Source organism: [Clostridium] aminophilum DSM 10710, assembly GCF_000711825.1.
Classification (GTDB): domain Bacteria; phylum Bacillota; class Clostridia; order Lachnospirales; family Lachnospiraceae; genus Clostridium_R; species Clostridium_R aminophilum.
In genome coordinates, this window is record NZ_JONJ01000001.1 from 57,672 (window position 1) to 115,342 (window position 57,671).

Consider the following 57,671-nt stretch of genomic DNA (forward strand, 5'->3'; position numbering starts at 1 on the left):
CGGCAAGAAGTTTTTTCTTTTTGTCGACCGCGCATCCCATGCCGGTTTCCTTCACGGCGAGAAGCGCGATCACATCCGCCTGTTCTTCCAGGCGATGCCGGATCCCGTCGATGATGTCCTCACGGTCTTCCAGTGAAAGTTCCGCATATCGTTCATACGCACTCTTTACCGAACGGATCGCGTCGTTGATCGACGGAAAAATGCTGACTTCCATACGTTTTCCCCCATCCTTTCCTCAGGCGCCGGACGTATCCACGCTGTCGATAATTCCGATCACCGCCATATCGATCGTTTTGCCTTTTTTGTCTTCATCCACCCGGACGGAGGAACCGGTCGCACAGAGCACAAATTCTCCGATTCCGCAGCCGACATAGTCCACTGCCACCTTTTCCGCCTCGAGGTAATTTCCCTGCGCATCGACTCTCCGCACGATCATCAGTTTCGTGCCTTCCAGCGATTCGTCTTTGCGCGTCGCAACCACGTTGCCGATCACTTTAGCAAGAATCATGACGAACTGCCTCCTTTTCCGGATCTGCCTTCTGCGCTCTTCTTTGCGGATTTCCCTTTCTTGGAACGCCGGTCATGAGAAGTCTTAGCCTTCACCGTCCCGAATTCAGCCGGCTCTGTCTCCTTTTCTTTCTCAGGTTCTGTACCGGATTCTGTCTTCTCTCCCGCGGGCTTATCTTCTTCCGCTGTCACGGGCGCAGCCTCCGGAGTCTCTGCCGGTTCTGCCGGGTCCTCTGTCGGAACCGCCGCTGCCTCTTCTACCACCGGCGAAACCAAAGTTTCCGCCGGCTCTTTCGAAACCTCCGCCGACTCTGCCGGAATCTCTGTCGGCTCTTCCGGAGCTTCCGCCTTTTCCTTATCTTCAGCCGGTGCCGCAGTCTCCGCAGCTTGTTCCGCCGCGTCTGCCGCTTCCGGCGCTATTTCCGTATTCGCCTCAACCGATGCCGGAGGAATCGGATCCTCTTTCGGGGAAGACGGTCCCGGATCATCCGTAGGGCAGAAGAACTCTGCCATACTGTCTGCCGGGCGCGCGATCACGGAAGCTGAGATCAGATTGCCGAACCGGATCGCCGACGCTTTTCCCGCATCGACTGCCGCTTTCACCGCACCGACATTGCCGATGACCTTGACGGTCATATAACCGCCGCCGCGGGTATTCTCAAGCGCAAGCAGCCTTACATTGGCAGCCTTCGCCATGACATCCGCCACTTCAATGGCCGTCGATATGCCTCTCGTCTCCACAAGTCCCAATGCCTCCCGCATGGTTTCACCTCTCTTTTTCATCCATCTGAATATCGATTCCGTATTCCAGAAGCCGGCGGACGTACTCCAGAACCTGCTTCTGATAGGGTTCCGGCTCATTGCCGGTGAACGGATCCAGGCCGTTCTTCGCAACGCTCACCGGAACATTTTCTTCCAGTGCGCGCTGAACGATTCTGACCTCGTCCGTGTCCGGGATGCACAGCGCACATTTTGCCAGAATCTCTCTCGGCATAACCGGGAAAATGATTCTGTCATACGGCAGAGGCCGCTTCAGAACCTGACGCATCTCGATGATTTTTCTGCTCTCGCTGCAGACCATGCTCCCGATCGTCTCATCATTGATCTGATCACGGGAAAGCGCCGTCGTGATCTCGCAGTCCCCGCCCGCATTCAGCGCGCGGAGCGTTTCAAGAAAACGCGCGGCATCTTCTCCGGCCAAAACGACCAGGACGCTCTCTTTCTTTTCTCTCTGTCCGGAAAGCTCCAGTGTGAGTTCCATAACCCGCTCCACCAGTTCCCGGAGAAGGTTTTCATTGATTTCCATGGGGCACCTCCTTCATCCTCCGGAAGATTCCGAAGACGGAGGCAGTGCGAACACTGCCCCCTGCTCCATTCCCCACAGATTATTCACCTAACTTGGACGGGATAATCTTCTCGGTATCCATGTGCGGACGCGGAATTACGTGGATGGAAACCACCTCTCCGACTGCTCTCGCAGCAGCCGCACCGGCATCGGTTGCAGCCTTCACCGCACCGACATCACCGCGTACCATAACGGTAACCAGTCCGGATCCGATCTTCTCGTATCCGCACAGAGTTACATTTGCGGCCTTAACCATCGCATCGGCAGCCTCAATCGCTCCGACTAATCCGCGAGTCTCAACCATTCCTAACGCATCTGCATTCATTATTTTTCCTCCTTAGACTGTGATTAAATATACGGCTCTGTTGTGGACTTCGGCTCATCGCCCAGCGCTCCGAGAAGTTTCTTTCCTACCTCGATTGCTGCACGAACCGCCTGTCTGACAGCTCCTGAATCCCCTGTGAAGGTGAGGATTACCTCGTTTGAATAGCTTGTTCCGCCGTTGCCCGGTGAAGAGTAGCCGATGACCTCGACATTCGCCGCTTTCACTGCGGTATCGGCAAGAACTGTTCCGATGGCTGCCGGGCCGGCGCAGGTCATTCCCCATGCCTTTCCGAGTGTTGCGCCCATCGCCTTCTCGAGGCAGTAGCTCGCTCTCGCGGTGTACTGGAACTCCAGATGGCCGGCCTCATTGCCGTACACATCGCCGAAATATTTCGGCAGAACATTCAGCGCGATCTCAACCGCTCTTCTTGCATCGGACACATCCTCCGCGCCGATGTAGATCAGGGAGCCGTGGCCTGCGCCGCCCTTGGTATCTCTCGGAAGCTCAACCGAGATCACCTGCGTGTTGGTTGCCTTTACGGCCTCATCCACTGCCATGATCTGCGGGCCTGCTCCGGTACGTCCACCGATGATTCCGATGGAGCGGTACTTTCCGAGATTCATCTTCTCAACCAGAAGCGGATCGACACTTGCGATGACAAGACCGATGGTGTCTCCGGTGGAAATGCCGACAAACTCGGTCAGGCCCACGCCGTTCACGCATCCGTCACTCGCCGGAGCGGTGGATGATGCGCTGGCAGATGCCGTTTTTGCCGCAAGTTCGCTGGTGACCTGCTTCATCACTTTTTCAATTAACTGCTGATCCATTGTTTCCTCCATTTCTTTTTTATCCGATCCGGCAGGTTACGCCGGTTTCTTCGACTGCTGCTTTCAGTGCATCGATCTCGTCACCGGTCAGGGTACTGACACCGTGCATCTGATATTCGCGCCCGAGCATTTTGTACTTGTTCTCGCCCAGCGCGTGATACGGCAGAAGATTGACGCCCATGAGATGATCCCGGTTCAGCGTTTTTGCAAATTCCGCGATTTGCCGGATCTCCTCCGGTTTCTCGTTGAACCCCGGGATCACCGGAACCCGGACCATAATCTTCGTGATCTCCGATACAAGCTTTACGCCCTTCAGGATCTGAGTATTGGGGACGCCGGTAAAATGCTCGTGTTTTGAGGAGTCCGTACTCTTGACGTCCGTCAGAGCCAGATCCACATGAGGTAGCACGTCCCGGATCACCTCTTCCGACGCACATGCGGTCGTCTCAATGGCGGTGTTCCATCCCTGCGCGTGCGCTGCCTTCAGGAGTTCCCGGGTAAACTCATGCTGTACCAGAGGCTCGCCTCCGGAGACGGTCAGTCCGCCTCCGGAACGGCGATAGTTGGTACTGTCTTTCTTGAGTTCCTCGATGACCTCTGCAACCGTCATCCTCTTTCCCTTCAGAATCAATGCGCCGACCGGGCACACCATGGTACATTCTCCGCAGCCGGTACACCTATCATGATTGATCATTGCCGGGTTTTCTTTTCCGATCGCACCGTTCGGACACGCCCCGATGCAGCGGCCGCAATGGATGCATTCCGCAGCATTGAACATGACAACGGTTTTGGGGAGCTGCGATTCCGGATTCGAACACCACTGGCACCTCAGAGGACAGCCGTTCAAAAAGACAATCGTACGAATACCCGGACCATCATTCACCGAAAAGCGCTGAATATCAAACACCAGTCCTTCCAATTCATAATTAATCTGGTCCATGTACCTCTCTCCTGTTTATCAGCAGCTCTTGCAGCCGAATGTGTGCTCGGTACGCTCAATGATGTTGTCCTGAACTTCCTTCGCCAGTGTGACGAAATGAGCGCTGTATCCGGCAACACGAACGACAAGATCTTTATGCTTCTCCGGGTGCTCCTGAGCATCGATCAGCGTTGCGCGGTCGATGACATTGAACTGTACGTGCATACCCTTGTGATCGAAGTAGCTGCGAACAACCGCCGCGAAGTTCTGAAGACCCTCATCGCCGGCAACGGCAGACGGAGTGAACTTCTGGTTGTAGAGCGTACCGTTGGAGAAATACTCGTGATCGAGTTTTGCAACGGAATTGGTCGCTGCGGTCGGGCCGCTGACATCCTTTCCTGCTCTCGGGGATACGCCGTCTGCAAGCGGTGTGGTTGCGAGACGTCCGTCCGGAAGCGCTGCTACGTCCTTACCGAAGAGAACGTTTGCGGATACCGGATAGCATCCTGCCTGGAACTGACCGCCGCGCGGGTTGGTGTATTTCTCTACTTCCGCACTGTAGATGCGGGCTACTCTTGCGGATACATAGTCAACCGCGTCGATATCGTTGCCGTACCAATCGGTCTTCTCCATGATTCGCTTGATATCCATGTAGCTGTCACAGCCGCCGGATGCCGGGATGCTGCGGTTCACTTCATTCGTTACCGCCGCGAGATCCACGGAACCGCTGCTGGTCAGGATCTTCTTGACGATCTCGTAAACCTTCTGCTCATCGGTTGCCGCAGAAGTTGTGCCGCCGCAGCCGCAGCTGTGCTGGGATTCGAAACGCTTCTCTGCCTGTGTGCAGCTGTCTACCGGATAACCGAAGTTGTGATCCAGCGCTTCCTTCAGCTGAGCCGGAGTGATCTCCTTATTCTCAAATACATGCTTCTGCATCGCGTAAACCGAATCGCCGACATCGACAACGCCGAATGCCTGCGGGCCGGTGAAGTTGTAGATCGCGCCGCCTTCTTCCACGGTCTTGCCGCGTCCGATACAGTCGTCCACCAGAGCGGACAGGAACGGAAGCTGATCTCTCTCCATGTGTGCCAGATCGACGGCATTGTCCGCCTCAACGAGGTGATATACAAAGTAGTGCATCTGCTTCTCGAATGCGGTGAAGAAGTCTTCCGCGCTCTTCCACTCGCTCATCTCGCCGGTTACCGGGCCGAGCTGCTTTGTGCCGACACGGCCGTTGTTCATGGTGATCTCCATGACCTTCGCCACATTGAAGAATGCTGCATCGTGCCAGCCTTCCGTCTTGTGCGGGCACTGCGGCTCTACGCAGCCGATGATGCAGTAGTTTCTCGCATCCTCCAGCTTAACGCCGCGGTTGACAAGTGCCGGGATGATAACTTCATCGTTGTACATCGCCGGAACGCCGAGTCCGAGTCTTGCAAGCTCGCATGCACGGTACAGGAACTCCTGCGGAGAGTTCTCGTGAACACGGATCGAGAAGGACGGAGCCGGAAGGCGTACATGTGCGCAGGCCTCCATTGCCATGTAGGAAATCTCATTGGTAATGTCGCGGCCCTTTTCATCCTGTCCGCCAACACCGAGGTTCTGGAAGATCGCATATCCTGCGAATGCCTGATCGGAGATCGCATCTCTGGTCTTATTCAGATCGTTCAGTTTTACCCAGATGCAGTCGATCAGCTCCTGAGCGAACTCTCTGGAGATGGATGTATCGTTCTTCAGGAACGGATACATATAGGTATCGAAACGTCCCGGGGAAATGGAGTGGCCGGAAGATTCGATCTGGAGCATCAGCTGTACAAACCAGAAGGCCTGGCATGCCTCATAGAAGTTGGTTGCGCCGTTCTCCGGAACGCGGTCGCAGTTCTCGGCAATCTTCAGAAGTTCTGCCTTTCTGACCGGATTGAGCGATGTCATCGCCATCTCTCTTGCCTTATCCGCATAGCGGTGCGCAAACTTGATCGCTGCGGTATACGTGATAATGACTGCATTGTAGAACTGCTGCTTCTTCATGTAGGACGGATCCATTTTGTCCATCTTCTCCATGGCTTCCACAACCTCAGCGATGACGCCGCGGAATCCCTTGTTCAGGATCTTTCCGTAGTCTACGCAGACATGTCCTACACCGCCGTAGTAATAGTTTCCTACGGTGAATACGCCGTTTGCCTGGCACTCCTTGGTCTCATCGGACATATAGGAAGTTGCCAGATCGCTGACGGTCTTGCCCGGCCAGTACTGGAATGCCTCATGGAGCTTCGCCGCAACATCCTTCGGGATCTTGAACGGGTCTGCCATTCTGGTCTCCATGGTGTCGAACTCCGCCTCTACCCAGTCGTAGGAATACTCCGGAGAGATCTGGCAGGAACGCGGATGAACGGTGAGTGAGCCGACGATCAGCTCGTCATCACGGATGGTGACCGGGAGCTGTGTGAACAGCTTCTCCACTACCTTTGCACGGCGCATAACATTCGGGAGACCTTCCGTCTCTTTGTACGCTTCCGTTGTCAGTACGGCTCTTTCCGCTTCCACTTCCGGAAATGCGTTGACGATGACATTGGCCAGTCGTTTGATTCTGTCAGTCGGTTCGGTAAAACCTTTTGCAATCATTTGTAAAAACCTCCTCTTTTATTTCCTGAATATCGTTTTACGGATATCATGACAAACTGTTTTTCGATGGGTTCCTCCGTCACGCAAGCGCCTTCGCGCAGGCATCGACAGCCATCACCGCCAGAACGCCGCCGGTTGTGCTTCCCAGAAGATTCACCACCAGCTGATAGGTCCAGTCGACCTTCTCGCCTTCCTTGCACGGAATCGGAAGAATCGCAAACCAGATGCTGCTGAACACCGAACGCATGGCGTTCATGGAAAAGCCGGTCAGGTTCAGTGTGTAGGACATGTAAGCGACTGCCGCAATGCCGATGGCACCGATCTGAAGCGCCGCCGTCTTTCCGTCCGTTGCCCGGACTCCGCCGAGCACCAGGAACAGGAATGTAAATGTCGCACACACTTCCTGAATGAAGTTCAACGGCATGTTCTTTTCCACCGGATATGCGGAGAAGATTCCGCGTTTGCTCATACCCGTGCTCGCCTTAAAGCTGTCGTAAAAGTTTACGACGGTAAGTGCGACCGCCGCGCCCGCTGCAAGAAATTCCATCAGCAGGAATTTTGCGGCCTCCTCCGCCGTAATTCCCCCGATCAGAAGCTGTCCCACAACCACACCCGGATTTAACAGGGCCGGTCCTCCGAGTACAACGGCCAGGCAGAGGCCAAAACCGACTGCCAGCGACCACGCGGTCGACAGCTCCACGTAATTCAGCTTGCTGACCTGTGTCTTCTTCAGGCAGATATTGCTCATGTAGGTGTATCCGCCCAGAAGAAAGATCAGACTTCCGACAAATTCTGATAAGTAAACCATTTTCCCCCTTCTTTCACTTGCATCCGATCAATATGTTTCCCTTTTCGTTTGAGTCAAATCCCCCACAGCAGGCTACCGGTATACCTCATCTGTCTTTCACTGTCCGCCCCCGGAGGGGGAGGGAATTTTTCTCTGCGGAGCGGTTTCCCCCATTGCCGATCCCGCGTCCGCTGTCCAGAGATAAATTAACAGATCTGACCATTCGAGGACAGACAGCGTACAGACCGAAAGTTGTAAATTCCTCACCTGGCATTTTTCCGGGTATTTGCCGTGTGAACTTAATAATATTTTTTATATTTTTTGTTTTTACGGGTAGGTTTAGAAATGATTCAGACAAAAGAAAAAATCCAAACCCGAAACGGATTTGGATTTTACATATCTGTTATATTCTTTTGTTAATAGTAGTGATATTTTGACCGGTAACGAACGATCATCCACCACGTCACCAAAAGGGTACCTGTCTCCACGGCGATCACCACCGCCCAGAGCGACTGTCCGCCGAAGATCAGCGGTAGAATCAGAATCAGCGATACCTGCAGCACCACGGAACGGATCAGCGAGAGCAGTGCAGAGACCTTTCCGTTTCCGAGTGACGTAAAGAGAGCCGATCCGAGCACATTTAAGCCCATCATCACAAAGGACAGATCATAGATGCGCATACCGGAAACCGTGAGGGAATAGAGTTCCGGATCATACCCGACGAAAATCTTTGCAAGAAGACCGGCGAAGACTTCCGCCAGAATCGTCAGGATGACGCCCGCGGAGGCAATCAGCACCAGACACCGCCGGAACAGATTCCGGAGTTCCTCCCGGTTATCCGCTCCATAGTGATAGCCGATGACCGGCGACACGCCCATGGCAAACCCGAAATAGATGCCGACAAAAACAAAATTAACATACATGATGACTCCGTAAGCTGCGACGCCATTGGTCCCCATGTATGTCAGAAGTTGTCTGTTCAGAAGCATGCCGACGATCGAAGCGGATGCATTCGACAAAAATTCACTGGATCCGTTGGAACAGGTTTGAACAAGCGCCGACAGATTCCACCGCAGTCCGCCGAGACGAAGGACCGACGAATTCGGAAACATAAAATATACCAGCGGAATCACGCCCCCGACCGTCTGGCTGATGACTGTCGCCCATGCCGCACCGGGAAGTCCCAGTCCGAGCACGCCGACCAGCAGGAAATCCAGAATGATATTCGTCACACCGGCCGCCACCGTAACCCGGAATCCCATTTTCGGCTTTTCCGCCGCAATCAGAAAACTCTGAAACAAATGCTGCAGCATAAACGCCGTGTTGCCGACCATATTGATTCTTGCATACAGAATGCTGTACGGCCTCAGTTCTTCCGTCACGCCCAGGATCTCTGCCACCTGCGGCGTGATCACATATCCGATCACGGACGTCACAAGACCGATCGCGATCAGGACATAGGTGATCAGGGAAAATATCTCATTGGCCTCTTTTACTTTTTTCTGTCCCAGCTTCAGCGAGACCAGCGCGGTTCCGCCGGAACCGAACATGAATCCCACCGCCGCGAGAATCATCAGGAATGGCATCATGATATTCAGCGCGGCAAAGGGAATCGCTCCGGCATAGTTCGATACGAAATATCCGTCCACGATGCTGTAGATTGATGCAAAAATCATCGTCAGGATCGACGGTCCGGTAAACCGAAGGAGCCGTTTATAATCGAAATGATCCGACAGACGGATCGCTTCTCTCTGTGTCATTGTTTCTCCTGCACTCTTACTCTGTAATCCCCATCTTCTCTCCGTAGATCATCACGGCGTTGCGGACGCAGTCCTCACAGCTGCACAACGGTTTTCCGTCCGTCATCGTCTTCAGATCGCCGCACTTCAGCGCGCCGCAGCGGCGTCCAAACTCTTCCTGGATCTGCTTTGTCATGCCGAGGGTTCCTCTTCCCTCCGTCTTCAGTCCGGTGATCATGCCCGCTCCGATGAGGGCGCCGCAGGTCGCCTGAAGATTTCCCATGCCGGCGCAGAATCCGGCCGTGAGCATTCTCAGCTGCTCCTCCGAAAGTTCCGTCTGGTCTGCCAGCACCGTGGCCACCGCCTGTGCACAGTTGCATCTTCCGCTCAGTTTTAACTCTACCGCTTTTTCCGCTCTTTCCTGTATTGTCATTTCATTTCATCCTTTCCAGGCTTTCTTTTCCTGTTTGTTTATCTGTTTTCTTGTCTTGTTTTCCTGTTTTCTTTTTTGCTTTCTTTTCCTGTTTTCTTTTTTATTGTTATCCGTTTTCCGGATCATAGCGGTTTACCGCGTTCCATGGAATTACTTAAGGCATCGTATTCCTATGCTTTTTCCGTTTCCGCCCTTATTCTGCGGGCCTCGTTTTATTTGCCTTCAGCCTGCAGATGCCCTGCGTCATGGTTCCCATCGGACAGAAGGAGCACCAGGTTCTCTCCTTATACAGCGCCATCACGATCAGACCGATGAGGGTGGACGTCAGCATCAGACTGTAGAAGCCGAATGCAAACTGTGCGGTCCAGACCGGAAGGACGCTTCCGTGATATGCCCACTCCCACGGAACCCGGAAGGTCCAGAACAGCTTGATCGCCTTCTGCAGAGATCCCGCGCCCGCAAAGACCATGTATGTCTGGAACAGCATATTTCCGAACATTGTCAGGAAAAATACCAGAAAACCGTACCGGAATCCGGTGGATGCCATCCAGCGCGGGGCGGCCTTCCCCCGGGAACATTTCAGTTTTCTTCCCAGCACCCAGAAGAGCTGTCCTCTTCCGCACATGTGATTGCAGAACCATTTGTTGCCGCCGGCAACCGCAAAGATCAGCGGCAGGATAAAATCGATCATGCCGAGCCATGCAAACATAATATTGAAGAATCCGAGCGCAAAATACACGATGCTCCAGATCCACAGATAATCATACCAGTGTGTGTATTTCTTATTTGCCATCTGTGACCTCCATTACTTCCACTCGGATTGATCCCGCCGGACAGGCCTTCTCACAGATGCCGCAGCCGACGCATTTCTTCAGGTCAACCGCCGCCCAGCAGCCGTTCTCAATCACAATTGCCTCCCTTGGACACTGCAGTGCGCAGACGCCGCAGGCAACGCATCGTTTCCGATCGTTTACAGCACGTTTCATTTTCTACCTCATTTCTTAACCGATTCTTCCCGTTTTCTTTCCGTTTTCTTTCCCTCTTCTTACTCTTTGCCGCTCCGGAGCCATAATTTCAACTTGCGATCTCCGGAAGGTACTACTATTATATGTGGTATAGAAAATATATCAAGCACCATTTTTATATTAATCTGGTACGGAAAATCTTACCGTCACTGCGGTTACAGAAAGGGACAGGATACCGAAATGAAAAAAGAACCATTGTGCAGAGACATCGCCGGGGAAGGCTGCGGACTCAAGAAAGTGCTGGACCTTGTCGGCGGGAAATGGAAAATTCTGATCCTCTGTGTCATCGATTACAATGAAGTCGTTCGCTACGGCGAGCTCCGCCGCACAATCCATGGGATCACCAGCACCATGCTGTCGCACTCCTTAAAAGAACTGGAAGCGGACGGCCTGGTCTCCCGGATCCAGTATGACGAGATGCCGGTGCGTGTGGAATATCAGCTGACCCCAAACGCAAAAAGCCTCATCCCCATCCTTCTTCAGCTGAAGCGATGGGGTGAGGACAATCTTTGATTCAGAAATTTCGATTGACAAAATGAGGCTTCGAGCGGACGGCCCGTCCGTTCTCTCATCCGATTCCCATAATGACCCGGATTTCGTCTTCCGTTTTTCCGAGCCGGAATACATATGTTCCGATCAGGACTAGCTGTTCAAAACTGATCCGGCCGGCGTGATAGGCCTCTCTGGACGACTGAAGCGTCTGCACTGCCGCCGCGTCAGCCTTCTCCGGCACCTCCGGTACATCCTGCGTTTCCGCCTTTGCCGGAGCCGCGGGATTCTCCGCGTCTTTGTGGTGCAGCGTTTCCGCCTGACGGATCATTTCACCGATCATATACTCCGTCAGATACATTTTCCGGATTCCGAGACCATAGCGGATACGGAACGCCTCCACTGCGACATCTTTTGTCCTGCTGCTGATTCCGATGATGCAGATATCATTCTCGATGGTCAGCGGGAAGATTCTGTCTTCACACAGCCTGCGGTAATCAAAGCGCTCCGGATCTTTCCACAGTTTCAGACAGCGGACTACCTCATCCGGAATGAACTGAATATGTTTTACATGAGCAAGGGCACGCACCATCTGTTCTTCCGTAATCACGTTCCTGCGGATCAGATACTCTCCGATCTGCTCACCGTGCTCCTTATCCACCTGCCCGAGACAATCCCGGAACTGCTCCGCGGTGAGATATCCCTGACAGATCAGCACGTCTCCGATCATCCGGCGATACCTCCGCAGCTGATGCCGGTTCAGAAACTCGTGATCGGTCTTCGCCCATTGGATCTTTCTGTTTTCCTCCGGCGCGGCACCGGCCTCTCCGCTCGTCTTTTCTCCGCCCGTTTTTTCTTCGCCTGCGTTCTCTTCGTCCGTCTTCTTTTCTCCTGTTCTCTTCTCTCCGAACAGTTTCATCCGAACCGCCTGCAACGTCGCCGCAAAATTGATAATGTTTCCGTAAATCAGCCGAATCGGAAAAAGCGGCGGAAGAAGACAGCCGAAAAAGACGCTTCGCATGCCATAGACGCAGAACAGCGCATATCCCCGGAAAATCTGCCGGATGATCATCATCACAAAGACCGCCTCCGCCATGTAATAAGCCGGCGTACCTTCCCGGTACAGCGGTTCCAGTCCGAAAGCAGCGGCAAAAAGACAGTAGATCGACACCAGATATCCCACAATCGGAATCAGATTCACCACCTTGGCCTTCAGATCCTTATAGAACGAATACCGGCCGGCAAAAGAGACCCCGTTGGCTGCAAACACATCCTTCATGCTGACGGACTGCATGGTAATCCCGTACGTCCACCGCGTCTTCTGGCGAACCGCCGCGGCAAACGTATTCGGAAACATGGACCGGGTTGTGAGAAAATCCATGCTGACTTTTCCGTTTTTCATCACCCGGGGCAGCCGGTTCAGAACATAATAAAGCGGTATCCCCTTCTTATACAGTGTCAGTGACAGCAGATAATCCTCCGTCAGACTCTCCGACGGAAGCACATCCCGATCTCCGAATTCCGCAAGACGTCTTCCGGAAATCGCAAATCCTGTCCCGGCACAGGGCACAAACGCATGGAGATTTCTCCGTCCAACCAGCGAGATATAGTGATTCTCCGCAAACTCATCGGCATAGGTCGCCGTCGTGATCTGCCGGAAGAAATTGCGGAACCGGGGCATCTCCATAATCGGAAATACCGGAAACTGCAGCGCATCATGCCGGTCAATCAGATAATTGGTTGCGAGAAGTTCGTATGTGTGGATGACATCCTCCGAATCGTGAACGGTCAGTGAGGCAAACCGGATCTTCCGCTCTTTCTCAAACAGGTGAATCTGACGGATCACATGGTTGATATTCTGCGCCTTCGTCGTCGGACCATTCTGACAGTTGACAATCGGATGCACATTCGGATAAATCTGTCTCATCTTCTCGACCGCCGCGATCGTATCCGGATCGTTGGGATAAACGCCGACAAACAGATGATACATGGACTTCGGATAATCCGTGGTGTTCAAAAAATTCGTAATCACATCGCCGATGACATTTGCCTCGTGCCATGCCGCAATCGTAACCGCCAGCATCTTCGGCGGAGTATTCCGCAGTTTCACAAAGTCCAGTTCCTCATCCTCGCCGTTCCGGTGATACCGGATCCCGGCAAGAAACGAGTAGAGAAACCAGATCGAATCATCAATGCCGCAGAGAAAATACAGCAGTATCATAATGAATCCGACCGTCCGTACAACCGTCTCCCATTCCATAAATCTTTCCCCGTCTTCCCTATCTCATACGCTTCTGCTCTTTGATGCAGGCCTTACAATAATACTTGTTATTTTTCTGTTTTTCAACCGTTTTCATCAAAAAGCACGAATGATAAAACATTATATGATTCCGTCCACACCGGCGGCAGGAACCGGACGGATCAAACCGCCCTTTACTGCCCTACCCGGGAGATAATCCACTTGCCGGAAAAATGACTGTAATAAAGCGAAAACTGTTTTTTTCGCCCAAAAATACTGGCGGAGCAGGAGAAGGTGATGCCGATATTATGCGGCTCCTGATCCGAGGAGAGAATACGGTCGATCCGGACCGTGACCAGCTCCCCGTTCCGGTCCAGAAACCGAAACCGCAGCGGAGTGATCTTCCCGGTGGTATCAATACAGGCAATCACCTGTATGGGTATATTCGTATACAGATAGGAATCCATGCGGAAATCACCTCCTGTCTTCTGATTTGACGTTCTGACGCTGTCGTTTGTCCCGTTCTCCTTTACTGTGGCAGTCACCATTCGGCCGACGCCGGATTCCGACGCTGTCGTCCGTCCCGTTCTCCCTCACCGTCGGCACGGGTCTGCCCGGAACGGTATTCTTTTCTTTCTCCGTATACTCAGACTATATAATATATCGAACATATGTTCAATATTAAAACTGCATAAAATTTCAGAGATTTTTTTAGAATCAAAAGCGGGCCGCGGATCGACCAAAATGTCAATCCGCGGCCCTGCCGCTCACTTCTTATAGAAATTTTACTTTTTCACAGGAAATGCATAGCACTGTCCTATGTAAGAACGATCACAGTTTGAATTTATTAACTTCGTTGTTCAGGATGCCCGCCTGTCTGGTAAGTTCCTGGCTGGCAGCGGCACTCTCCTCCGCTGTCGCGGCATTGGTCTGAACGACGCTGGAGATCTGGTCGATTCCCTGCTTCACGCCGGAAAGCGACTGCTGCTGGTTATCGGTTGCAGCAGTGATCTCCGCAATCAGGGTAACCGCCTTCTCCGTGGATTCCTGTGTGCTCTTCAGGAAGTTTGCCGTCTGCTCGGTGAGACGGTCGCCGTTCTGAACCGCCTCGATCGTCTCAGTGATCAGGTTGGAGGTATCCAGAGCAGCCGTGGAAGACTTGCCGGCAAGGTTGCGGACCTCATCCGCAACAACCGCAAATCCCTTTCCTGCCTCACCTGCTCTCGCGGCCTCAACGGCAGCGTTCAGAGCAAGAATATTGGTCTGGAATGCGATGTCATCAATGGTCTTGATGATGGACGAAATGCGCTGGGACTTGTCGGTGATATCCTGCATTGCGTTGCGAAGATCAACCATCTGCTCATTGCTGGAGTTGATCTGCTCCTCCGCACTGTGAATCTGTGCCTCCGCTGTGCGGGCATTCTCCGCCATCTTGACCGTTTCCTCATTGATCTGGTGAATTTCAGCAGAAAGCTCTTCGATGGAGCTTGCCTGCTCGGTAGCGCCCTGGGCGAGACCCTGTGCGCCGTCGGAAATCTGGGTCGCACCGCCTGCCACGAGTTTCGAGGAATCCATAATGGATCCGACAACGCTGCGAAGCTGCTCGATCACATTTTCCATGTTGCTCTTCAGGCGGCTGAACTGTCCGACATACTCCTTCTCCAGTTTAACGTTGAGCTCACCCTGTGAGATATCGGAGAGTGCTTCCGCGATCTCGTCGATATATCCCTGATAGTTCTGCAGCTGCTCGGTTGTCCTGCTGAACGCAACGGCCAGCTGACCGATTTCGTTTTTCGTTTCCGTCGGAAGCGATACGTTGAAATCTCCGTCTGCGATGCTCTCAGCCGCATCGGTAACCTTGCGCAGCGGAACCGTAATCACGGAGCGGATGACCAGAAGAAGCGCGATGACAATGACAGCGATGATCACAACCATGATGAAGTAGCAGATCTGCTGGAACTTTCTCAGCTGTGCCAGAACATCACGCTCGGTCACGGTGGAATAGAGGATCCAGCTCGTATTCGGAACCTGAGATGCAGCGACGTAATATGTATCCGAGCCGCTCTTGAGTTCCATCTGACTGCCGACCGTCACTTTTGCCACGGCCTCCTGAAGGAGGGTGTTGCCGGACTGGGCAACATCTTTTCCGTTTACCGCCGGATCCGGATTGCCGAGAATCATGCCGTTGGCAACGATGGCCGTCATACCGGTACCCATGGGTGTCAGGGTCTTTGTCTCATTCGCGATCTCATCGAGGAAGATATCAATTCCGGCCACCGCGGTAGAGCCGTCGCGAAGATTCATTCTGCGCATAAAGGTTACGCAGAGTTTATTCGACAGGGCATCAACATACGGTGCGGTTTCGGTAAAGGTGGTGCAGTTTAATCCGTTTTTGTACCAGTCTCTGGCGGTCGGATCATAACCTTCCGGAACCTGAGCGTAATCGGCATAGTACATCTCACCGTTTGAAAAACCGGTATAAATGCCGGCGTTCTCCAGACTTCCCATCTTGTTGGACTTACTCATGAACGCCTGGTATGCCTCATGATCGGCAAAATCGGCGGATTCCGCGGAAATCGCATACGACTCGCCGCGTGAGACAACATCATTGACTCTTGCGCCGAAACGCTCCGCATTATAGTCGGACTCCAGCTGCAGATTCCGGATGGACTGAGCCTTAATCTGGGATTCCGCCTGTCCGCTGAGGAACAGGATAATGAATACGATACTAATGACGGTGATCGGAAGCAAGATAAGAAGCAGGGTGGTGCTGATGCTGTGCAGTGCGCCTCCGCGTTTTTTGCTTCCAGAATTTGATTGAAACAGTTTCATTTTTTTCTCCCCATTTTCATTACTGACTACCATAGGTTTATCAAGTTGCACTTATGGAGTTTATCGGCATAATTTTGTTATATATAAAGGTGATTATTAACAGAATCAAAAGAACGTCCCAATTCACAAAACTCTGATAGAATCGGATTCGTGCGAAAAAACCGCTGTGCCGCAAATCCTCCAACGCTGAATTTCCCTGAAATTCATGGCATTTTGCGCCATCATTCGATTCCTTTACAAAAGAAAAAAAATTCATCCTCATCTCCGGATCTCATGAAAATTTATCCTGTTATATTTTCTTTCATCAAAAGCGACTTTGAATATAAGATGTTATTTATGATAGAATAGAATCAGAACACGATCTACCGCCCGACAAAGAGAAATGACGGAGACCGTCAGAGGAGGTTTTATGATTCTGAAACAGATATTGAAGCGACGGGATATGCTTTCCTGTCTTCTCTGCATGGATCCGCCCTGCAGCAATGCCTGTCCGGCCATGGACCCGGGCCGGGCTCTCCGCAGCGTATGGTTTGATAATGAAGACGCGGCGGCGCTGCGCCTGCCGGAAGAAAATGTATGCAAAAACTGCAGCGCCCCGTGTGAGGGAGCGTGCGTCAAACCGGGACAGGTTCCGGTTCGCTCCCTGATGAGTACCTTGATCGAAAAAGTCCGCCCGCAGGCGGAAGTTCCCCTTCCGGAGACCGAATCCCCGCTGGCCAGTGACATCTGCGGGATCCCACTGGAAAATCCGTTCCTTCTGTCATCCTCCGTCGTCGCATCGACGTATGATATGTGTGCGCGCGCATTTGAAGCCGGTTGGGCCGGGGCCTGTTTCAAGACGATCTGTTCTTTCGAAATCCATGAGGCGTCCCCTCGTTTCTCGGCGATCACCGGCGATAACGGAAGCATCATCGGATTCAAGAACATCGAACAGCTGTCCGATCACAGCGTCGCGGAAAATATGGAAATTTTCCGGCGGCTGAAGAAAAAATATCCGACCAAATTCATCCTTGCGTCGATCATGGGACAAAATGAAGCAGAGTGGGAAGAACTGGCCAGACTCTGCGAGGAGAACGGCGCCGATGCGGTAGAACTGAATTTCTCCTGCCCGAATATGCAGGACGACGGCCTCGGCTCGGACATCGGCCAGATTCCGGAACTGGTGGAGCGGTTTACGAGGGCAGCAAAGCGCGGAACAAAAATCCCTGTCCTCGCAAAGCTGACACCCAATGTGGCAGAGATGAGTTCCGCGGCGGAGGCTGCTCTGCGCGGCGGTGCGGACGGTATCGCTGCGATCAATACGATCAAGAGCATCATCGGCGTCAATCCATACACTCTCGTCTCAGCACCGGCCGTTAAAGGAAAATCCGCCGTCGGCGGCTACAGCGGCAATGCAGTGAAGCCCATCGCCCTCCGTTTTATCTCGGAGATCGGTCAGAATCCTGCGATGAAAGGAAAGCACCTCAGCGGAATGGGCGGCATCGAGACCTGGAGGGATGCGGTGGAATTTCTCCTGATGGGAGCCGGCTCCATCCAGATCACAACGGCAGTGATGCAGTACGGTTACCGGATTATCGATGATCTGAAAGACGGACTGAATTACTATCTGGCACAGATGGGAGTCCGGTCGGTAAAACATCTCATCGGTGCAGGCCTTGACAGCATCAGCGCGACGACGGACGGACTGAACCGTGACACGATTCTCTTTCCGAAATTCAACCCGGATCTCTGCATCGGCTGCGGAAGATGTGTGATCTCCTGCCGCGACGGAGGACATCAGGCAATCCGGTTTGATGACCGGAAACCGAAGCTGGACGGAACACGCTGCGTCGGCTGTCACCTCTGCATTCTCGTCTGTCCGACCGGTGCGGCCGCGCCGGCGCGGAAACGAATTGCAAAAACGCAGTAACAGGCAGGGAAGGCTGCGGAAGTATTGAGAACCGTTTTTTGCTTTCCGTTACAATTAATCCGATATCCTGTGCTGCGCAAAACGAAGCCGATTGTTCAGTGAATTTTCCATGCCAGGCGGGCAGCTGCCTTTGAACCCAAGTGCAGCTGCCCGCTTTCGATCATTCTTATTCACAGATGGTTTTACAGCATTTCCCCCTGATGTACGGTCAGAAACACCGCAATTCTCTCATACTTCCAGTTCAGATACTGCAGAAACGGTTCCGCATCCAGCCCCTTTCCGGTCAGGCGGCGGATCATTTCCGTCCTACCGAATCAGACGAAGTCCGCAAGGCGTCATCCGTTTTCCCGCTCTGCCTTCACCGTCGTAATATAGCGGTAGATCGTCGCCTGTGAACAGCCGAGCTTCTTCTCGACTGCCTGCACCGCCCCTCGAAGTTCAAAGATCCCCTTCGCATAGAGCTGCCGTACAATCTCCAGTTTCTCATCGTAATTCAACCGCTCCGGTGCGACGTTCTGCCCCTTCACCACTCTCCGGAAAATTTCATCCGCCGTTTCAGCGATATCTCCAGAAAAAATCTCCTGATCTTTACAGCCCCGGATCATAACCGAAATATTCTGATCCGCATAATCATCCGGATGGCACAGCCGGAAAACCGCTTCGGACAGTTCTTTAAAGCGGTTATCGTCAAAATCAATCGACAGAACGCCGACCGTTCTTCCCTGTTCATCCTGCAGAAAAAGATCCGAGCAGCGCAGATTCCGGCTGTTTGCCGCCAGAACCCGATGATTCAGTACCTCTCCCGATTCCCGGTCCACACCTCTCTCGAGTGCATCGGTCAGTCTCTTCGGCAACGGATCGCCTGCCCTTCGTCCGCTGATCTCACCGTTCACGATACGGCAGATTTTATCCCGATCGAATAAAACAATCTCATAATCCGGTCCAAGGACTGCTCCCAGAAAAGCCGTCATTCTTTCATACTGTCGAAGCAGTGTATTCTCCATCTCCGTCCCCCGTCATTCATCCTGCTCTCCGCAGTGTTTTTCTCATTATAAACGGTGATGCCTTCCGAGCACAAGGCAAAACGAGAATTTATTCTCACATTCTTCTTCTCGTCTTTCGTTTCGAAAATTATGCATTTTGTACACATTATGTCTCGTTAAATAATTGTCTATATTATTTCTGCACAATTATTATTGACATCGTTTTCTTATAGTGATAATTTATTCTTGTCATAAAAATTTTGGATCAAAGGAATAAATTATAATTATATCGGATCATAAGGAGGTGAAACCGAATGAAAACACCCATCTGCACAGAGAAAGCCCCCGCCGCGATCGGGCCGTACTCACAGGGGATCAAAGCCGGGAATCTGATCATCACATCCGGTCAGCTGCCGATTGACATTTCCACCGGAGCATTTCCGGAGGGAATCGAAGCGCAGACCCGACAGTCGCTGGAAAACTGTAAAGCGGTTCTGGAAAAGGCCGGAGCATCGATGAATGATGTCATCAAGACCACCGTTTTTCTCAGCGACATGAATCACTTTGCCGCAATGAACAGCGTGTATGCTTCTTTCTTTGAGGGCGACTGCCCGGCGAGAAGCGCCGTGGAAGTTGCACGTCTTCCGAAGGATGCTCTGGTCGAGATCGAGTGCATCGCCGTGACAGGATAACGCATTTCGCAGCACGATTCGCGATATTCGAATGTCTGACCGCAATCGTCAGCCCCTGTGTATGCGGGACTTAACCCCGCATACCGTACAAATCAAAAATACTGTCCGCCAGTCGCCACGCGGGCCGAAAGGCAACTGCGATGACCGGGGTATTAATACATGGCCGGCTTCTGACAATCCGTCCGGAGGCACAAAGGCCGGTCAAAACATTAATATTTGGGAGGTATTATCAATGGAATTCAAGTTAAACATCGAAGCACCGAAGTCCTGGACACATGTCGTTCGCGAGGTTCCGCACGTTACTGCGGATCAGAGACGAAGAGCCCTGCAGGCAACGCACTACAATGAGTTCGCATTTCCGGCAGGAATGCTCTATGTGGACTGTCTCTCCGATTCCGGCACCACGTCCATGACGGACACGCAGTGGGCTGCCATGTTCCTTGCCGACGAATCCTACGGCCGCAACAAGGGCTATTATGTTCTCCTCGACGCATTCCGTGATCTCTGGGAGCGCGGAGACAATCAGGTTCGTCTGATCAATTACATGAAGGAAGGCATCGACCGCGACGATGTGGAGAAAATGATGAACGACGTCTACCTGAAGGATTACGAGGGCGGATTCATCAACGGCGGACAGTTCCAGCTGTCCAGACCGAACACCTTCATCGTTCCCCAGGGACGCTGCGCCGAGTCACTCCTCTTCGATGTTCTGAAACCGCTCTTTGCGAGAAGATGGCCGGGCAAAGTCTTCACGATCCCGTCCAATGCGCATTTCGACACGACCGAGGGCAACATCAAGCAGATGGGCAATGTGCCGCGCAATCTCTTCCACAAGGAGATCCTCTTTGAGGTCCCGGAAAGCGGACATTATGACGTGAACCCGTTCAAGGGCGATATGGATATCGATAAGCTGAACCAGCTCCTCGACGCCGTCGGTGTGGAAAATGTTCCGCTCATCTATACGACCGTCACCAACAACTCCGTCTGCGGTCAGGCCGTTTCCATGAAGAATATGCGGGAAGTATCCGCCATTGCACACAAGTACGGCATTCCGTATGTGATGGACGGCGCAAGATGGGCAGAGAACTGCTACTTCATCAAGATGAACGAGCCGGGATATGCGGACAAATCCATTGCCGAGATCGCAAAGGAAATGTTCTCGCTGTTTGATGTGGTTTCCGCTTCTCTTAAGAAGAACGGCCATGCGAACATGGGCGGTCTCCTCGCGTTCCGCGACAAGGGACTCTTCTGGCAGAAATTCTCCGAGTTCAACGAGGACGGAACCGTCAAGGTGGACATCGGCCATCTTCTCAAGGTCCGCCAGATCTCCGCATACGGCAACGACTCCTACGGCGGCATGTCCGGACACGATATCATGGCCCTCTGCCAGGGACTCTATGAGGAGGCGAGATTCGACTATCAGGATGAGCGTGTAAAACAGTGCCAGTATCTGGCCGACGGCCTCACCCGAAACGGTGTTCCGGTCGTTCAGCCGGCCGGCGGACACGGCGTCTATGTCGATGTTGACCGGTTCTTTGATTACAAGCGCAATCATGAGAGCTTTGCCGGACAGGCCCTCTCTCTCGAGATGGTTCACCGTTACGGCATCCGTTGTTCCGAGCTGGGCGATTTCTCGATGGAATACGACCTGAAGACGCCGGAGCAGCAGAAGGAAGTCTGCAACGTGGTTCGTCTGGCCATCAACCGCTCCCAGTTCAGCAAGCAGCATATGGATTACATCATTGCCGCGCTGACACAGCTCTACAAAGACCGCGATACCATTCCGAATCTGAAGATCACCTTCGGTCACAGCCTGCCGATGCGTCATTTCCACGCATGGCTTGAGCCGTATGCACCGACGGAAGAAGAAATGACGGATAAATCCAATTACAGCTACTGGAAGACCTGGACACCGGATCAGTTCTGATGCTCTGATTGTCCGGATCAGTTCCGCTCCGGATAACCCGGATCGGAGCGGATCATGTCATCCGGAAGCGGATCATTTCGGAGACTGTCCGTCGCGGAAAGCGCGAAGACAGTCTCCTTTTTTACGCGAACAACGAGCCAAAGCCCGCGACTGTGCGGGCCACGGCGGCTGCTATATTTTTTGTACCTTGACATAATACTGACACAGTAATTACAGCTTGAATAAGGAAGTGCTTTAAGTGACCACTCATTACATATTGACACCACCGGAGTAAATATCTCCGGAGAGTAGGGGGATTTGTATGGTTGAAGCAAAAGTTCAGCCGAAGAAAAAAGCCGACGGATTTGATTCGAGAATCGGATTTATCCTGGCATGTGTTGGTTCTGCAGTAGGTATGGGAAATCTCTGGAGATTCCCCGTACTGGTCTCCGCCTGGGGCGGAATGACATTCCTGATTCCGTATTTCATTTTTGTAATTATCGTTGCCCGTCTCGGCGTAACGGAAGAGATCGCTCTCGGCCGCAGTACCGGAAAGGGCCCCATCGGCGCCTTCGGAAAAGCAACCGAACATGCCGGCAAGGGGGCAAAACTCGGTGAGAACATCGGCATTATCCCGTGTATCGGATCGCTTGCTCTGGCGATCGGATATTCCTGCGTCGTCGGATGGATTTTCAAGTATGTATATCTCGCATTTACCGGTCAGCTCTTTGCGATGGGAACCGACATGGAGCAAATCGGCGGAATGTTCGGAGGCACGGCAAGCGCCTTCGGAAACAATCTGTGGATTGTCATCGCGCTGACGGTCAATTTTGCCATTATGGCACTCGGCGTTGCAGGCGGTATCGAAAAAGCGAATAAAATCATGATGCCGCTGCTCTTTATCATGCTGATCGGTCTGGCCGTTTACGTCGGCGTTCAGCCGGGCGCATCCGACGGTTTCCGCTACATCTTCACGGTCAACCCGGCAGGCCTTATGGATCCGAAGCTCTGGATCTTCGCCTTCGGCCAGGCATTTTTCTCGCTCTCGATTGCCGGCAACGGAACCGTCATCTACGGTTCTTATCTCGGAAAGCACGAAGACGTGCCGGCTTCCGCGATCAACATCGGGATCTTCGATACCATGGCGGCGCTCCTTGCCGCGTTCCTGATCATCCCGGCGATGGCTACCTGCGGCGAAGAGCTCAGTGCAGGCGGTCCCGGCCTGATGTTCATCTATCTGCTGAACGTCATGAACCGGATGCCGGGCGGCATGATCGTCGGCATCGTCTTCTATGTCTGCGTTATGTTTGCCGGGCTCAGTTCTCTGGTCAACCTCTATGAGGCTCCGGTTGCAACCCTGCAGCAGCAATTCGGCATGAAGCGTTTGACCGCTGTCGGCACCATCGCCGCAGTCGGAATCGGTGTCTCCATCATGATTCAGGGTATCGTCTCTGAATGGATGGATGCCGTTTCAATCTACATTTGCCCATTGGGTGCTCTCCTCGCCGGCGTCATGTTCTTCTGGGTATTCGGCAAAAAATATGCCCTCGAAGCCGCCAATGAAGGAGCAAAGAAACCGCTTGGTGATACCTGGTACATCGCCGGGAAATATCTCCTCTGCGGACTTGCTCTGACGGCTCTGGTAGCCGGCGCAATCCTCGGAGGTATCGGTTAAATTATTCATCAGGCCGAACAGCCCCTCCCGTTTTCCGGACGGGAGAGGCTGTTCTCGTTTCTGCAAATCACTATTGCAATTTCATAAAGGGTAGTTTAACGTTATTCCTCTTCTTACACCTGATGCGGGCAGCCGGTTTACGCTTCCGCCTTTCTCATGCCGGCATCTCCGGCAGAACGGCCGGAAGAAAGCTTTGTGCCCGGAACCCACCATTTTGCCGCATAGGCAATAATCCACATGACGATCAGGATTGCCCAGGCGATTCCGCAGGAAGCCCAGCCGCCAACCAGATCGCCCATGGTGAACATCAGCATCGGCGGAATGATCTGAAGTCCGATGATGATCGGACGGTTGAATACATCCGCGATACCGGAGTCCTCAATTCCACGGCTCTTGAGATCCGGGTCCACCACTCTCTGAAGGAGAACGCCCGTCGCTGCAACGCCGGTTGCGTGTCCCCATACCATCATGTTGCGCTCAAACCAGTCTTTGTTTCCGCACTTGGAGCCGACTACAAAGAACCATAACCAGTTAATGAAGAAGCCCAGTGCACAGATAATAATCAGCGGCACCGCATAGCTCATAACAACCGAGGTGTTCATGGATCCGATACCGGAGATCATCAGGAAATCGGTGCAGGTACCCTGAATTCTCTGGATGCTCGGACGATCGACGTATTCCTGAACGCCGGTTTTGTTGAGGATCATGTTCATGATCAGGGCAACGATCAGCGACAGACAGAATGCCGGGATCTCGATGGACATTCCAAAGCTGCTCTTGGAGAACTTCTTGAACAATTCGCAGAGCTCATATCCCGCGAAAGAACAGAGGAGAACAAGACCGAGATGGAAGCCGAGCTGATCGAGACAGATGTTGTTGATGGTGCTCTTTCCTGCGGAAGCCTGCTCATTCTTCGGGATCAGGCCGGTGCGCATGCTTAACGGAAGTTCCTTCGGGTCATCCACGTAGCGTGTGTGTCCTGCGCGGGTGCCCCAGTTGATCAGAATCATTCCGGTAAGAATACCGCCGACGATACCGATGGTTGCACAGGTATTGCCGAGATCTGTCATGTTCATGATGCCGAGGTTTTCAAGGTTTGCGCCAACCGAAGCCGCTGTTCCGTGTCCGCCGTAGAATCCGGTTGCCATCATCAGTCCGAACGCGGAGCTCATCGCCGGGTAGAAATGCTGCAGAACAAGCAGTGTCACGGTAAGACCCGCCGCATACTGCAGAACCGCAATACCAGTAATATTGAAAAACATTCCTCCGGTCTCCCTGCTGAGTCCTTTTCCTGCCCCGCCCTTATCGCCAAGCGGTGTCGCTGCGAATACCAGAACGATCAGGACGCTGGCATACGTTCCGAATGAACCGGATAACGGAAGTACACCCCAGCCGAACGGGCTCTTCGGCCCGAAGAACAGTGCGAGAAATCCTGCGATTACTGCCGGCGGAATCAGAAGTTTCTGCAATATCCTGAGATTCGCGCGAAGCATTTCACCGATCAGAAGCAATCCACCCATGACTGCGATATCGATCATTACCTGCCATATGGCATCTTTCATCGTTAGTTCCATACCTTTTCCCCTCCGTTTTATTTACATCGCGTAATACGGCAGCTGTTCTTCAAAATGTGTTCCGGCGTTCCGGTACCATGCCGTCACATGATGAATGGCATCCTTCGCCTTCGCTTTCGCCGCGGCATCGGAATTGAATCCCTGATGCGGCTGCACATAAATGTTGCCGGTTCTCGCCTCGGCAATATCGATCAGATACTTTCCGGCTAAAACATCCGGATTGTTCGAGTAGATTTTGTGGCGGATGAACTGTGTGAATTCATCCTCATGGGAGAAGACATCCGTTCCGAATCCGGAGAGATGACCTTCCTCATACAGCTTTAAGATTGCACTCTCCGGTGCGATCTCTCCTCTGGTAACATTGACGAAGATCAGGCCCTTTTTGCAGCTTCGAAGGTATTCCTCGGAGAAATATCCGACATTGTAGAACCGGCTTTCCGGAATCCTGGTCAGGTTCATCGAGTTGATGATGATATCGCTGTTTTCCGCCGCCTGTTCTTTGGAGACAAAATGAACCGTGTGTCCGTAAAGTTCATCCAGTTCCTTCTCTCGGATATCCACCGCCTGAACGGTCAGTCCGTTCGCCCGGAGCAGGTCATAAATATGTTTTCCGATCTTACCTACTCCGAATACGGTTGCCACGCGCTCCTCATTCAGCTCGATGAACGAATCCGCTTTCATCCGCTCAAAGGTTGCCGCGTTAAGCGTATACTCATTCAGGCATCCGGCCGTGTCATACAGAAGTTTCATCGCGGTCTGTGCCACTGCATTGACGCAGTATTCGCGAAGCGATGCGACATTGGCCACGTCTTCCAGATCCTCCACGTGATCGTAGCCGGCACTTCGGGTGATGATGCTCTTCTTCGCCCCCCGCAGGTACTCCTCCGGAACCTTGGAGTGGGTCTTGATGGAAATGATGTCCGGCAGCTCGGTATCCGGGTGTTCCTGCATGAATTCCTGAAGAGTCTCATCGGTAACCAGTGATGTGAATTCTTTCGGAAGCAGTCCGTCGCGAATCGCCTGAGCAGTCTCATCTTTCAGGTGTTCGTACTCCGCTCCTAATGCCTCAAAATGAATAATGTTGTATTTCTTTCCCATATTCTTTCCCTCCTGATTCTCTGGGATCCTCCTTCCCGTCCAAAGCAAATCAGTTATCCGTTCCACGATACGTATCGTCCTCTGTGTTTTGCTATTTATTATTTAGCACACTAAAGTATCAGGAATCCTGCACATTGAGCGCTAAAAATTGATTTATCTTGCCGTTTGGTATTATCTTGTAATTTGTCTGTCTATTTCAGTTAAATGTTATGTTTTCTATGGTTTTGATTCATAAGGTGACCTTTCCTGCTGCCGAAATCCATCGATTCTTCCGGTTCTGCCCGCACCGAACGGTAAAATCAGGAAGGCCAAACTGAAAAATTGATTTTTCCTGCATATCTTGCGAATTAATTGATCATTTTTTTACTTTTTGAGGAATCTCTTGAACCGCGTCAAAAAACGATTACACTTAATAGAAAAGACACTGATTCATGTTATTGTTCTGTTATTTTTTAGAGGTTCTTTCCCGGATTTCCTGTCCGGGCTTCATTGGCAGCTCCGATACGGTCCCGGATTCTCCGGCCCGTGCCGGATTCCGGAGGAGAAAATATGCAGACTTATGAATATGAAATCCACATCAGCAGAAACAACACCTATTCCATGGACCTTCCGCATTTCCATGAAGAAATCGAGATCATGCTCTGTACGTCCGGGGAGGGCGTCTTCTTCATTGAGCCCAACACTTACCCCCTGCACCGCGGGCAGCTCTTTCTGATCAGTTCTTCCACCCTTCACCGCAGTGTGGCCAATGATGAATACCGCTGTATGGTATTCCACATTCTTCCGTCTGTTCTGGAAAATATCTCCTCTCCGCAAAGCGATTTCTTCCGGGACAGTAAATATTCCGGCCTGATCGCCACCCTGTCGGAAGAGGAAACCGCTGAGATGTCCGGTCAGATTGCCGCTCTCAGCCGGGATTTCGGCGACGGTTTCGGTGCGGACATCCGCCAGATGATCGCCCTCTACCAGTTTCTTCTGTCGTTTCATGAAAAGAAGTCGCACCTGTCGCCCGCGGCAGAGGACGATGACAGCGTTCATTTCCACTCCGGCCACATCGGCACGGTCAGCATCAATAAAGTCATCGCGTACATTCAGGACCATCTGGCCGAGCCAATGTCTCTTCAGAGCGTCTCGTCCGACCTGTTCATGAGCAAGTATTATCTGTCCCACAATTTTAAAAAGGCAACCGGCTTCAGCGTCATGGAATACGTGATCTACTGCCGGATCCTGCGCGCAAGGTCACTTTTGCGCGCCGGAATGAGCGTCCAGACCGTGGGGGAAGCCGTCGGCTTTGCCAGCAACGAACATTTCATCCGGACGTTTAAAAAGATCACCCATATCACGCCAAAGCAGTATGCGATCCACTACCGCCGCGTCAATCAGGAGCATTCCCGGGATCTGCTGGTCATCGAGGGAAGAAACGGGCGGATCCAGCGAAAGACACCGTCATAAAGAAATAAAAAAGCAAAAAGATGCTGCTGCATCCGGCAGTTCCCCGCCGGATGCAGCAGCATCTTTGCTGTCTGAACTTTATACTGTTTTCTCTTCAGAAACTTCGGAAAGCGCCATTTCGGCGACGCCGCAGCCGCTCTCCCGCAGCCGACCCCCGTCGGTTGTTGCGCGCCGGGGGGGCTCTGGCCTTGTGTTCGTATCGTGTTACCGGCCGGATCACTTGTACCGCCGGATCTCGTCCTCAATAACCTCAAATCCTTTATCCGGAGTCCTGGTCACACCGTCTCCGTAGATGGTCTTCCAGTCGTCTTTCATGGAAACCGGAATCCAGTGGAACTCTTCACAGAGCGCTCTCATCTTATCGGCTTTCTCAACATTTCCGTACTCTCTCTCCGTATCGTCGCAGCAGAGCATAAATGCCAGACTCTTATACGGATTCTTTGTGATCGTGTACTCCGCCATGCTGGAGTCGCCGGTACTGTTGCCAAACGAGAGAACCGGCTGTTTTCCGATCTCCTGCGCGATGACCGCAACTTTATTCATCTTCAGATTCTTAATGATGAACTCTCCGCCGAGGATGAGATCATCACGGTCAGTATAGACATAGTGAAGACCGTCCTTGTCTTCCTGGCCGCGGGCAACCAGCGTTTCATCCGAACCGATCACGTGCTCCGCCGGAATGTGGATCAGGTCATTGTCCTCCACAAGCCCCCGGACAATCAGACGGTCTGTTCCGCTGACGATGTAGGAAGTAAAGCCATTCGCCTCCAGATACTCCAGAACTTCCATCATCGGACGGTAGAATGACTCGCCTCTGGTCATCCCGCTGTAGCCCGGCGCCGGCTGGTTCCGGTAGTTTCTCACATAATCCACAAATTCACGGATCGTCATGCCGGCAAATGATGAAGCGATTGCTTTTCCGTGATCGATATCCATGGTTGACGGATATTTTCCGTCCTGAATCCACTGGAGGATCTGCACCGCAACCTCTTTCTCCGTATCCGTCGCCTTATCCTTATACTCCGGATCTTCGAGAACACGCTGCAGAAGCAGACTGTGGTCAAAATAAATCGGATTCGTCTCACTGCAGAGCGTGCCGTCGAGGTCAAAGACCGCGATACGGTTTTCTACCGGGATAAAGTCCGGGCTTCCCTCTCTTGTGACCGTTTCCACATAATCGGTCAGCTGTTTTGCCGGTTCCGCGTTCTCCGTCCAAAGCGACAGCTGCTTTGCGATGTCTTTGTTCTCATCCGCCGCAGCTATCCCTCCGTCTGCCGCAGTCGTCTCCGCAGAGTCTGCGGCTTTCGCGGTCTCCGTTCCGGCTGCTGCCGACTGCTCGGCTGCCGCCTGCTGCACCGCCGCCTGCTGCGCCGCTCCCTCCTGTTGTTTTTTGCTCATTGTCCCCATCAGGAAAAAGCTCTCGATCAAAAGAATGCAGATCGCCGCGATCGCGACGGCTTTCCATGTTTTTGTACTCTTATGTTCTTGCATAGGTTCCTCTCTTCTTTCGGCCGGACGGCATTCTCGGGACACCGTCCGGCCCGGTATACCGTCGGATGACGGGTTCCGGAAAACTTGCTCAGGCCGCTTTCTTCTGTGCAGCAGTTTCCGCCGGCTCCGCAGAAGTTTCCGCGGTCTTACTCGTTTCGTTCTTCGAATCCGCATTGATATACTTGTAAATGTATTCGTTCGCGAGATCCTCAATTCTTCCGTTCTTATTTTCCTTATCCAGGAACTCGTTGACATAGTAGGTCAGTTTCTCGTATCCCTTCGGAAGCAGAATACCGATCTCACCTCTGGTGAACGGTTTGTGGATCAGCGGTGCGGCAAGCCGGCTGTCCTGTCCGACATAGTATCCGGCCTCCGCGATCTCGGTGATCATGACGTCAGCTTTTCCTTCCGCGATCAGTCCCGGAATCTCCTCATTGACCTCGTGAATGATCAGTTTTGCCTTCGGAAGATTTTCCTTCGCGAATTTCTCATTCAGTCCGCCCGGATTCTCCATCACGGTCACACCCGGCTGGTTGATCGCCTCAAGGCTGGTGTATTTCTCCGCATCTTCCGCCCGGCAAAGCACCGTCTTTCCGTTTCCGATGTAGCCCTTCGACATCAGCGCTTTCTCTTTCCGATCATCGTTCACGGTGATGCCGCAGATCGCCAGATCAAATTTTCCGGCCAGCGTGTCCTCCATCAGCGTCGGCCAGGTGGTCGGCACGTACTCGATCTTCACACCGAGATCCTTCGCAAAATCTCCGATCAGATCCACGTCCATGCCCCAGTATTTTCCGGTCTTCGCATCTTTAAAGGACATCGGCTTGTAATCTCCGGTCATTCCAACCTTCAGGACACCTCTTTTTCGGATCTCCTCCGGTCCGGTTCCGCTGAGATGCGCTTCCTCCGCCTTCTTCAGCCAGGCAGTGCTGACGGTCGGAACCGATTCGCTCGATACCGGGAAAGTAAAATACGTATCCGGGTATGGCTCATTTTCCAGAGTGAAATGCCACCACTCTTCCGCAAGCGGCTTAAATCCGTGATTCAGCATCGCCTCGCGGAGAATCATGCGGTTTTCATACTGCTTCGCGGTGATCTCTTTGTAATCCGGGTGGCTGAGTTCTCCGAAGAAATCAAAGGTTCCGCCCATGTCGACTTCCTTCTCGGTCTTCATGTCAAAGAGCGTCAGATCGACGGTGCTTCCTCTGCTGTGGCCGGAGTGCCTGTCGATATATCCCTGCGGGAACAGCACACTCTTATCGAGATCCGGATAGAAGAAGCTCTTCATCCGGGTATCTTTTTCCTCCATCGACCAGTTCACAAAATTCGTGACCGCTTTCTGCGGACGGTACGCATCATAAATCTTCAGGCGGTAGCCCTTCTTTACCAGCTCATCGCTGACTTCGCGCAGGGCAAATGCCGCTTCCTTGGTCAGGAAAGCCAGCGGTTCTTCGTATCCGTCAACCCGGTCACCGATGAAATTATAGGTGGAATAATAGCGGATCTCCAGAATCGCATCCGGGATCACATCACTCAGAAGAACGAAATCCGAGGAATCGCCCGACAGTTTCACATCGCTCTTGGCCACTTCCGGATCCGATTTTTCCATCAGATGATCTCTGGTGTCAATGATGACGGTGCAGTCCGGTTTCACCCTCTGCATGATGGTCTTCATCGTGTATTCCGGAACCGCAACGCAGCCGCCGGTATACGGGTTCTCCGGTCCGAAGCTGTGCAGGAAGATCGCCGATCCTCTGCCCGGTGTTCCGTCCTCATTGAAACTGATATTCAGGCAATACTGATACTGGTACTGATAGTCAACGATATGCTCGCTGTTCTCCTTGTCCAGATCCGGATAGTCCTTGATGTCCACCATCTCGTTGTACTTCATGCCGTCCCGCATATCTCCGGACCAGTACGTGTCATCGTCGGCCTTCTGATACGGGATCGCACAGCCCGGATCATCGGCGATGCCGAATGCCCGGTTGAATGTGTACCGTCCCATCGGCGTCTGACCGCAGCCCTCCATGTGTTCTTCATCCGGGCAGAGGCCGTTCCGGCCGACAAAGCCCGGCGTCGAGAGAATCTGTTTCCACTCACCGTTTTCGTTCTTTTCATGCATGGAAATGGCCGCGGTTGTCTTGTTCACGCCCATCCCCGCCACAATAAAGAGCTGCGAAGCATCCTCCTCTTTGGCCTCATCCAGATTTTTCACCCAATCCGGGGAATCCGTCTCCCCCTGCGAGGTCACAAACATGTCGCCGCCACCGGCATCTTTTGTCTCTTTTGCTGCGGCTGTCGTGGCAGATGCGCTGTTTCCCGCCTGACCGCAAGAGCTCATGGCGGCAAGCGCTGTGGCCATCAGGAGCGCCGCAATACCTTTCATTCTTTTTCTCATCCTGCAGTTACCTCCCCATCATTGATATTCAGTTCGTTACTGTCTATTTCGATCATAAACCGCAATTTTCTGAATTCATATTCTAATTATATTATATTTCAGCCATCAATAATATACTTTATTTGTCAAAAAACCTTTACCACCATATTTTTTTGGACCGGGAACTCCGTCCCCCCGGTCCAAAAAGCGGAGATCCCCCCGGGAATCTCCGCTTTTTGTCACATATCACTCTTCAGCGATCGCTTGTTCTCGTACATTTTTTTGTCCGCTTTCCGGAATACATCCGCGACAGACTCACCGGGCTGATGTCTTGCCATTCCGGCCGCCACCACCACCTGATTCTCCAGCTGGTGCTCATGGTTCAGTTTCGCGATCATGCCCATCAGAATGTCGATATTTTCATAGTCCTCCCCCTGTGCGACCACGGCAAACTCGTCACCGCCCATCCGGAAGACCGGACTTCTCTTGAACGTGTGGCAGATCATCTCACATCCGTCCATGATATAACGGTCCCCGGCCTGATGGCCCATGGTATCATTGATCCGCTTCAGTTCATTGATATCAAAGACCACAATGGCAAATTTCAGATCATTCTCTTCTTTTATCTGACGGTTCATCTGTGCTTCCAGATTCTGATAGGCGTTCTTTCGCTTTACACCGGTAAGTTCATCCTTGTTCGCCTCGGCCCTCATCGCGGAGATCGTCAACGCATATTCTTCCTTCCGCCGAACCTCGTCGTCCACATTGATGACACCGATAATGATCTTATCCTCCCCGTTCTCATGGAGAAGAATCGCCTTGAGAAGCATGTGCAGCGGCTTTCCCTGAATCATCAGCCGGTAACTGATCGTAAACATACCGTTTTTCCGGATGTCGCGCAGAATATTCTCCTTGGTAAACTGCTCAAAGAATAACTTCTGATCGTCCCTGAAAATTACATTCTGTCCGTTAATTCTGGTCTGTCCGTAAAAATCTTCTCCCTGTGTGACAATTCCGACGGTATCGTATTCCTCACTGGATTCAAACTGCAGATAGGAATCGGTCTCCGGATCGACGGAATAGATCGCCATAATCTCGCCGGACAGCGCCGCAATTCTGGCAAAAGACATCTTCTCTTCGCGGATCCGCTCCAATGCCTGCTGCTGGCGCATCTGTGCGTCAACATTATTGATTCCGAGAATCACATTATTTCCCTTGCCTCTTGTCTTGACGATCTTCATGTTAACATAGACCGGTGTTCCATCGATCATGTTCCGGTACGTCAGTGTAAACGTGCCGTGCTCCTGGAGTCCCTGTTCAATCTTCTCCCTGGTGAACTCCTGAAGGAACATCTCCAGATCCTCTTTATAGATCATGTCCTTCGCCACTTCATAGCTTTCCCGGAAGAAATCTTTTCCGCGGCGTTCGATGGAAACATCCCGGTTTTGTCCGTTCGGGGAATACTCCGTGAATTCACCGGTATCCATATTGATAAAATACAGGTAAATGTAGTCTTCCGACAGCGCTCTCGCGATATAGTTGTACGTCAGACCATTCTTCTCGCCGGTTCCTTCCGTCGCCGAGAGAACAACAACGATCACCGCCGCCACGCCGGTAACCGGATTGATCGCAGCTCTGCGGATCAGAAGCTGGATGTTCTTTCCGTCGGACGTGCGGTCATCGATGATCGTGCGTACTCCGTCCTTCGCGCAGCGGAATACCGCATTCAGAGAATACGCTCCGGCCCGGTTCGGATACTCACTGACATCAAAATCAGTTCTTCCGTAGGTTGACGGGAAATTTTCCTGTATAAAACTCCGGAACGTCTCATTACAGCGCACCACCGACATATGTTCACCCTTACACTCCACAATGATCATGGGCCAGGTGTCGAAATAATTCTTCAGAGACTCATCCTCCGAGTCTTCCATCGAGAGATTGTACAGATTGATTCTTCCGAGCTGGGCATAATACCCGGCTTCCGCCGGATTTTCAAATCCGATCTGCCGATTCGTCCGATAACGTTCCAGAAGCTGTTCCAGGGAAACCGGCCTACAGAAGTAATATCCCTGCAGCATCGTGCAGCCGATATCCTTCAGGAAATCGGCCTGCTCTTTGGTCTCCACGCCCTCAGCAATGGTATCCATGCCAAGCGAAAGCGCCATCCGGGCAATCTCGGTGACAATAATCTTCGACCGTTCCTCTTCTTCCAGCTGCCGCACAAACAGCATGTCGATCTTGATCAGATCAAACGGAATGGTCTGAAGAAGTGACGGTGACGAGTATCCGCTTCCATAATCATCCATCCAGACAGGGAACCCAAGACGCTTCAGCCGTTTGATCTCCTCCGTCATGTATTCCACGTCATCCGCGAGAGCGCTTTCCGTGATCTCAATAATCACCTTGTCCCGCTCAATCCCCGACTCATCCACGCGCCTGCGGATCTCCTCCACGATATCGCAGGCATAAAAATCCGACCTGGACAGATTCAGAGACTGCGGAACCACATAGAGACCATTATCTGCCTGAACCTTCATTTTCTGAAGGACGTTCTCGAGAACATACAGATCCAGTTTGTAGCTGCTGTTGGTCTCTTCCAGTGTCGGAACGAAGATCCCCGGGCTCAGAACCCCCTTTTCCGGATCCTTCCATCGGGACAGTGTCTCCTCACAGCAGACTTTTCCATTCGCCGTGCGGATGATCGGCTGATAATAGACTTCGATCTGTCGTTCCCGGATTGCTCGGTCCAGATTATCGATTATAAACTGCTTCTTTTCAATCTCGACCAGCATTTCTTTATCGAACGGATAGATCTTTGATTTATAATTGCGCCGCATGGAGTCACAGGCAATCTTCGCGCGGTCACACGCTCCGCTGATGCTGATCGTCTCGTCATCATAAGTGTAAAAGCCGATTCGGAGCGGCATGTATCGCCCTTTTTCCTTTTCCTCGTTTTCCGCAATCAGAATCTCCGCTTTTTCTTTTGCACTTTCCGCGTCGGTAAACACACAGAAATGATCCGCGCTGAAACGGCTGCAGTTTTCATGACTGAACAGTTCAATGATCCGATCGGAAAAAACCTTCAAAAAACGGTCTCCGCCTTCCATGCCGAATTTCTGGTTGAAGGCCTTCATCCCGACAAAATCCATATAAAGGATCACGGGAATTTTTCCCTTTTCACGAATTTCCTGACAGCCCACTTCCGCAAGATCAAAAAAGTAGGTCATCGTCGGAAGACCGGTCAGATAATCGTGATCCATCCGGCTGGTATGGCTTCTCTCCATCAGTTGTTTTGACAGCATATTCTGCACGCTGTCTGCACGGTTCCGGCGGGTCTTCTCATTTTCCACATACGGTCCCTGGTCGGTATACCATACGAAAGCAAGGCGGACATTCTTCTCCTTAAAGATATGCCTTCCGTAGGCATGAATGATCCGGTACTGTCCATCCCGCATGGTCCGGTAAATGACATCGTAGCTGCTCTCCTCCGTCGCAAAACGGTAGGCCGCATTGCCAAGCTCCGCCATATCATCCGGATGGGTATCGCGGTACATATTGTTGTCCATCAGATCGTATACATCCTGCCGGGGCATATCGGAATATCCGAACAGATCGATGAATCCCTGCGACAGGACAACTGTGATTACTCTTTTATTGATAAACTGGTATATCGCATAAGGAACATCGCTTTTCTCCAGAAAAGCCAATTCTTCCTCACTGTATCTGAACTTATCCAAAAGAGCCCTCCCCTTTTTCACGCGATGAGCCGGAATCCACTGTAAAAGTTTTCCTCCGTATCGCGTCGATTTCATCCTCACGGAGCATTTTTTGTGTTATCGGCATTCTAGAGAAGCATCCCAATAACGCAAAAATATCTGCTATATTGTATTTTACCATGCAAACAATACAGCAGATACGCATATTTCAGTTTTTTTTCGATTTTTGTGTGTTATTTTGTCCGAATCATCCGCTCCAGCCAGTCTTTCAGGATTACCGCCTGATTCTCCTCCCGGTTTTTTGCAGAATACAGAAGAAACACATCCTGATCTGCAAGAATCTCTTTGATTTTTTCAGCCAGTTCCGGCATGTTCCGGTTGAAATTCAGTTCTTCCCGGTAGCGTTCCGCAAACGCTGCGAACCGCTGCGGATCATGACTGAACCATTTCCGAAGCGCCTTGGACGGCGCCGCAGTCTGAGCCCAGTCAAAAGGCGTGATCCGTTCTTTCTTTAATCCCCTCGGCCACAGGCGGTCCACCAGAATCCGGTATCCTTCCATCTCCGGCGTCACCTCGTAAACCCGCATGATTCTGATCTCATGGTTCATGACTGACGGACGACTCATAACCGTCTTCGCCCCCGAACCTTCCCCCGCGGACATGACAGCCTGCGAATTCATAACCGCCCCCTAAAATACGCTACCGGATCTGCCTGATCCCAGCTTTCTTTTTCGCAGATCTCACAGGCAGTCAGCGGGTATTTTTCGGATGCGTGATGCCGTTTTACGCACTCCTCACAGTTTCGGTACAGGTCACATCCTGTGTTTTTACACGGACAGGCTTCGGCACAGTATTTCTGAATCATGGATTCGGTCCCTCCTCATTTTCCCAAACATGAACATTTTCATCCTAACGATTTATTTTGAAAAAATCCGTATCCGGGGATACCGAATTGATATTTTGTCCGTTTTCTTCTGACTTTAACATTTCCAAAAGAATTGTCCGCCATACCCGATCAAATCTGTCTCTTGATCCACTCCATGAGAACACTGACAATATATTCCTGTTCCGCAGAGTTAAGAATTTTTCCGGCCGGGATATGGTGCCATTTCTCCAGACATGTCCGGCAGCAGCATCCGGTCGCATGCTGGGCCAGAAACACCGGATGACCTTTCATCGGCGTCTGTTTGCCGTCATGATCCGGCGCTTCCGGCGCAAGCCGCTTTGCCACAAAGTCCTCCGCATGTCGCCGGATCGTATCCCAGCCTTTATCTCTGATATATTCCCGGTCTTTTGCGGTCAGCCGGAACCGGCTTCGAAATGCGGACCGTCCAAGGTGCTCCCAAAGATCCGATTTCTCCGGGAGACGATACGAGATCTTTTCCGCCAAACCCGCACCCGGATAATAACTGTAACCGGATTTCCTCGCCTGTTCCATCTGATCCCGGCGTTCGATATGGTAGGTTTTCCCATCTTTCAGGAATAACGCTCCGGTCTGTTTAAATGTAAACGGAACTCCGCATCGGATGCATTCTCTTCGCACTTCCTGAATCCAGTGAAAATCACAGGGTCTTGCATTCGGCCCCGATTCTCCGCCGCAGGTGACATGTTCAATCTGTCCGGTCGCGAGATATTGCTCCATCCTGATCTCGCCAAGCATCGGCTCGGAGATCACTTCCCGATGTTTCAAGGGAAGCCGGAGTAGAATGGGAAGCCGGTAATCGGTTCTATCCTGGTTTTCACAGGTACTGCAAATCGTCACATGCTCCCAGCCGTCGCCCCAGTCGGGCGGGAGACATGCCGCAGCCCGGTCAATCCGCTTGGTGATGATATAGAAACTCAGATCCTTCCGCTCCCTGATCATATCCCAGCACTCCATCCGCCAGTCATCTGCTTCATCCAAAAAGAAATCCGAGGTCATGCAGGTATAGACAATTCCGTCACCGGCGGTCAGTTTGTAACCGCCCTGACGGTTCTTTCTGACCGGCAGATTGTAGTCTCCGGTTTTCGCCACGATGCCGGCATCTTTTCCGACGCTTTCATCCCGTCTGTATACGTAACAGTTGGCACATCCCGGACTGATCTTCTTACAACCGTGCCATGGATTCCAAATCGTCATGTTCTCCTCCCGTCAAATTGTTCTTGCATCTCCGGGCCGAATTCGCCTATAGTAATACTGTCATCGGCTGATCGGGTACATTGCCGGATCAGTCATCACCAAAACAAAGATAAAAACGCAACGCATGCGACAAACATGCCAGAGCCGGTAGGTAGCCCGGCCGTCACAGAATTCTCTGTGGTAAGTAACCTGCCCCTCCGGGTTGTCCGTTCTTTGTTCATGTACTATCCAAAGGAGGGATTGTCATGGACAAATGCAGCGAACGGCTGACCGTATTCTTTGAAGACCCTTTCTGGGTCGGAATCTTTGAGCTCGAGCAGGACGGACATCTGTCTGCCTGCAAAATCACTTTCGGAGCAGAACCCCGAGACTGGGAAATCCGCGATTTCATTCTTCGGGAATACGATCATCTGCGCTTCAGTCCCGCTGTGGCAGCTGCCGCAAAAGAAAAGACCGTAAATCCGAAACGGCGCCAGCGCGAAGCGCATCGGCATCTCGAAACTGTCGGAATCGGAACCAAAGCCCAGCAGGCTTTGAAAATGCAGCAGGAGCAGAACAAACGAAACCGCAAAGTGAATAGCAGGGCGCAAAAGCTTGCGGAGCAGGAGCGGTTGTTTGATCTGAAACAGCAAAAAAAACGGGCAAAGCACCGGGGCCGATAAGGCCTCCGGTGCTTTGTTTTCATCTCAGATCAGCTCTCCGCTGAAATGCTGAATCTCATGCTGAATGATCTGCGCCGTATAGCCGCTGAACTTTCCATGTTTCTTCTGGAAATTCCGGTCCAGAAAATCCACTTCGATCTCCTGATATCTCGTGCAGGATCGAACGCCCTCCAGCGAAAGACACCCTTCTTCCGCCTGATACTCGCCGGTCTTGGCTGTGATGACCGGATTTACCATCACCGTCAGGAAAGGCCCGTTTTCAAAAGCAATGATCTGTTTCTTCTCACCGATCATATTGGCCGCCATACCCACACAGCGATCCAGATGTGCTTTCAGGGTATCCAGCAGATCCACGATAATCTGCTGATCCGCCTCCGTCGCAGGCTCCGATTCCTGCTGCAGAAAAATCGGATCTCTCACAATTGGTCTTACCATGAGTCACCTCCTGATCAACGTATGCAACTCAGATATAGTAAACGTAATTCTCTTTTCTCGGCGGTGCCTCTTTTGCCGGGCTCGCCGCATAGCCGAGCGCGCAGTGACCGATTCCCTCATAATCGCCCTCGATGCCGAGTCTCTTCAGAATGTTCTTTCCGAAATCCGACTCAAACTCCTCTTTGGCGCGGTTGATCCAGATGTTCGCAACGCCAAGGCTTTCCGCAGCATTCATGAGATTGCCCATGACGAGTGTTCCGTCATAAACATGATTCGGAGATGCCTTATCCGCTACAACGATCAGAATAACCGGCGCTCCGTAGAACGGATCAAAGCCTTCCTTCCATCCGCCGATCTTCCGGTTCTCTTCCATAATCTCATCGCGAAGTTTTTTATCGGTGACAGCGATGATGACCGCGCTCTGCATGTTCTTTCCGGACGGCGCATAGGTACCGGCCCTGATGATCGCCTTCAGCTCTTCCTCTTTGATCATATCCGGTTTGAAATCTCTGCAGCTTCTTCTGTTTTCAAGTACTTTCAGCGTTTCGTTCATATCATTTCCTCTCTGTCGAACACTTGAATCGCCGTTTTCCTCCTAAACTATAGCACAGAATGTTCCGCAAAACATATACCCGAATGTGACGTTTTCATCCGAAAAAAATGCTGCCATACCGGCATGGTACAGCAGCATTCTCATTCAAATATTGGTCTGATTCAGGCCGACTCGCCTGCCCTCCGGGCATCCTTTCCGGAAAGAGCACGAACACAGAAGCCGAACACATTTCTCACCAGCGGCCCTGCAAAAAAGATCTGCCAGCAGAGAGCCATCGGGAAATTCATCGCGGTTGTCTGGAACCAGACTGCGACGAACTGGCTTCCCGCATTCTTAAACAGAAGCGTTGCGGCCAGACTCATGAGCGGACACATCAGGCATACGGACATCGCAGAGATGGCCAGAACGATCAGGATCATCGGGTCCTTCCCCGGGGTGACAAACCGGAAGGCAAGGATCTGTGCCAGTTTTCCGACAAAAAGCAGTTCGATCACAACGGCAACCGGCCACATAATCAGCATCTCCTGAAACGCGGCGAGAAACACGAAATTCTGCATACCGCCGACATTGAGGGCGATATTGTAAAGAATCATGGCATACACCATGACAAAAGCCATGAAGAGGGTAAAGACGACATCCTGAAACTTATTCTGCGGTAACACGTTAACATTCTCCTTTCAAAAAGAGGGAAGATTTCAGCGTGTTGTTCGTTATCGCCCGAATGGGTGTGCGTTTCCAATAATACCTGTCCTGCATCTTCTGATTTCAAATTTACAGCAATGCAGGAGATTATAGCAGTTTTTCACCGATCGTGTAATACTGTTTTTATTTTTGTACATGGAGGATCCGCAGTCCCGCAGACGGCTGTCATTTCATCTCTCAGGTCTGAATCCGCTCCGGATTTCGATCCGCCTCTCAAGTCTGAATCTGCCCCGGATTCCTTTTCGTCTCTCAGGCCTGAATCTGTCCCGGATGTTCTTCCGTGTTCTTCATGTCGTTTCTGCGGCTCTCCGCTTTCTCATCCCAGACCGGCACCGTAACGCCGACCACTTCCGAAGTAAACGGACTCCCGTCCCCGCTTTCGTAGTGTTCCTGCGCCTTTTTCACATAACGGAAGCCGAGATACAGCAGGGGAATGTTGCAGTACGCGATGAGAATATTGGCAAAATCCGACAGATCCCACAGCGCTCCCAGATCCATTCCCACAATCGACGTGAGCATTCCGAAACATACCACGACAAGATCCAGGCCGCGGATCACATTGATAAATGCCGGCTTACGGCTGATCCGGTTTGCACAGATCTCGGAAAATGAGATGAATCCGAGAAGACACGTAAATGCAAACAGACCAAAACAGAGCGAGATCAGAAGCGTCACTGCCGTGTTCAGCTCCGTTCCCGGTGTGAGCTCTGCAGCGGATGCGAGATATTTCGGAAGCTTTCCCATTTCAAACCATGCCGCACCGGCATCCGTCATCCATACCCGGCCCATGATAACCACAAAACCGGTCAGCGTACAGATCACGATGGTATCCAGGAATACGCCGATGGCCTGTACGCAGCCCTGATCACACGGATGTGCCGCATCGGAGGCAGCCGCCGGCATGGTGATGGTTCCCTGACCGGCTTCATTGGACATCAGTCCGCGCTTTACGCCCTGCATCAGGGCAATTCCAAAGGCACCGCCGAATACGGCCTCCGGGTGAAATGCCTCCGTCAATACGGCGTAGAAAAACCACGGAATCCGCGGCAGATTCAGAAGAATCAGGATCAGAACCGTCAGAACGTACACAATCGCCATGATCGGAACCAGCACGTCCGTCACTCTGGAAATCTTCTTTGTGCCGCCGAAGGAGATGGCGATCGCCGCGATTACGGTGATCGCAAAACCGATCCAATATACGGCATGCGTGGTCGGAAGCTCTGTTCCGACAAGGATGGACGCGATCTGCCCCATCGCGGATACGGAGTTGAAGCCCTGAGCCGGAAGGCATAACAGCGCATACACGATATACATCAGGGAAAGAATGACGCCGACCACAGCCGAATTCTTCAGCAGCCGCCGGCCGTAAAAGGCCATTCCGCCGATGTATTCGTCATCTTTTCTCTCTTTGAAGATCTGTGACAATGTCGACTCGACAAACGCGGTTGACATGCCGAAAAAAGCGGAAATCCACATCCACAGAAGTGCTCCCGGACCGCCGACCGACACGGCTCCCGTGACACCCAGAATGTTGCCCGGGCCGACCCGCATCGCGGTCGACAGGAAAAAGGAGGCAAGCGGCGAAATGCCTGTTTTTGCCTTGCTGTTCTTTAACACCTGAAGCCCCCTCCGGAATTTCCGGATCTGAATAAACCGAAGCCGGAATGAAAAGTATATCCCCGAGCCGATCAAAAGGATGATCGCAAGAGAAAAATTTCCCAGAACCGGAATTCCCGCATACCAGGAAATGTTGGTGGGAAAATCCCAGAACAGATCCGATACGATCTGAATTCTTCCGCAGACCGCGGAAATCACATTTAACAAAGTCTCCATACCATGTCCCCTCTCCCAAACCAGGCGAAACGCGCTCCGCAGATTCCGCCCGTTATCGCATTCGCCGACAGACCCGGATCTCCATATCTGCATTTCCGCAGACCTGACTGTCCGCCATGCATACCTGACTGTCCGCCATGCATACCTGACTGTCTGCACATGCATATCTGACTGTCTGCACATGCATATCTGACTGTCTGCACATGCATACCTGACTGTCTGCACATGCATATCCGACTAACTGCCCATGCATATCTGACTATCTGCACATCCGCATGGACACAGGCTTACCGCTCACAACGATCCGGTTCGCCGCGAAATGTCCGAAGATGATTCTGCCGACATTTTCATCGTACAACATCAAGTCAAGTCCTGTTATATTTTTTTAAAATCTTCTCCGGAACGGTGTCCCTTCGGCAGCCGTGTGCTATAATGGCATTATGCAAAAACTCCGAGCTTTTAAGCCTAAAAAGAGCGCTTTCTTCATGGTTTTTAAGACGCAGATTTCGATCCGCCGGGGTATGAATGGAAACAGACATGCCTTCCTTATTGAAAAGGAGTCACAATGAAAAAAATTGATCTCAGAACGCTCATTTTTATGACGCTGTGCTGCGACCTTGGTTTGTGTGCCAAAAAACTGATCGCCCCCGCTGCCAATGTCATAACTGAATTTCTTCACATTCCCGGCGGCATCGCCACCGGATTTTCCCTCATGTTTCTGGTAATCGCAGCTTCCCTGATTCCTGTACGGAGCTGCGCTCTCATCATGTCCGTCCTTCAGAGCATTCTGGCTCTGTGCTTCGGAATGACCGGAAGCATGGGAATTCTTGCGCCCATCGGCTACATTCTCCCCGGAATTGTCATTGATTCCGTGATGTTCTTCTCGGAAAAGTTCGCCGGCTCACGGCGTCACGGCATTCTGGCCGCTTCGATCCTGTCCTCGGCCGCGGCCTGTCTTGCGGCGGATTTCCTGATCTTCCGTCTGCACGGTCTCGTTCTCACCGTCTACGTCCTCGTTGCCGTAACGAGCGGCTCGGTTTTCGGACTTCTGGCGCAGACACTGTCGGAAAAACTCCGCCCGGTCATCCTCATGCAACACAATACCGAAAACACTGCCACATTGTCCAAAAAGGAGATCTCATGAAAAGAAAAAGCATCGCTGTCGTAATCCTCTTACTGATCCTGACCGGTATCGTATCCTTTCTCTATCTTCGCTCCCGAAAGGACGCCCCGAAGGGCTCTCTTACCGTAACCTGCGACGGCCGGACCGAACTTGTCGATCCGTTCCGCGCACCGCCGGTATCTGTCCGTGGAACAACCGTGAACAGTAAAGGGCAGAAGAAAGACATCGATGAGACCGGCGTTTCTCTCTCCGGCGTCATCGCACTGACCGGCTTCGGGAAGGAGCCGTATACCTCGGCCCGCGTGGTATCCTCCGATGAATACGCTGCAGACGTGACCGCCGACGAGATCTCCGACCCGCAGAAAGTCTTTCTCGTCCGTTCGGAATCAAAGGACGGAAGCGGTGAAATCCGACTGATTGTCTTTGGAGACGAAAACTCGAAGCGCCAGATCAAGGACGTGACAAGAATTGAGTTGCAGAAATAGAACAAAGTCTGCAACCGGCCTCGGCTCCCCCTTTCACTCACTCCTGCGGGGAGCCTGCGGACTTCGGAGTCCTGAAAAAACGCCGCCATACACAGATCAGCCGAGAAGCACACGGAGCAAATGAAACGCATGGGACAAACGGTGAAAACAGAACACATGGGACAACTGAAACAGCATCATGAATTCAGCGGCATCATACTGGCCGGCGGAAAGAGCAGCCGGATGGGAACCGATAAGGCCTCTCTGTGCCTGAACGGAAAAAGTTTTCTGGACATCCAGATTGAGAAGCTTCGCCGGGCCGGCGCCGGCGAGATTCTGATCTCCTGCCGGTCCAGTTCTCCGGAAGGTCCCGCCCTTTCGTACGGTATTCATACGTCCGAAATTCATGTGGACGGTATTCGTACGGACGAAAAGACACCCCGCCCCGGCACAGACTACCGCTCCTGCCGCATCCCGGAGCATGAATTGCCCGCACACCCGGTTTCGGCCCGAATCCCGCAGAACGGGTCCCTCCTGCGCCGCATCCCGGATCTTATCCCGGACTGCGGTCCCCTCGGCGGGATGTACTCTTGCTTTTCGGAGTGCCGTTTCCCTTTCGCTCTCGTTCTCAGCGTCGATACGCCGCTTCTCACCGCAGATACACTGAGCCGCCTTCTGGACGCGCATATCGCCTCGCCGCACGACGCGACCGTCTTATCCTTCCGGGGAAGGATACAGCCGCTGATTGCGGTGTACCGGACCGATACTGCCGGAATTCTGAGAGAACTGATCCGTCAGAAAAAACTGGCAGTCAGAGCCTTTCTGGATCGGCTCGACTGCCAGTTTATGGAATATCACGGTGATGAAAAAGAACTCCTCAACTGCAACACGAAGGAAGATCTCACGCTTTTTCAAGCTTGACCGCACACACCTTGTATTCCGGGATGCGCGCAAACTCATCCAGCGCCGCATTGGTGATCATGTTGACCGGAGAATCCGGGAAATGGAACGGCATCCAGGTTTCTCCCGCCGATACCTTTCTTCCGACTCTCGCCCTGGCGGTGATCGTCCCTCTTCGGCTGCTCACCCGGACGGTGTCTCCGCTCCGGATGCCCATTCGCCCGGCATCGCGGAAGTTCAGCTCGATGAATCCCTCTCCCGACAGATCCATCAGTCCCGGCGAGCGGGACGTCTGTGAAAATGCATTGTAGTGATACAGAATCCGCCCGGTCATCAGGATGAACGGATATTCTTCATCCGGAAGTTCCTGTGCCTCTTTAAACTCCGCCGGATACAGAAGCACCTTTCCCCGAACCGGTCCCGCCGCATGCATGATCGGTGTACCCGGATGATCCTTCTCCGGGCAAGGCCACTGCAGGTCTTCTCCCGCATCCAGTCTCTCGTAGCTGATGCCGTGATAACTCGGTGTCAGCTCCGCAATCTCGTCCATAATCTGTGCCGGTGTCAGATACGGCTGCGGATATCCCATCGCATTCATCAGATCGATGAGAATGTCCGTGTCCGGGCGCATTTCTCCATCGAGGGTCACCGCCTTGCGGATTCTCTGGACTCTTCGCTCTGTATTGGTAAAGGTTCCCTCTTTTTCCGCAAAACTCTTCGCCGGGAGAATCACATCCGCATATTCCGCGGTTTTCGTCATGAACAGATCCTGTACCACCAGAAATTCCAGACTCTCCATCGCTTTGAGAATATGATGCGTATCCGGATCGGAAACCACCGGATCTTCTCCGCAGATGTACAGGCCTTTGATTTTTCCCTCGATCGCTGCCGGAAATACCTCCGTCGCCCGAAGTCCCGGCTTCGGGTTCAGCGGAACTCCCCAGGCCTTCTCGAATTTCTTCCGTACAGCCTCATTGTCCACTTTCTGATATCCCGGATAATCCGTTGACATTGCGCCCATATCACAGGCACCCTGCACATTATTCTGGCCGCGCAGCGGGTTCACGCCGCAGCCGCTCCGGCCGATCTTGCCGCAGATCGCCGCCATATTGGAGAGGCTCATAACGCCTTCGGTTCCGGTGGAATGCTCCGTCACGCCGAGGCAGTAGATGATCGGCGCTTTCTTCGCGCAGGCATACATTCTGGCCGCTTCGCGAAGCATATCCGGGTCAATGTGGCAGATCTCTCCGACTCTCTCCGGCGTATACTCCGCCACCAGTTTCTTCAGTTCCTCAAAACCTTCTACATATTTTTCGATGTATTCGTGATCGATCAGGTCCTCCTCGATCATCACATGCATCATGCCGTTCGCAAACGCCACATTGGTTCCCGGACGGAGCTTCAGATGAATGTCCGCCTGTCCGGAAAGCCCGATATTGCGCGGATCAACCACGATGAGTTTTGTGCCGTTCTTCACCGCCTTCCGGATCTGCATTCCGATGACCGGATGCGCTTCCTCCGGATTCGAACCCACGAGAAGAATCGCATCGACATCATGCGTGATGTCATAGATCGGATTCGTCATCGCGCCGGAGCCGAGGGTCTTCGCCAGTCCCGCGACCGAGGCCGAGTGACAGACTCTTGCACAGTTGTCCGTCGTGTTGGTTCCGAAGCAGGTGCGGACCATCTTCTGCACCATGTAGACGTCTTCGTTGGAAGATCGGGAGCAGGCAAATCCCGCCAGAGAATCGCACCCGTATTTCTCCCGGATCTCCAGAAACCGCTTCGCCGTATAAGAGATTGCCTCCTCCCATGTGGCTTCCCGGAATGTGCCGGTGCTCCGGTCTTTGATCAGCGGTTTCTTCAGCCGGTCCTCCGCGTGAACGAAATCAAAGCTTCCGTTTCTTCCTTTGACGCAGAGTCTCCGGTGATTCGCCGGTCCGTCCGCCGATTCTACATTGACAATCCGTCCGTTTTTCACCACGAGGTCAAACTGACAGCCGGTTGCGCAGTGCGGACAGGTCGTCCGGACTTTCTTTACTTCCCACTCCCGGTAGTTCTTCTCCCGCTTCAGGACAATCGCTCCGGTCGGACAGACGGATGCACAGTTTCCGCAGCTCTCGCACTCCGTCTCCTTATAATTCTTTCCAAACGGCGCTTCCACAATATGGAAATTGCCGAGACGGCCGCTTTTGATCGCCCCGTTGCAGGCAATCCGGTGACATACGTTGATGCATCGCTGACAGTGAATGCATTTGCTCGGATCGTAGCTGATATACGGGTTATCGTCCAGCAGGGGAAGCTTTGTTTCGATCTTCACGCGGTTTCCCTTGTGCTCCGCACGTTCCACGCCGTATTCATTGCAGAGTTTCTGGAGCTCACACGTTCCGTTTGCCGGACAGCTCATGCAGTCCTGGTTGTGATTTGACAAAATGAGCTTCAGCATATTTTTCCGGTAGTCGGTCAGTTTTTCCGACTCCGTCGTGATCTCCATTCCTTCCGCCACTTTGGTTCTGCAGGCCGGAAGAAGCATGTCAAAACCGTTCGCCTCCACCATGCACATTCTGCAGGAACCGATATCGGACACGCCTTTCAGATAACACAGCGTCGGAATCACAATGCCGCGCGCTCTCGCCGCTTCCAGGATGGTCGTTCCCTCTTCCGCCTGACAGCGGGAGCCGTTCATCGAAAAAGAAATCATTCTCCTCTTCCTCCTTCCATCGCACCGCAGCCGTAGTGATCGCAGCGAAGGCATCTCCCCGACTCCCTCAGCGCCTCTTCCGGTGTCATCTTTAATTCCACATGTTCAAAATTGGTCCTCCGCTCAAACGGATCCTTCTCCTCGATCTCCGCTCTTCCGGTCGGAATACACGGATTCGGCACTGCAGCCGGAATCTCCGCATCCAGTTTTATCTTATGGTGGTATCCGAGATACTCATCAATGTTAAAGGCCGCAACCTGTCCCGCTGCGATCGCGTTGATCGCGGTGGACGGACCGGTCACGCAGTCGCCGCCGGAAAAGACACCGTCCATACCGTTGACCATGCAGGTCTCATCCGCGTCGATCCGTCCGCGGTTCGTCGGAATTCCCTCCTTTTCGAACGCCGCGACATCACTCCTCTGTCCGACGCCAAGGATCAGCAGATCACACTTGAAACGGTACGGATAGTTGCTGGAATGTTCCGTCGTCACAAATCCCAGCTTGTCGATCGGTCCGACAATCTCCGGCTGAAGCCATACCGCGTGCACTTCGTTCGTCACCGGATCTGTCTCGATATTCAGAAAGTTCAGCAGTGTCCGGAACCGGACTCCTTCCTGCATCGCCGACTCGATCTCGCTCTCCAGCGCGGTGTAATCGTCCCGTTTCCGCGTAAAGACATGAATGGATTCCGCATTCAGTCTCGCTGCGGTCCGCGCCGCATCCATGGCAACATTTCCGCCGCCGATCAGCACAACCTTTTTTCCGGTGAGATCCGTCATCCGGCCGGTCGCCGCCTCCTGGAGAAAATCTGCCGCGGGAATGACATTTTTGGCGTCCGCCCCTTCCATCGGCATCCGGTTTCCGATCTGCGCGCCGATTCCGAGATAGACTGCGTCATGACCGTTCCGGATTTCCTCAAAGGTGATGTCCTTTCCAATCTTGATCCCCGTACAGACATGAATATCGCCCGCTTTCAGAATCGCATGGATATCCTCATCCAGCCGCGCTTTCGGAAGCCGGTACTCCGGAATTCCGTACCGGAGCATACCGCCGAGTTTTTCATGCTCTTCATAGAGATCGACTTTATGCCCCATCAGGGAAAGAAAATACGCCGCGGTAAGTCCGGACGGTCCGCCCCCGACGATCGCAACCTTCTTCCCGGTACAGACATTTTTTTCCGGTGTCGGGACAGTATCCGCTGTCACGCAGTCCACCGCGTATTTCTTGAGTCCGCGGATATTAAGCGGCGCATCGATCAGGGAACGGCGGCATTTGCGCTCGCACGGATGCTCGCAGACCATCGCACAGGCGGTCGGGAACGGGTTCCGGTTCCGGATGACTTTGATCGCCCCCGCATAATCCCCCGCCTTGATCATGGCAATGTATCCCGGAACATCGACATGAGCCGGGCACAGTGTCACACACGGAATGGTCTGACTTGCGTTTCCGACGCAGCGGCGCTCCCGGATATGACTTTCATATTCATCCGCGAACTCCTCCAGCGACTCCAGAATCAGCTTTGCTCCCGCAACGCCGACCGCGCAGTCTGCCGTCTCCGCGATCATGCGGCATTTGCTCTCGATCTCCTTCAGCACGTCGCTGTCCGCATCGCCGTTGATGATACTCTTCAGCAGAAAGTCAACCTCTCCCAGCCCGTCACGGCACGGAACGCATTTTCCGCAGGACTGATTCATGGAAATCTGGAGAAGTGACCGGTACAATACGAGAGGGCACATCCCCGGCGGATACGATGTCATTCTTGCCCGGAATTTCCGGAGCACGACATCGGTCCGGTCATTGAGACTGCCCTTTTTCATCAATGATCTCATAGCTACCCCCTGAACAAATTTTTTATTCAATGGACCATCGTCCTATATCCTTTATTTTATCAGAGTTGTCAGCAATCGTCGTTGTTTCCTTTTAATTTTTAAAAAACTTTTTTGCCGCGCAAAAATCAGCGATGGACTCACCGTTTCCCGGAATCCATAAATCTTATCATTTCATAATACGGTATTTCCTGAAAATCATTTTTGACGTAAGCCTTTATCGCCCTTTTGTTTTCTTTTTCCACTTCCAGTCTGTGCACGGCATCCGGATACTGTGTCTTGAGGTAATCAAAGAACCGGGTGGCAACGCCGGTCCCTCTCAATTCATTTTCCAAATACAGATCTTCGATCCAGATGCAGGGTCTGCCGAATTCCGTGCTATAGCTGTGCGCGACCATTGCATAGCCCTTGATCGATCCTTCCCGGTCCGGAAAAACAAATCCTTCCAGATAGGGGGAATCCGATATGCATTCATCCACATCATTGATATAGATCTCTTCCGATCCGTCTGTTATTACCGCATCGGAATGATAAAAATCTTTCATCTTCGCCAGCACATAAGGCCTGTCTTCCGCTGTCATTCTTCTCATGTTCTCTCTCATTTTATCTCGTTATCTCTTTTTGTCTCGTTATCTCTTTTTGTCCCGCTATTGCTCTTTTGTTTCTTCATCTCTCATTTTGTCTCTGAAAATGCCGGTTTGCGGTTCTCCTGTTCTTCTCCGGCAAGCGCTCTTTCATCCGATTCCCGGATCATCTTTACATGCGGGATTCCATCCTCGATAAAGGCATCCGATACGACGCGAAATCCTTCTCTGGCATAATATCCGATCGCATACTGCTGTGCCTCCAGATAGATTTTCTTTGCGTGAAACCGCTCTTCCGCAACCCTGATTCCACAGCGAAGAAGCTGTCCTCCCACACCTTTTCCATGTTCGAGAGTGACAACTCTTCCGATCTGCGCAACGCCTGCCGCCTCATCATTCCAGAAAACCCGAAGGCATGCCGCCACACGTCCCTGCTCATTCAGGCAAAACACATGGTACGCATCCTGATCCTTATCATCCAGATCCGGATACAGGCATTCCTGTTCGATGACAAAGATTTCAAATCTTGTTTTCAGAATCTCATACAGTTCGGAAACGGTAAGGTCCGCAAAACGTTTAACATAGAATTTCATGGACGTTTTCCTCCTGAAAAAACAGGCATCCGTCCACGAATCTTATAGCGCATACACGCCGTACCTGCGATCCGGGGGTCGGATGCCATCATGCTGCTGTTCCGGTGAACCGCAGCGGCAATTTGTTTATTCTCTTTATGGATAAAATTCTACTCCCGTTTGGCCGGCATGTCAATTTTGGTCATTTCATCGTTTCTTTTCCCTGCACTCATCTCAGAATCAGTCTCGGAATCCGGAGGTGATGAATGATCACGATCCCGACATCCATAAAAAGATGCGCAATCAGCGTCGAGACCAGAACTCCGTTGGATTTCCACAGAAACTGACTGAAAAAGCCGTACCAGATGATGAACGCCGAATACGCCCCCATCAGGAAAAGTATCGGCAGATTCTTCCACAATCCGGCCATATCGCCTTTGAACCCATCCCAGGTGACATCAAAGTAAAACAGTCTGCCGATTACCATCATCACAAAATAGATGATAATCGTCCCGTAATTCGGACTCTGATAGATAAAACAGATGTAGACCAGAATCAGGATGACATAGATGGAACTGAGCAGCCGGATGCTGGATCTCTGTTTCGCGTCGATATAGCGAAGCCGTACCAGAACACGGTCAAATATGCGGTTCAGAACCATGGCTGCCATCAGGAACGCCACCAGAATCCAGTCTTTGTATGTATCCCATATCCGATGTACCGTGCGCAGATTGATCCGGTCATTGATGATGTAGTAAAGGCTGAGAAGCAGCAGCACCGCCGTGCTGGCAAATGCCATCTCATAAAAGGATTCGATGAACGCAAACGAGCGAATGTCGATGGGGTGCCGCGGCAAATCCGCATACCGGCTCTCTCCGCTTCGGGTATCCCGTTCTTTCCGGAACCGGGCGATCGCAATGATCAGTCCCATAACGACAAGCAATGCGAGAAAGCTGATCAGAAAATACGGACCCGCTTTTTTCAGATCAAAGTAATGCTGTGCATATTCCTGTAATTCCATAAAACTGCTGAACCTGACTTTCCGGCCGGAGATCCGGTTTCCGGATCTCTTCTCCTTTTTTTATGCGTTTTTGCATTTCATAGAAGTGCTATCACAGGACGGATGGAAATGCAAGTGATTATATTTTATCCACTTTAAGATTTCTTCGGCTAAAACCTATTATCATCTCTGTCATCCGCGCCGAAAAAACACCCGAAAAGACTGTAACATCTGGAACAGCAGAACTCCGGAAAGGATATCTATATGCTTCAGAAACAATTTACCTTTCAGACATTGGACGAATTGAACAGAATCTGTTCTCAGATCTCCGAAAGCGATTCCTATCAGACCGCTTCCGGCATTCTCCTTCAGCTCAGCAATCCGAGACTCGATACCGATGATGACAAAATCATGGAAATCATCCGCGAAAAATGCGGCAAAGCATGTCTTATCGGCATTACCAGCGCCAATATCGCCGATCTGGAATTCGATATCAGCGAGAATCCCGCAGAGCTGAATGTGACCTATTTCCGCACGACAACGCTCACAAAATTTGATTATGATATGACGCAAATGACGGGCTTTGTGGCCGGCCGTATTCTGAATGAACAGCTGCAGCAGCTCCCTGATGCAAAATGCATGATGATCTGTTATTCCTGCAGCAGTGCGGTCAGCCATGCATTTCATGAGGAAATCAGCCACCACAAGATCCCGATCTTCGGAGCCAAGGCCGGACGAAGCATCCGTGCGCTGAATACGGCATATGTATACGGCAGTACCGCCCGTGCCGACGGCATCACCGTCGTCATTTTCTCCGGCCGGGATCTCCGGTTTTATATGGATAACTGCCTCGGATTCAAAGAAATCGGCATCGAGATGACCGTAACCCAGACCAGCGGCGATCAGATCATCACCGAGATCGACCACAAACCGGCAGTGGACGTCTACTCCAAATACCTAAATGTACGCCCGAACCGCTACTTTGTGCAGAACGTATGTGAATTCCCGCTGGTGTTTCACCGGCGAAACTGTGTGGTCTCCAGAGTTCCGTCCGCGTGCGGGGAAGACGGCTCCATCCACTTTACGTCCGACGTGATCAAGGGCGAGCATTTCCGTCTTTCCTACGGAAATCCCGACCAGCTTCTGCGCATTGTGAACCAGTCCTCCGAGAACCTCAAAAAGTTCTGCCCGGAAGCGGTCTTTCTCTTTGAATGCGGAAACCGCGTTCGTTTTCTGAAGACGGCCGCCCATCAGGATACTGCGGGCTACCGCGCTTTCTTCCCGGAACTCTCGGTGTCCGTCGGATACGCAGAGCTCTTCTTCTCCTCCACCGGAGACGGCAGCGCGCTGAACAGCGCTCTGGTCGCGGTAGGTCTTACCGAAGATGCCTCCGCGAAGAATACGGTTCGAACCTGTCTCAATGAGATCCGGGATACCCCCGTACCGGAACAGGAAAACGAGTATGTTCCCTTCGTCGACCGGATTCTTCATCTTCTGGAGACGACATCCGGCGAACTGGATGCACTCAACAAGGAGCTGGGCCGGATTGCATACACCGATCAGCTCACCAGAATTTACAATCGCTGGGAGCTGGAAAACAAGCTCCACGAAATCCTGAAGCTCCGGGAATCCGATCACGCACCGGCCTCTCTGCTTTTTATGGATATCGATCATTTCAAGCGGGTCAATGATACCTTCGGCCATGATGTCGGCGATATGGTACTTCGCGCAACCGTCGATCTGATCAAGGAAAGCCTGCAGCCAAAGCACGTTTTCGGCCGCTGGGGCGGAGAGGAATTTATCTATGCTCTTCCGGATACCCCCCTCCCGGAGGCAATGGCCTTTGCCGAGAAACTTCGGGCAAAGATCGAAGAAAACTGCTATGTCACCGTCAAGCACATTACCATGAGCTTTGGCGTGACGGCCGTAAAAGATAACGATTCGCTGGAGTCATTTGTCAAGCGGGCCGATGAGGCGCTGTATCAGGCAAAAAAAGGAGGACGAAACCGGGTGGTTGGAATCTGAGGCCGGATCCATTGATCCGACCTGCACCTTCCGTCCCGGATGCGTCCTTCTTCATCCTCTGCGTCTTACGATCTCCAATATGCTGTGATGCTGTATTTTCCTCGGTTCAAATTTGATGAGACTGAACACAATCTGCATGACAATGCCAGCTCCGAAAGTACTGACGATGGTGCCGATTCCAACCGGACCGCCCAGCATCCATCCAAACAGAAGAGCCATCGACAGTAGACCGAACTGAACCGCTCCGATCGGGAATCGGCGGAGCCTTTTTCCAAGTCCGACCAGAAGGGTGTCCCTCGGTCCGCAGCACTGGGCGGAGGACATATAAAAATACTGGCCGACGGACATCAGCGCAAGTCCCGCCACAATAGTCAGACATCCGGTCAGGATGCCGTTCGTTTTGGGCAGCGTATCCAGATCATTGAAGATCTGCACAAAATTTCCGGTCAGCAGCGCGTCCAGAACGGTTCCGAAACCGATCTTTTCATGCATCCACACGTCGATCAGCAGAATGAGAATGCCCATCACCGTCATGGAAAGTCCATAATTCAGCGGTGTCTGTTTCGCGATTCCCATACCGAAACAGTCCCACGGCGAAAGACCGAGATCCGCACGGATCGTCAAATGCACCCCCAGTGCAAAGATCAGCAGTCCCCCTATGATCTGAATCCACCCTGTAACCATTTTCTTCCGGCTCATAACACACTCTCTTTTCCGTTTTTCTTCACTATAACATATATTTCATACGGAAAAAACCGCCGGGAGAATTCGGTTTAACGCCTCAGCACTGTCTTTATCCCCACACTTCCTCTGCAATCTCTTTGACCAGCTTCAGCTTCGCCCACTGTTCTTCTTCGGTCAGCTTGTTGCCGATCTCGCAGGATGCAAAGCCGCACTGCGGACTCAGGCAAAGCCGCTCCAGCGGAATGTACCTCGCCGCCTCGTGAATCCGGTCGATCACGGTCTGCCTGTCTTCCAGTACCGGCGACTTTGTGGTGATCAGGCCCAGAACCACTTTCTTGTCTTCCGATACTCTGGCCAGCGGGGCAAATCCGCCGGACCGCTCATCATCATACTCCAGAAAGAGCGCGTCAACCTTTTCCTTTGCAAAGACATAATCCGCAACCGGGTCATACGGACCGCTCGTAAAATAGGTGGAATGGTAGTTACCGCGGCAGATATGCGAGTTGATCACCATGTCTGCCGGCTTTCCTTCGAGCGCAAGGTTATTGACTTTCAGAAGCTGTGCCTTGACTTCCTCCAGATCGATTCCGAGAGCCTTGTATCTCTGTTTTGCCGCATCCCCGACAATCGCTCCCCAGGTACAGTCATCGATCTGAAGATTCCGGCAGCCCGCTTCGTAGAACTGACGGATCACATCCCGATATGCGGCCGCAATGTCCTCGATCAGCTCATCATTTGTCGGATAGAACTTCCGGGTCGACTCGATATTGACCGGGACGATCATCTGCTGGAAAGTCTGTGCCGGTGCCGGAATGGTGTATTTCGCAACGGTGTTTTCATCCTCAAACTGCTTCAGGAACTTAAAATACTCCACAAACGGATGTGCCTTCGCCCGGATCTTTCCGACAAGATACGTGTCATCCAGCACGGCAAGTTCCTGATTGAACTGCACGCCGTTTCCCGTCGCTCTGTGCTCCACGCCTTCCAGTCCCCACATAAAGTCGAGATGCCAGAAGCTTCTCCGGAATTCACCGTCGGTGATCACGTGAAAGCCGAGTTCTTTCTGCTTTCTGACCACGTTCGCAATCTCCGCATTGACCACGTTATCATATTCCTCCTGACCGATCGTTCCTGCCTGATAAGCAGCCTTCGCCTCTTTCAGTGCCTGCGGTCTCAGGAAACTCCCGACAAAATCATAGCGAAACGGTGTCTGTAATGTACTCATCGTGTCAAATCTCCTCTCCGTAAAATGTGTTCTATGCTGAGGAGTATAAGTCTATTATTTTGATAGGTAAAATATATATTCTTGTGGTTTCTCCATAGCTTCCATCTATCGTGCATGGTATAATTCAAATGTGTTCTATACCCAAGCGAATCGATTCGCGTTTTTCGACAGGAAAGGAGAACATCTGTGGGCAATGACTTCCGGGAAAAGAGAACATCCCGTCAGCCAATGACTCCGGATGATACAGCCGCATGACCATCAAACAACTCCAATATGCCGTCACCGTAGCGGAAACCGGTAATATCACCGAGGCCGCCAAAAAACTGTTTATAGCGCAGCCGAGTCTCACCACCGCAATCCATGCGCTGGAGAAAGAATACGGAATCACGATATTTTCCAGATCAAATAAAGGGATTGAACTCACGCCGGACGGCGACGAGTTTCTGGGATATGCGAGACAGATTCTGGATCAGGCCAATCTGATGAATGAGCGCTACACGGGAAAGACCATGGGAAAACAGCGGTTCTGCGTCTCTTCCCAGCACTATTCTTTTGTCGTGGAAGCCTTCGTCCGGCTTCTGAAAGAACAGGGCGGCGACAAATACGAATTTCATATGCGGGAAACGCAGACCTATGACATCATCGATGACGTGGCGCGCCTTCGAAGCGAGATCGGTATCCTCTACCTGAATGCCTTCAATGAAACGATCATCCGCAAGTCACTCCGCGACAACGATCTGACATTTACCCCGCTTTTTACCGCAGATCCGCATGTCTTTATCGGCAAGAAGAATCCGCTTGCCGGAAAAGCAGCGCTTACGCTAGATGATCTGAAACCCTATCCCCGTCTCTCTTACGAGCAGGGAAGCCACAATTCGTTTTATTTTTCCGAGGAAATCCTGAGCACCGTCGACTGTGACAAGGACATTGTCGTCTGCGACCGGGCCACCCTGTTCAACATGCTGATCGGTCTGAACGGGTATACCATCTGCAGCGGTGTCATCAGTGAAGAGCTGAACGGCCCGAACATCATCGCCAAGCCGCTTTCCATAAAAGACCATATGGAGATCGGCTATATTCTGCCGACCTCCATACATCCGTCTCCGCTCACGCTCAGCTATATTGAAATTCTGAAAAGTCTGGTCTGACCCTACATTTTCCCGTCGGAGTTCTCTCTCCGGACCCGGACAATGTCGGTGACATCCTGACACATTCCGAGTATGCAGAGCTGACTGTTGAAATTGTAATACTTCAGTTTGGTTGTCTGGAAGCAGCGGCGATTGCCCGCGGCATCCAGAACGTCCTCGATGAATACGTACGGCTCGTTCATGGAAAGTGCTTTCTTATCATCTTCGATGAAGTGTGATGCCGTCTTTTCATCAAAAATCTGGGAGTCCGTCAGGCCGATAACGCCGGCCGGACCGGTCTTGTGCGCGTACTCCGCAAACGCCTGGTTGCAGGCGATATATACGCCTGTTTTCGCCAGTTTGGTAAATGTGAGACACGGCATGTTGTCGAGCAGTGAGATGATGGTATCCTTCAGTTCCGCTGTGGTCGAAAGCCCGTGAGCCATGTACCGCGGCGTATCCTCACTGTTTTCCGCTCTCTGTCCGGAGTCCGCACCGTCAGCCGTCTCCGTGCTGACCGCCAGAACCGCTACCGCGATCGCGGTGATATTCGTAACCGGATTGACGGCAATCCGGCGAATCATGGTATGAACAATCGTATCCAGTCCTACATTTTCGTCAATAATCGCACGCTTGCCATCGCGGACGCACTGCATCACACCTCTCAGGAACAGCGTTCCGCTCTCCGCGTCCGGATCCATGAGATCGATTTCTTCGGTACTGTAGTCCACGTTCATGGTTCGCTTCAGGAAATCGCGATAAGACTGGTTGCAGCGGCTGTACCAGAGTCTGGTTCCGTTCACCTCTATGATACACATGGGCAGCGTGTTAAAATAATGTGCCAGCGAAGAATCCGTCTCACTGGAAAGCGCCGAGAAATCATACAGGTTGATGCGGCCGATGGAAGCATAGTATCCCGCCTCCGCCGGATTCTCGTATTCCAGGGCGCCTTCTTTTCCCTTCGAAGCAACGATCTCTTCAAATGAAACCGGTTTTCCGTAATAGAATCCCTGAATTCTCGTGCATCCAATCTCGCGCAGGAACTCCACCTGCTCCGCTTTTTCCACGCCCTCGCACACCGTCTCGATCTTCAGACTCATCGCCATGTTGACCAGCTCGGTGAGAATGATCTTTCCTTCGTCCCCCTCATCAAAGCGCTCCATAAAGCTCATGTTGAACTTGATGAGATCGAACGGAATCTGATTCAGACCGTCCAGCGAGGAGTATCCGCTTCCGAAATCATCCATCCATACCGGGAAGCCGAGTTTCCGGAACCGGGCGATCTGCTCTTTCATGAATTCAAAATCGCTTCCGATGATGCTCTCCGTGATCTCGATCGTGATCATGGAATGATCGACGCCCGCCTCGTCCACTCTGCGGCAGATTTCCTCGACGATGTCACAGCTCTCGAAATCCATGCGGGAAAGGTTGATCGACTGCGGTACCAGATACATCCCCAGACGTTCCTGTTCCTTCATCTTTTTCAGAACCTGTTCCACCACATAGAGATCCAGCTTATAGATCAGCTTGGCCTCCTCCAGCGCCGGAATAAAGTATCCCGGTGACAGGAATCCGAATTCCGGATCAATCCAGCGGGCCAGTGCCTCCTCATCGCACACCTTTCCGTCGGCCGCGCGGACAATGGGCTGATAATAGACCTTTATCCATCCTTCCTTCAGGGCGCGGTCGAGATTCTGAATGATATGAACGTTCATTTCGCCCTGTTTCCGCATCGTCTCGTCATAGTACGCGATGGAGGAAGACATTTCTCCCCGGTTCAGATCACAGGCAAACTTGGCGCGGTCGCACGCAATGCTGACATCGACCTCCTCGAGACGGTTCGGATAAATGCCGACACGGATGGACATCCGTTTTCCGTCGATTGCGGTCTCACAATCCCTCAGCACCGCTTTCAGAATCTCATCTACCCTGTCCTCATCCGCAACTGCCGTAAAATGGTCACCTCCGAAACGGCAGATTCGCTGTGCGCCGAAATGCCTCGCCAGAATTTTGGCGAGATTCATGATCATTTTATCGCCTGTCTTAAATCCATACTGGCGGTTGTAGTGCCGGATTCCGATGATATCAATGTACACCATCACGGGATTCAGCCCCTCCGCCTGCATTTTTTCCTTCTCCTGCAGTGCGAGGGTGAAGAAATGCCGCATATTGGG

At 52.2% G+C, this 57,671-nt stretch carries 49 protein-coding genes, 1 pseudogene and 1 riboswitch (2 of these 51 cut by a window edge); of the genes and pseudogenes, 12 read left to right on the forward strand and 38 right to left on the reverse strand.

Annotated elements, in window-relative coordinates:
• The 13 genes from BR86_RS0100270 to BR86_RS0100335 form a co-directional block, all read right to left on the reverse strand.
• Positions 1-214, reverse strand: the 5' portion of a protein-coding gene (locus BR86_RS0100270) for an aldehyde dehydrogenase (RefSeq protein WP_031471029.1). Its footprint begins 1,103 nt before the window's first position; only the first 214 of its 1,317 coding nucleotides appear in the window; it begins with the start codon at positions 212-214; its stop codon lies beyond the left edge, outside the window.
• 21 nt (positions 215-235) lie between these two features.
• A complete protein-coding gene (locus BR86_RS0100275; RefSeq protein WP_031471030.1) occupies positions 236-508 on the reverse strand; it encodes a EutN/CcmL family microcompartment protein in 273 nt (90 codons plus the stop codon).
• On the reverse strand, positions 505-1,269 hold the full coding sequence (locus BR86_RS16420) for a BMC domain-containing protein (RefSeq protein ID WP_051684478.1): 765 nt from the start codon (positions 1,267-1,269) through the stop codon (positions 505-507). The genes BR86_RS0100275 and BR86_RS16420 overlap by 4 nt, the downstream gene beginning before the upstream one ends.
• Before the next feature lie 4 nt (positions 1,270-1,273).
• Entirely contained in the window at positions 1,274-1,813 is a 540-nt protein-coding gene (locus BR86_RS0100285) for a hypothetical protein (protein ID WP_031471032.1), read from the reverse strand.
• 79 nt (positions 1,814-1,892) lie between these two features.
• On the reverse strand, positions 1,893-2,177 hold the full coding sequence (locus BR86_RS0100290; RefSeq protein ID WP_031471033.1) for a BMC domain-containing protein: 285 nt from the start codon (positions 2,175-2,177) through the stop codon (positions 1,893-1,895).
• Between the two features lie 23 nt (positions 2,178-2,200).
• Positions 2,201-3,004, reverse strand: coding sequence for a propanediol utilization microcompartment protein PduB (gene pduB / locus BR86_RS0100295; protein WP_031471034.1), 804 nt, complete (start codon positions 3,002-3,004; stop codon positions 2,201-2,203).
• A 19-nt stretch (positions 3,005-3,023) separates the two neighbouring features.
• A complete protein-coding gene (locus BR86_RS0100300) occupies positions 3,024-3,944 on the reverse strand; it encodes a glycyl-radical enzyme activating protein (protein WP_031471035.1) in 921 nt (306 codons plus the stop codon).
• An 18-nt stretch (positions 3,945-3,962) separates the two neighbouring features.
• Positions 3,963-6,545 carry a glycyl radical protein gene (locus BR86_RS0100305; RefSeq protein ID WP_031471036.1) on the reverse strand — a complete coding sequence of 861 codons (2,583 nt, stop codon included), beginning with the start codon at positions 6,543-6,545 and terminating at the stop codon, positions 3,963-3,965.
• A 79-nt stretch (positions 6,546-6,624) separates the two neighbouring features.
• Positions 6,625-7,353 (reverse strand): aquaporin, encoded by a 729-nt coding sequence (locus BR86_RS0100310; RefSeq protein ID WP_031471037.1) that lies wholly within the window; start codon positions 7,351-7,353, stop codon positions 6,625-6,627.
• Positions 7,354-7,748: 395 nt separating this feature from the next.
• Positions 7,749-9,092: an MATE family efflux transporter gene (locus BR86_RS0100315; protein WP_031471038.1), complete on the reverse strand. Its 1,344-nt coding sequence runs from the start codon at positions 9,090-9,092 to the stop codon at positions 7,749-7,751.
• Positions 9,093-9,108: 16 nt separating this feature from the next.
• The gene (locus BR86_RS0100320) at positions 9,109-9,504 is read right to left on the reverse strand and encodes a C-GCAxxG-C-C family protein (protein WP_031471039.1); all 396 of its coding nucleotides are present in this window, start codon (positions 9,502-9,504) and stop codon (positions 9,109-9,111) included.
• A gap of 193 nt (positions 9,505-9,697) precedes the next feature.
• The gene (locus BR86_RS0100330; protein WP_031471040.1) at positions 9,698-10,297 is read right to left on the reverse strand and encodes a 4Fe-4S binding protein; all 600 of its coding nucleotides are present in this window, start codon (positions 10,295-10,297) and stop codon (positions 9,698-9,700) included.
• On the reverse strand, positions 10,287-10,490 hold the full coding sequence (locus BR86_RS0100335; RefSeq protein WP_031471041.1) for a 4Fe-4S binding protein: 204 nt from the start codon (positions 10,488-10,490) through the stop codon (positions 10,287-10,289). The genes BR86_RS0100330 and BR86_RS0100335 overlap by 11 nt, the downstream gene beginning before the upstream one ends.
• Before the next feature lie 219 nt (positions 10,491-10,709).
• Between BR86_RS0100335 and BR86_RS0100340 the strand changes: the two genes are divergently transcribed.
• Complete coding sequence (locus BR86_RS0100340; protein WP_031471042.1) at positions 10,710-11,042, forward strand: winged helix-turn-helix transcriptional regulator; 333 nt, start codon at positions 10,710-10,712, stop codon at positions 11,040-11,042.
• 55 nt (positions 11,043-11,097) lie between these two features.
• On the opposite strand, the gene BR86_RS0100345 is transcribed toward BR86_RS0100340, so the two are convergent.
• The 3 genes from BR86_RS0100345 to BR86_RS14925 all read right to left on the reverse strand — a co-directional run bounded on the left by BR86_RS0100345 (position 11,098) and on the right by BR86_RS14925 (position 16,089).
• A complete protein-coding gene (locus BR86_RS0100345; RefSeq protein ID WP_051684479.1) occupies positions 11,098-13,278 on the reverse strand; it encodes a glycosyltransferase in 2,181 nt (726 codons plus the stop codon).
• Positions 13,279-13,451: 173 nt separating this feature from the next.
• A complete protein-coding gene (locus tag BR86_RS14410) occupies positions 13,452-13,724 on the reverse strand; it encodes a hypothetical protein (protein ID WP_074648916.1) in 273 nt (90 codons plus the stop codon).
• Between the two features lie 364 nt (positions 13,725-14,088).
• Positions 14,089-16,089, reverse strand: coding sequence for a methyl-accepting chemotaxis protein (locus tag BR86_RS14925; protein ID WP_051684480.1), 2,001 nt, complete (start codon positions 16,087-16,089; stop codon positions 14,089-14,091).
• A 409-nt stretch (positions 16,090-16,498) separates the two neighbouring features.
• Here BR86_RS14925 and preA point away from each other — a divergent pair, with 409 nt between their 5' ends.
• A complete protein-coding gene (gene preA / locus BR86_RS0100370; protein WP_031471046.1) occupies positions 16,499-17,998 on the forward strand; it encodes an NAD-dependent dihydropyrimidine dehydrogenase subunit PreA in 1,500 nt (499 codons plus the stop codon).
• A 335-nt stretch (positions 17,999-18,333) separates the two neighbouring features.
• Here preA and BR86_RS0100380 read toward each other — a convergent pair whose 3' ends face one another.
• On the reverse strand, positions 18,334-19,002 hold the full coding sequence (locus BR86_RS0100380; RefSeq protein ID WP_031471047.1) for a helix-turn-helix transcriptional regulator: 669 nt from the start codon (positions 19,000-19,002) through the stop codon (positions 18,334-18,336).
• Positions 19,003-19,295: 293 nt separating this feature from the next.
• On the opposite strand from BR86_RS0100380, the gene BR86_RS0100385 reads away from it, so the two are divergent.
• The 3 genes from BR86_RS0100385 to BR86_RS0100395 all read left to right on the forward strand — a co-directional run bounded on the left by BR86_RS0100385 (position 19,296) and on the right by BR86_RS0100395 (position 23,254).
• Entirely contained in the window at positions 19,296-19,673 is a 378-nt protein-coding gene (locus BR86_RS0100385; protein WP_031471048.1) for a RidA family protein, read from the forward strand.
• A 232-nt stretch (positions 19,674-19,905) separates the two neighbouring features.
• Positions 19,906-21,600, forward strand: a complete 1,695-nt coding sequence (locus tag BR86_RS0100390) for a tryptophanase (RefSeq protein WP_031471049.1) — start codon at positions 19,906-19,908, stop codon at positions 21,598-21,600.
• Positions 21,601-21,901: 301 nt separating this feature from the next.
• Positions 21,902-23,254 carry a sodium-dependent transporter gene (locus BR86_RS0100395; protein ID WP_031471050.1) on the forward strand — a complete coding sequence of 451 codons (1,353 nt, stop codon included), beginning with the start codon at positions 21,902-21,904 and terminating at the stop codon, positions 23,252-23,254.
• Between the two features lie 137 nt (positions 23,255-23,391).
• Here BR86_RS0100395 and BR86_RS0100400 read toward each other — a convergent pair whose 3' ends face one another.
• Both BR86_RS0100400 and BR86_RS0100405 read right to left on the reverse strand, forming a co-directional pair.
• Positions 23,392-24,828, reverse strand: a complete 1,437-nt coding sequence (locus BR86_RS0100400) for a sodium/glutamate symporter (RefSeq protein ID WP_051684481.1) — start codon at positions 24,826-24,828, stop codon at positions 23,392-23,394.
• A 21-nt stretch (positions 24,829-24,849) separates the two neighbouring features.
• Positions 24,850-25,926 carry an NAD(P)-dependent oxidoreductase gene (locus tag BR86_RS0100405; RefSeq protein WP_031471052.1) on the reverse strand — a complete coding sequence of 359 codons (1,077 nt, stop codon included), beginning with the start codon at positions 25,924-25,926 and terminating at the stop codon, positions 24,850-24,852.
• Positions 25,927-26,475: 549 nt separating this feature from the next.
• Between BR86_RS0100405 and BR86_RS0100415 the strand changes: the two genes are divergently transcribed.
• Positions 26,476-27,378 (forward strand): AraC family transcriptional regulator, encoded by a 903-nt coding sequence (locus BR86_RS0100415; RefSeq protein WP_031471053.1) that lies wholly within the window; start codon positions 26,476-26,478, stop codon positions 27,376-27,378.
• Between the two features lie 216 nt (positions 27,379-27,594).
• Here the strand turns inward: BR86_RS0100415 and BR86_RS0100420 are convergent, their stop codons facing one another.
• The 7 genes and pseudogenes from BR86_RS0100420 to BR86_RS16650 all read right to left on the reverse strand — a co-directional run.
• The gene (locus tag BR86_RS0100420) at positions 27,595-28,869 is read right to left on the reverse strand and encodes a haloacid dehalogenase-like hydrolase (RefSeq protein ID WP_051684482.1); all 1,275 of its coding nucleotides are present in this window, start codon (positions 28,867-28,869) and stop codon (positions 27,595-27,597) included.
• A gap of 88 nt (positions 28,870-28,957) precedes the next feature.
• A complete protein-coding gene (locus BR86_RS15465; RefSeq protein WP_075034379.1) occupies positions 28,958-31,267 on the reverse strand; it encodes a M15 family metallopeptidase in 2,310 nt (769 codons plus the stop codon).
• Positions 31,268-31,485: 218 nt separating this feature from the next.
• A complete protein-coding gene (locus BR86_RS14415; RefSeq protein WP_038287369.1) occupies positions 31,486-34,983 on the reverse strand; it encodes an EAL domain-containing protein in 3,498 nt (1,165 codons plus the stop codon).
• Between the two features lie 212 nt (positions 34,984-35,195).
• Positions 35,196-35,642 carry a DUF488 domain-containing protein gene (locus BR86_RS0100450; protein WP_242841533.1) on the reverse strand — a complete coding sequence of 149 codons (447 nt, stop codon included), beginning with the start codon at positions 35,640-35,642 and terminating at the stop codon, positions 35,196-35,198.
• Positions 35,639-35,827 (reverse strand): hypothetical protein, encoded by a 189-nt coding sequence (locus BR86_RS0100455; RefSeq protein ID WP_031471056.1) that lies wholly within the window; start codon positions 35,825-35,827, stop codon positions 35,639-35,641. The genes BR86_RS0100450 and BR86_RS0100455 overlap by 4 nt, the downstream gene beginning before the upstream one ends.
• 150 nt (positions 35,828-35,977) lie before the next feature.
• Positions 35,978-36,352 carry a DUF4186 domain-containing protein gene (locus tag BR86_RS16645; protein ID WP_408644130.1) on the reverse strand — a complete coding sequence of 125 codons (375 nt, stop codon included), beginning with the start codon at positions 36,350-36,352 and terminating at the stop codon, positions 35,978-35,980.
• A 15-nt stretch (positions 36,353-36,367) separates the two neighbouring features.
• Positions 36,368-37,081, reverse strand: a pseudogene (locus BR86_RS16650) (DUF5131 family protein); the annotation flags it as partial.
• Positions 37,082-37,326: 245 nt separating this feature from the next.
• Between BR86_RS16650 and BR86_RS0100465 the strand changes: the two are divergent.
• Positions 37,327-37,743 (forward strand): YjdF family protein, encoded by a 417-nt coding sequence (locus BR86_RS0100465; RefSeq protein ID WP_031471058.1) that lies wholly within the window; start codon positions 37,327-37,329, stop codon positions 37,741-37,743.
• A gap of 24 nt (positions 37,744-37,767) precedes the next feature.
• Here BR86_RS0100465 and BR86_RS0100470 read toward each other — a convergent pair whose 3' ends face one another.
• From BR86_RS0100470 to BR86_RS0100485, 4 genes are all read right to left on the reverse strand, one after another.
• A complete protein-coding gene (locus BR86_RS0100470) occupies positions 37,768-38,178 on the reverse strand; it encodes a peptide deformylase (protein ID WP_031471059.1) in 411 nt (136 codons plus the stop codon).
• 28 nt (positions 38,179-38,206) lie between these two features.
• On the reverse strand, positions 38,207-38,731 hold the full coding sequence (locus tag BR86_RS0100475; protein WP_031471060.1) for a nitroreductase: 525 nt from the start codon (positions 38,729-38,731) through the stop codon (positions 38,207-38,209).
• Between the two features lie 161 nt (positions 38,732-38,892).
• Positions 38,893-39,393 (reverse strand): DUF2798 domain-containing protein, encoded by a 501-nt coding sequence (locus BR86_RS0100480; protein WP_031471061.1) that lies wholly within the window; start codon positions 39,391-39,393, stop codon positions 38,893-38,895.
• Positions 39,394-39,682: 289 nt separating this feature from the next.
• A complete protein-coding gene (locus BR86_RS0100485) occupies positions 39,683-41,266 on the reverse strand; it encodes an alanine/glycine:cation symporter family protein (RefSeq protein WP_031471062.1) in 1,584 nt (527 codons plus the stop codon).
• A gap of 437 nt (positions 41,267-41,703) precedes the next feature.
• Positions 41,704-41,842, forward strand: a riboswitch (molybdenum cofactor riboswitch).
• Here BR86_RS0100485 and BR86_RS0100500 point away from each other — a divergent pair.
• The 3 genes from BR86_RS0100500 to mobA all read left to right on the forward strand — a co-directional run bounded on the left by BR86_RS0100500 (position 41,832) and on the right by mobA (position 43,774).
• Positions 41,832-42,410, forward strand: a complete 579-nt coding sequence (locus BR86_RS0100500; protein WP_031471063.1) for a hypothetical protein — start codon at positions 41,832-41,834, stop codon at positions 42,408-42,410. It overlaps the preceding riboswitch by 11 nt.
• The gene (locus tag BR86_RS0100505) at positions 42,407-42,874 is read left to right on the forward strand and encodes a hypothetical protein (protein ID WP_031471064.1); all 468 of its coding nucleotides are present in this window, start codon (positions 42,407-42,409) and stop codon (positions 42,872-42,874) included. Before BR86_RS0100500 ends, BR86_RS0100505 begins: the two co-directional genes overlap by 4 nt.
• Before the next feature lie 156 nt (positions 42,875-43,030).
• Positions 43,031-43,774 carry a molybdenum cofactor guanylyltransferase gene (gene mobA, locus BR86_RS0100510; protein WP_031471065.1) on the forward strand — a complete coding sequence of 248 codons (744 nt, stop codon included), beginning with the start codon at positions 43,031-43,033 and terminating at the stop codon, positions 43,772-43,774.
• Here the strand turns inward: mobA and fdhF are convergent.
• The 5 genes from fdhF to BR86_RS0100535 form a co-directional block, all read right to left on the reverse strand.
• On the reverse strand, positions 43,755-46,454 hold the full coding sequence (gene fdhF, locus BR86_RS0100515; RefSeq protein WP_031471066.1) for a formate dehydrogenase subunit alpha: 2,700 nt from the start codon (positions 46,452-46,454) through the stop codon (positions 43,755-43,757). The two genes, mobA and fdhF, sit on opposite strands and share 20 nt — an antisense overlap.
• A complete protein-coding gene (locus tag BR86_RS0100520; RefSeq protein ID WP_143099278.1) occupies positions 46,451-48,283 on the reverse strand; it encodes an NAD(P)-binding protein in 1,833 nt (610 codons plus the stop codon). The genes fdhF and BR86_RS0100520 overlap by 4 nt, the downstream gene beginning before the upstream one ends.
• 137 nt (positions 48,284-48,420) lie before the next feature.
• Complete coding sequence (locus tag BR86_RS0100525; RefSeq protein WP_242841534.1) at positions 48,421-48,870, reverse strand: GNAT family N-acetyltransferase; 450 nt, start codon at positions 48,868-48,870, stop codon at positions 48,421-48,423.
• 83 nt (positions 48,871-48,953) lie between these two features.
• Entirely contained in the window at positions 48,954-49,457 is a 504-nt protein-coding gene (locus BR86_RS0100530) for a GNAT family N-acetyltransferase (RefSeq protein WP_075034381.1), read from the reverse strand.
• A 208-nt stretch (positions 49,458-49,665) separates the two neighbouring features.
• A complete protein-coding gene (locus BR86_RS0100535; RefSeq protein ID WP_031471070.1) occupies positions 49,666-50,457 on the reverse strand; it encodes a hypothetical protein in 792 nt (263 codons plus the stop codon).
• 243 nt (positions 50,458-50,700) lie between these two features.
• On the opposite strand from BR86_RS0100535, the gene BR86_RS0100540 reads away from it, so the two are divergent.
• Positions 50,701-52,461: a sensor domain-containing diguanylate cyclase gene (locus BR86_RS0100540; protein ID WP_031471071.1), complete on the forward strand. Its 1,761-nt coding sequence runs from the start codon at positions 50,701-50,703 to the stop codon at positions 52,459-52,461.
• A 51-nt stretch (positions 52,462-52,512) separates the two neighbouring features.
• Here the strand turns inward: BR86_RS0100540 and BR86_RS0100545 are convergent, their stop codons facing one another.
• Entirely contained in the window at positions 52,513-53,160 is a 648-nt protein-coding gene (locus BR86_RS0100545; RefSeq protein ID WP_051684483.1) for a YczE/YyaS/YitT family protein, read from the reverse strand.
• A gap of 94 nt (positions 53,161-53,254) precedes the next feature.
• Entirely contained in the window at positions 53,255-54,370 is a 1,116-nt protein-coding gene (locus tag BR86_RS0100550) for a 5-methyltetrahydropteroyltriglutamate--homocysteine S-methyltransferase (protein WP_031471073.1), read from the reverse strand.
• A 251-nt stretch (positions 54,371-54,621) separates the two neighbouring features.
• Between BR86_RS0100550 and BR86_RS0100555 the strand changes: the two genes are divergently transcribed.
• A complete protein-coding gene (locus BR86_RS0100555) occupies positions 54,622-55,518 on the forward strand; it encodes a LysR family transcriptional regulator (RefSeq protein ID WP_031471074.1) in 897 nt (298 codons plus the stop codon).
• Positions 55,519-55,520: 2 nt separating this feature from the next.
• Here the strand turns inward: BR86_RS0100555 and BR86_RS0100560 are convergent, their stop codons facing one another.
• Positions 55,521-57,671, reverse strand: the 3' portion of a protein-coding gene (locus tag BR86_RS0100560; RefSeq protein WP_031471075.1) for an EAL domain-containing protein. It continues 1,233 nt past the right edge of the window; only the last 2,151 of its 3,384 coding nucleotides appear in the window; its start codon lies beyond the right edge, outside the window — the gene reads right to left on this strand; its stop codon occupies positions 55,521-55,523.

Coding starts and splice junctions, on each gene's coding strand:
- BR86_RS0100275 (WP_031471030.1), bottom strand. CDS start 508: ATGATTCTTGCTAAAGTGATCGGCAACGTGGTTGCGACGCGCAAAGAC.
- BR86_RS16420 (WP_051684478.1), bottom strand. CDS start 1,269: ATGCGGGAGGCATTGGGACTTGTGGAGACGAGAGGCATATCGACGGCC.
- BR86_RS0100285 (WP_031471032.1), bottom strand. CDS start 1,813: ATGGAAATCAATGAAAACCTTCTCCGGGAACTGGTGGAGCGGGTTATG.
- BR86_RS0100290 (WP_031471033.1), bottom strand. CDS start 2,177: ATGAATGCAGATGCGTTAGGAATGGTTGAGACTCGCGGATTAGTCGGA.
- pduB (WP_031471034.1), bottom strand. CDS start 3,004: ATGGATCAGCAGTTAATTGAAAAAGTGATGAAGCAGGTCACCAGCGAA.
- BR86_RS0100300 (WP_031471035.1), bottom strand. CDS start 3,944: ATGGACCAGATTAATTATGAATTGGAAGGACTGGTGTTTGATATTCAG.
- BR86_RS0100305 (WP_031471036.1), bottom strand. CDS start 6,545: ATGATTGCAAAAGGTTTTACCGAACCGACTGACAGAATCAAACGACTG.
- BR86_RS0100310 (WP_031471037.1), bottom strand. CDS start 7,353: ATGGTTTACTTATCAGAATTTGTCGGAAGTCTGATCTTTCTTCTGGGC.
- BR86_RS0100315 (WP_031471038.1), bottom strand. CDS start 9,092: ATGACACAGAGAGAAGCGATCCGTCTGTCGGATCATTTCGATTATAAA.
- BR86_RS0100320 (WP_031471039.1), bottom strand. CDS start 9,504: ATGACAATACAGGAAAGAGCGGAAAAAGCGGTAGAGTTAAAACTGAGC.
- BR86_RS0100330 (WP_031471040.1), bottom strand. CDS start 10,297: ATGGCAAATAAGAAATACACACACTGGTATGATTATCTGTGGATCTGG.
- BR86_RS0100335 (WP_031471041.1), bottom strand. CDS start 10,490: ATGAAACGTGCTGTAAACGATCGGAAACGATGCGTTGCCTGCGGCGTC.
- BR86_RS0100340 (WP_031471042.1), top strand. CDS start 10,710: ATGAAAAAAGAACCATTGTGCAGAGACATCGCCGGGGAAGGCTGCGGA.
- BR86_RS0100345 (WP_051684479.1), bottom strand. CDS start 13,278: ATGGAATGGGAGACGGTTGTACGGACGGTCGGATTCATTATGATACTG.
- BR86_RS14410 (WP_074648916.1), bottom strand. CDS start 13,724: ATGGATTCCTATCTGTATACGAATATACCCATACAGGTGATTGCCTGT.
- BR86_RS14925 (WP_051684480.1), bottom strand. CDS start 16,089: ATGAAACTGTTTCAATCAAATTCTGGAAGCAAAAAACGCGGAGGCGCA.
- preA (WP_031471046.1), top strand. CDS start 16,499: ATGATTCTGAAACAGATATTGAAGCGACGGGATATGCTTTCCTGTCTT.
- BR86_RS0100380 (WP_031471047.1), bottom strand. CDS start 19,002: ATGGAGAATACACTGCTTCGACAGTATGAAAGAATGACGGCTTTTCTG.
- BR86_RS0100385 (WP_031471048.1), top strand. CDS start 19,296: ATGAAAACACCCATCTGCACAGAGAAAGCCCCCGCCGCGATCGGGCCG.
- BR86_RS0100390 (WP_031471049.1), top strand. CDS start 19,906: ATGGAATTCAAGTTAAACATCGAAGCACCGAAGTCCTGGACACATGTC.
- BR86_RS0100395 (WP_031471050.1), top strand. CDS start 21,902: ATGGTTGAAGCAAAAGTTCAGCCGAAGAAAAAAGCCGACGGATTTGAT.
- BR86_RS0100400 (WP_051684481.1), bottom strand. CDS start 24,828: ATGGAACTAACGATGAAAGATGCCATATGGCAGGTAATGATCGATATC.
- BR86_RS0100405 (WP_031471052.1), bottom strand. CDS start 25,926: ATGGGAAAGAAATACAACATTATTCATTTTGAGGCATTAGGAGCGGAG.
- BR86_RS0100415 (WP_031471053.1), top strand. CDS start 26,476: ATGCAGACTTATGAATATGAAATCCACATCAGCAGAAACAACACCTAT.
- BR86_RS0100420 (WP_051684482.1), bottom strand. CDS start 28,869: ATGCAAGAACATAAGAGTACAAAAACATGGAAAGCCGTCGCGATCGCG.
- BR86_RS15465 (WP_075034379.1), bottom strand. CDS start 31,267: ATGAGAAAAAGAATGAAAGGTATTGCGGCGCTCCTGATGGCCACAGCG.
- BR86_RS0100450 (WP_242841533.1), bottom strand. CDS start 35,642: ATGAATTCGCAGGCTGTCATGTCCGCGGGGGAAGGTTCGGGGGCGAAG.
- BR86_RS0100455 (WP_031471056.1), bottom strand. CDS start 35,827: ATGATTCAGAAATACTGTGCCGAAGCCTGTCCGTGTAAAAACACAGGA.
- BR86_RS0100465 (WP_031471058.1), top strand. CDS start 37,327: ATGGACAAATGCAGCGAACGGCTGACCGTATTCTTTGAAGACCCTTTC.
- BR86_RS0100470 (WP_031471059.1), bottom strand. CDS start 38,178: ATGGTAAGACCAATTGTGAGAGATCCGATTTTTCTGCAGCAGGAATCG.
- BR86_RS0100475 (WP_031471060.1), bottom strand. CDS start 38,731: ATGAACGAAACGCTGAAAGTACTTGAAAACAGAAGAAGCTGCAGAGAT.
- BR86_RS0100485 (WP_031471062.1), bottom strand. CDS start 41,266: ATGGAGACTTTGTTAAATGTGATTTCCGCGGTCTGCGGAAGAATTCAG.
- BR86_RS0100500 (WP_031471063.1), top strand. CDS start 41,832: ATGAAAAAAATTGATCTCAGAACGCTCATTTTTATGACGCTGTGCTGC.
- BR86_RS0100505 (WP_031471064.1), top strand. CDS start 42,407: ATGAAAAGAAAAAGCATCGCTGTCGTAATCCTCTTACTGATCCTGACC.
- mobA (WP_031471065.1), top strand. CDS start 43,031: ATGGGACAACTGAAACAGCATCATGAATTCAGCGGCATCATACTGGCC.
- fdhF (WP_031471066.1), bottom strand. CDS start 46,454: ATGATTTCTTTTTCGATGAACGGCTCCCGCTGTCAGGCGGAAGAGGGA.
- BR86_RS0100520 (WP_143099278.1), bottom strand. CDS start 48,283: ATGAGATCATTGATGAAAAAGGGCAGTCTCAATGACCGGACCGATGTC.
- BR86_RS0100525 (WP_242841534.1), bottom strand. CDS start 48,870: ATGAGAAGAATGACAGCGGAAGACAGGCCTTATGTGCTGGCGAAGATG.
- BR86_RS0100530 (WP_075034381.1), bottom strand. CDS start 49,457: ATGAAATTCTATGTTAAACGTTTTGCGGACCTTACCGTTTCCGAACTG.
- BR86_RS0100535 (WP_031471070.1), bottom strand. CDS start 50,457: ATGGAATTACAGGAATATGCACAGCATTACTTTGATCTGAAAAAAGCG.
- BR86_RS0100540 (WP_031471071.1), top strand. CDS start 50,701: ATGCTTCAGAAACAATTTACCTTTCAGACATTGGACGAATTGAACAGA.
- BR86_RS0100545 (WP_051684483.1), bottom strand. CDS start 53,160: ATGAGCCGGAAGAAAATGGTTACAGGGTGGATTCAGATCATAGGGGGA.
- BR86_RS0100550 (WP_031471073.1), bottom strand. CDS start 54,370: ATGAGTACATTACAGACACCGTTTCGCTATGATTTTGTCGGGAGTTTC.
- BR86_RS0100555 (WP_031471074.1), top strand. CDS start 54,622: ATGACCATCAAACAACTCCAATATGCCGTCACCGTAGCGGAAACCGGT.